Raw genomic sequence first — 54,953 nt, 5'->3', positions numbered from 1 at the left:
CTCCCTTTAACCTTCCGGCACCGGGCAGGTGTCAGGCCCTATACGTCATCTTTCGATTTGGCAGAGCCCTGTGTTTTTGATAAACAGTCGCCTGGGCCTATTCACTGCGGCCCCCCAAAGGGGGCGACCCTTCTCCCGAAGTTACGGGTCTATTTTGCCTAGTTCCTTAACCATGAATCTCTCGAGCGCCTTAGAATACTCATCCCGACCACCTGTGTCGGTTTACGGTACGGGCCGCAATACTCGCTTTTCTTGGAGGCACCTACGCTGGATTATCGACGCGGCCGTGGCCTTGTCGTACTATCCCCGAAGGTTCAACGTGCTATTCCGTCAGCACGCACCAACTCCGGTGCCCCGTCACTTTTATCGTATTGCGGGTAGCGGAATATTAACCGCTTGTCCATCCACTGCCCCTTCCGGGTTCGTGTTAGGTCCCGACTGACCCCCGGCTGATTAGCATGGCCGGGGAAACCTTGGTCTTTCGGCGTGCGGGTTTCTCGCCCGCATTATCGTTACTTATGCCTACATTTTCGTTTCCATACGCTCCACGGTTCCTCGCAGGACCGCTTCTACGCAGAATGGAATGCTCCCCTACCCCTTGTATAAATACAAAGCCATGGCTTCGGTAATGTGCTTATGCCCGATCATTATCCATGCGGAACCGCTCGACCAGTGAGCTGTTACGCACTCTTTAAATGAATGGCTGCTTCCAAGCCAACATCCTGGCTGTCTATGCAGTTCCACCGCGTTTTGTCAACTTAGCACATATTTGGGGACCTTAGCCGATGGTCCGGGTTCTTTCCCTCTCGGACATGGACCTTAGCACCCATGCCCTCACTGCACATAATCATTATATAGCATTCGGAGTTTGTCAGGAATTGGTAGGCGGTGAAGCCCCCGCATCCAATCAGTAGCTCTACCTCTATATAACTATATGAACGCTGCACCTAAATGCATTTCGGGGAGTACGAGCTATTTCCGAGCTTGATTGGCCTTTCACCCCTACCCACAGGTCATCCCAAGACTTTTCAACGTCAACGGGTTCGGTCCTCCACTGTGTGTTACCACAGCTTCAACCTGCCCATGGGTAGATCGCACGGTTTCGCGTCTACTACTACTGACTGTGGCGCCCTGTTCAGACTCGCTTTCGCTGCGGCTGCGCACCTGAAGTGCTTAACCTTGCCAGTAAAAGTAACTCGTAGGCTCATTATGCAAAAGGCACGCCGTCACGGACGAATCCGCTCCGACCGCTTGTAGGCGTATGGTTTCAGGGTCTCTTTCACTCCCTTGTTCAGGGTTCTTTTCACCTTTCCCTCACGGTACTGGTTCTCTATCGGTCTCTCAGGAGTATTTAGTCTTGGCGGATGGTCCCGCCGGATTCATACAGGGTTTCACGTGCCCCGCACTACTCAGGATACCGTTATCGATAACATTGCTTACCTATACTAGACTATCACTATCTATGGTCTGTCTTTCCAAACAGTTCTAGTTCGCAATGCATCGAACAACACGGTCCTACAACCCCAATGTTGCCGGAACAACATTGGTTTGGACTAATCCGATTTCGCTCGCCACTACTCTCGGAATCACTTTTGTTTTCTCTTCCTCCGCCTACTTAGATGTTTCAGTTCAGCGGGTTCGCCCCCCTTGCGGGGTGACTGGCCTTCAACCAGCCGGGTTGCCCCATTCGGATATCCACGGATCAACACTCGTGTGCAGTTCCCCGTGGCTTTTCGCAGCTTATCACGTCCTTCCTCGCCTCTGAGAGCCTAGGCATCCCCCATACGCCCTTATTTTGCTTGTCGCACCTGTACATAAAGCACAAATGCCCTCGTAATCCTTTATTATATTCTATTCTACTTCGTGTTTCTTCTTTGACTTCCACATAACGACTCTAAATCGTTGTGCTTCCGTCCCAATATGTCAATGAACTTTTTACAATTCGCAATTATCAGTCAACAATCCACAATTCCAAAATTGGTTATTGCCAATTGAACATTACCTATTGTACCGTGGAGAATATCGGAGTCGAACCGATGACCTCCTGCGTGCAAGGCAGGCGCTCTAGCCAGCTGAGCTAATCCCCCGTTTCAGTTGTTAGTCGTCAGCCGATAGTCGTCAGTACCAACTATAACCACACTCCTATTTTTAACGTGAACGCTAACTTCCAGAATTTCCTTCAATATCTAATGAACATGAGCAGCCACTAGACTGCCCTACAGTAGTCTCAGGCAGACTCGAACTGCCGACCTCTACATTATCAGTGTAGCGCTCTAACCAGCTGAGCTATGAGACTGTTTGGCCTAATTTGCCAGTATTTGAAACATATCATAAGACAGCATAAGAGAAAAAAGGACCATCCCGATGACGGGCCCGGAATCCTTCCGGTCGTCACTTTCTCTAGAAAGGAGGTGTTCCAGCCGCACCTTCCGGTACGGCTACCTTGTTACGACTTAGCCCTAGTTACCGATTTTGCCCTAGGCCGCTCCTTGCGGTGACGGACTTCAGGCACTCCCGGCTTCCATGGCTTGACGGGCGGTGTGTACAAGGCCCGGGAACGTATTCACCGGATCATGGCTGATATCCGATTACTAGCGATTCCAGCTTCACGGGGTCGAGTTGCAGACCCCGATCCGAACTGTGACCGGTTTTATAGATCCGCGCCCAATTGCTTGGTGGCTTCCCTCTGTACCGGCCATTGTAGCACGTGTGTGGCCCAGGACGTAAGGGCCGTGATGATTTGACGTCGTCCCCACCTTCCTCACGGTTTGCACCGGCAGTCCCGTTAGAGTCCCCATCTTTACATGCTGGCAACTAACGGTAGGGGTTGCGCTCGTTATAGGACTTAACCTGACACCTCACGGCACGAGCTGACGACAACCATGCAGCACCTTGTAATATGTCCGAAGAAAAAGGTATCTCTACCCCTGTCATACTACATTTAAGCCCTGGTAAGGTTCCTCGCGTATCATCGAATTAAACCACATGCTCCACCGCTTGTGCGGGCCCCCGTCAATTCCTTTGAGTTTCATTCTTGCGAACGTACTCCCCAGGTGGGATACTTATCACTTTCGCTTGGCCGCCGAGTCCGAAAACCCGACAGCTAGTATCCATCGTTTACGGCGTGGACTACCGGGGTATCTAATCCCGTTCGCTACCCACGCTTTCGTCCATCAGTGTCAGTACGTTGTTAGTTACCTGCCTTCGCGATCGGTGTTCTATGTGATATCTATGCATTTCACCGCTACACCACATGTTCCGGCAACTCCACAACGACTCAAGACCACCAGTATCAAAGGCAATTCTACGGTTGAGCCGCAGACTTTCACCCCTGACTTAATGGCCCACCTACGGACCCTTTAAACCCAATGATTCCGGATAACGCTCGGACCCTCCGTATTACCGCGGCTGCTGGCACGGAGTTAGCCGGTCCTTATTCTTACGGTACCGTCAAACGCCTACACGTAGGCGCGTTTCTTCCCGTATAAAAGCAGTTTACAACCCATAGGGCAGTCATCCTGCACGCGGCATGGCTGGATCAGTCTCCCGACCATTGTCCAATATTCCTCACTGCTGCCTCCCGTAGGAGTCTGGTCCGTGTCTCAGTACCAGTGTGGGGATCCCCCTCTCAGGGCCCCTAACCATCGTAGCTTTGGTGGGCCGTTACCCCACCAACTAGCTAATGGTACGCATGGCCATCCCTGTCCGATAAATCTTTAATCGCATCGACATGTGTCAAAACGATACCATGGGGCATTAATCCAAATTTCTCTGGGCTATTCCCCTGACAGGGGCAGGTTCCATACGCGTTCCGCACCCGTGCGCCGGTCGTCATCTTGTGCAAGCACAAATGTTACCCCTCGACTTGCATGTGTTAGGCCTGCCGCTAGCGTTCATCCTGAGCCAGGATCAAACTCTTCATTGTCTATCGTTAAATATCTATTCAACTCCCGGACAATACCAAGCCCCTGCATCAAAATGGTTCTTCTCTGTTCTCTTTTACGCTGTCTGTACAATATGTATATGAACTTCTTTCAATCCCGAAAAAAAAGAAAAATATAATCTACCTGATAGCTCAATTCTTCCCCTTTTCAACGCCTGCCTTATCAGCTAAGCGGGTGCAAATATAGAAAGGTTATTTTATCTCCACAAGTAGTTTTCGCTTAATTTTTAATAAAAAAACATGATAAAAATATAACATGCTGTTTTTCAGCATTAAATTATTTTAATGTTACAATAACTTTAAGAAAAGAAATTCCAAACCAATCCAAATCGTATAACAAAGTCACGATATGGATAGTTGGGTGCAGAATAAAAATTAGGCCCTGAGAATGAGGAATTGAAATGTTCCGCTTTTAAATATATCCTTGTTTGTCTGACTTTGGCATTGATGAAAAAATCCAACATAGGGAATCCACCAAACTCCTCTCTATTTTGTATATAAAACTCTCCCAGCAAAGGATTATATGCATTCATGTTATAGGATGTAAAATATTTGAATGTAACTCCTGTCTGCAAAAACATTGCTTTTTTAAAAGCGTCCGTAGAAAAGTAAAGCGTATTTCTTGTTACAAGTTGTGGAACATTAAGAACCTTCACATCTTGGGTCACATCCTGAAATAAAACAGTGTTGGCAAGTGCCCAGCCTCTCCACTTAAATTCCTTGAAATATTTTACCCGCAAATGATTTATTGTAGAACTTTCTTGAAATGGCCTTACAAAAGCTGTTTCTTGATTATTATCAAACTGTTCTTGAGTAGCTATAGATTCAAAATAAGCAAGATTATCTATCGCACTATATTCGGCTTGTATTTTCCCAAATAGATTTGAATCAAACCCAAAGCTAATACTCTGTATTTGTTGTTTTTCAAAATTATCCACATTCTGCCAATTAAAGTTTTCATAATCGCTTTGGTAAAGCAAATAATTAAAATTGGGCATTCGTGAAGACACATTAATGGAGCCAAAAAGCAAATTATGCTTATTTAATTCATAATCCACAGAGGCATTGAAAGAATTACCTCCAAGCACTCCTGAAATATTATAATTTATATCACCTCTTAATTTTAGAGGCCCAAAACTTTTAAAATATTCACCTCCTACCGCTATTTCTTCCCCTTGAAGTTGATTTGGTATAGTACCAGAGTCCGTAACCAATATACTATTAAAGAAATAGTTATAATTATAGAGACTGAGACTTCCCGTTAAATTTCCTAAGATATTATTGGAAAACTCCGCTGACACTTTATTGAACATTGTTTTCAACCTTGCCTTATCATCAATAGGAACCGAAAAAGCATTTTCACCAAAAGCATCTGTTTGTTCGGTTTGCGTGAACTGATACAATTTAGACTCATAATTGAATTCATGCCCAATCAAAAGACTTGTTGGGTTATTATCGAGCGAATCTTTTTTGATGTTGAACAATCTTAGCTGATGATCCAAATAATATCGTCGTCCTAAAACTCTATTATTCGCATTTGTATATAAGACATCGATTCTAAATCTATCTTGAAAGTCGGAAGTGCCCCCTTCGAATTGTGAACGGTCTTCCAAGCCCCCATTTTCTTCCGCCTCTATATCTTGCGCCGTAATATGCCCTCGCAGGCTATAGGCATTATCTTTTGTAGTATAGTTAACAGTAGTTCTAAAATTCCCTGATTGGGCTTGACTAAAAAGATATTTACCCGTAGACCTAAATCCTTTGTATGCAATTGAAGCATTAAATCTTTTGTTAATGTTAAATGTCAACAATGCATCCAATAATTGACCTTGCTCCAAGGTTGTCTTGAACATAAGTTCGGTCATTGGCGTTGGAACGTTGTAGTACGCAATGTCCTCAACTTCCATGTAATTAAAATGTTTTGCAAGAGCACCTAATTGAGGATAAAATGAGTTTTTGGAAAAAGTTCTTCCCAGAGTGTTATACGGCTGCCCTATATTGGCAAAAGGCATTACCTCAAAATCATCTTTTCGAAGATAATTGTATTTATATTCCTTTTTGATGGACAAAGTCGTATCTAAAGAGGTGGTATCTCTTGCGTATGAGATTATTTTGTAATCCTGGATTGTGATTAATCCTTCAGGATTAGTTTGTATTGAGTCTTGCTTTTGTGACCCTCCAAGACTTTTTGCTTTGGAGTTTTGATCTGCGGCAGAACTACCTATGGAATCTTGTTGCGCTTTTACCACGGAAACAGTTGCCAAAAGAAAGAAAAGCGTAATGTGTAGTCTCATTCCATTTTATTAACCAACAAAGGTATAAGTTTTGTTGTTATTAGAATGTGAAAGTTAATCGTTAGATTACAACAAAATCATATTCCTATATAATGATTAAGTTCCATTAACAATACCAAGGATTAATATATTATGCAGCAACAGCTAAGTATTTTGATTGGATTTGAGACAAGGCTTTAATCAACTTTCGATATACATTTTATAAATAAAAAAGCCGCTGTAGGTTATACAACGGCTTTGTAATATATAAGACCTTGTATTTAGTTTACCACAGGTGCAGGATTCTGATCATTTACATTAATATTTTCGTTTGAATTCAATTCCGCTTCGGGTATTTGCATTCTAAACGAATTTGACTCAGCTTCCAAATCGAATTTACCAAAATCCATATGATTAGAACCTTCTCCCGTTCTGTTCAATGGCAATTTAAGACGTTTTAAATCAAACCATGAAACACCTTCTCCCCACAACTCTATTCTACGTTGAAAGTAAATCTCATCAACTAGATCAGAACCTGTACTTGTAGATTGAGTGTATCCAGTATCTCTTGTTGACACCAACTCGAAAAGAACCGCAGCAGCAGTTGGGTCTCCCAATCTAGCCTTAGCTTCAGCCTCAATCAATAACATTTCTGAAGCTCTCATGTAAACATAATCTCCTTCAAATGTACCCGTCTGATCAACAAACTTAGTATTTGTATAATCTGGGAAATCTGTAGTGTTATTGTCAGGATCAACAAAAGCTGTTTTTCTAATATCAGTATCTGGTAATGCATTCCATAATCTTGCATCAATTAGCTTATGCCCTCCGGTAACACCGGCATATCCTCCAGAAAAACTGTCAAAATGCGAGAAAAACGATGGGAAGGTGGTACTAGACTCACTGTCAATATCAGCACCCCACATCCATTCTATGTTAGATATCACGTCGAAACCACCAGTAGCCCATTCTTCACCTGTCATTAAGGAATATGAAGTCCTTGCCAGTCTGGCATTTTCTTCTGCTCCCGCCCAATTTCCAGTTTCCAAGTAAACATTGGCCAGAATACCTTGAGCTACACTTTGGTCTATCTGCTGCTTATTATCCCTTGTAAAACCATTCAAAAGAGTCACAGCAGTTTGCAAATCAGGAATAATTTGGTCATAAACATCTTGCACCGTACCTCTATTCTTGCTGTCAAAGTCTATCCTGTCTGGAATTGGGACACCAGGATCACTTTCATGACCTATATAAGTAAATGCATAAACTCTAACTAAGTTAAACAAACAGAAACTTTTTATGGCCAAAGCCTGTCCCAATAACGCATCTTCTTCGGGAGTTCTGTCGGCCTTGTCTTGCAAACCATTTATAACACTGTTTGCATCTGCAATTACAGAGTAATACGTAACCCATGTAATCCTCGTACGGCTACTTGTTTGTTGAATCCCATTATAATTGTAAAAGAAAATATACCAATTAAAATTATTAAGGACAATATCCTGAGCCATCATATCATATCCCGCTGTAATTCCTTTATGTCCATAATCGGTATCAACACGCCCTGGATTACCTATACCAAAAGTTCTTAGGTTTGCATAAATACCATTGATGATAGCTTCGTTTGCCGCAGGAGCACCAGCTACCTGTTCTCCAGATATGGACCTTTCAGGTTCCGTATCTAAAAACTCGTTTTCACAACTAACGAAAGATAACGTCAGCATGAAAGTTAAAATTAAAAATTTAATCTTTTTCATAACTATTAAAAATTAAGTGTTACACCCATAGATGTGGTTCTAGCTAGGGGAAATTCATTTATAGATGCTCCAGCATTAGTTGTTCCAACAGAAGTCAACCTTGGATCAAACCCTCTTCGTTTGCTCCATACATACAAATTATTTCCTGTAGCATAAATTCTAAGACCTGCAATTCCCAAACGCTCAACCAGTTTTGAGCTGAAGCTATAAGAAATTGTTGCGTTCTGTAAGCTCAAAAATGAGGCATCAATAAGGAAAAAATCAGAAATCCCAGCTTGATTTACGTCATTTACGTCTAGACGAGGAATGGTAGCCGTTGTGTTCTCAGGCGTCCAGGAATCGAGTACATCTAGGTGGAAGTTATCTCCCGCAGAAGTTGTTCCAAGAAGTGTCTGGTAGACATTGTCCCAAGCGTATCCACCTATTTGATAAGCAAAACCTACATCCAGAGAGAATCCTTTGTAAGAGAAAGCTGTTGAGAATCCTCCGAATACATCTGGATTAGCACTCTTGTCCACAAAATACTCTGTTGCATTCACCCTATCGTTGGTAGTTTCTCTTTCTCCTGTAGGGTTACCATCTGCATCTAAAACATCTGTAAACCATAAACCATCTCCATTCTCTGGATCAACACCAGCAAACTCTCTTGTAAAGAAATCAAATCTAGACCTTCCTTCTTCCAATCTAAAGATACCATTATTAGGGTCATCAATAAAGTCAACAGGCAAGCTTGTAATTTCATTTTTGAAGTGTGTTCCATTAATGTTGAGAGACCAGTTAAAGTTGCTATTTCTAATGATGTCAATACCTAATTCCACTTCCACACCTTTGTTTTCCATATCCCCTACATTCTCAGGTCTAGTTCCAACCCCTTCTGATAAAGCGATAGGTCTAAAGAAAAGAAGATCCTCAACGTTTCTTTCAAAATACTCAGCATTCAATAAGATTCTATTCTGGAAAAGACCAAGCTCAAATCCTGCATTAATGTTGGTTGAGGTTTCCCATTTCAAATCTTCATTTCCTAATTGAAAAAATGTAATCCCAGGAACATTGTTACCCGCATTAACTATATCGAATTGATCCTCATATGCATAATAGTTTCTGTTATCTAAATCCGCAACATTTGTACGTATATCCTCGTACAAAATAGCATCGTTACCTTGCTGGCCGAAACTAGCCTTTAATCTTAAAACGCTCAACCAATTTGCATTAGACAAAAAGCTCTCTTTGTGTGCTGACCAAGCCACACCTAGACCGTAGAAATTACCCCATCTGTTATCAGGTGAAAAAACCGAAGTTCCATCTCTCCTGAAACTGGCATTGAAGAAATACTTGTCATCATAATCATATGTCAACCTAGAAAAATACCCCTCAACCCTGTAATCCTTCTCATAACCGTTAAGAAATTGGATATTAACACCGTTTTCCAATACAGCAAGTCTATCAATAACTGTCTCAGTAACTTGACCCTGCAACAATCTGAAATTAAAATCATTGCTTTCATGTCCTAACAAAACACTCAAACTATGGTTGCCCAATTCTTTTCTCCAATTAAGTAATTGTTGATGGGCAGTGGTAACTCCGCGATTAGACCTTGTGGTAATTCTTCCATTTACAGCTTGGGCGTCTCCCCCGATTGGTGTAGCAAATTGAGTTATGTTAGCTTGGGTTATATCTGCAGAGAAATTGTAGGTGAATTCAAAATCCTTTAAGAATTTAGCAGATGCATTGAATCTCCCTGAAAAATTGTCCGCTACATTCCCATCAATATCCAATAAACTGGTAGCTACCGGATTTGCATTTGACTTAAATGCCGGTCTAAGACCAACTGTTCCGTTAGAACCTGTACCAAAATCAAATACCACATTACCATCAGTATCTCTAATTATATTTCCTTGTCCGTCCCTTCCAAAAACTGGGTACACAGGTGCGGTTGTCCTTGCCCAGTTAGCAATATTACTTACATTACCTGAACCTGCACCAAGAAGTGCATTGTCTTGATTGGTCTGGGCATAGTTCATACTACCCCCAATCGTCAACCATTCGGTTGGACGGAAACTGGAATTTAATCTGGCAGTAGTTCTTTCAAAACCTGAATTCAGCACAATTCCATCATCATTAAGATGCCCTATAGATAAAAATGTATTAAGCAAATCGTTACTGTAACGAAGACTTACATAATTCTCTATTCTTGTCCCGGTTTTATATGACTCATCTATCCAACTGTCTTGATATAAGAGATTTGCATTCGGATTGATTTGTCCAGTAGCTGGATCGATTAATTGGTCGTCCGGAACATCATAATTGTTGTACCCAAGAGAGAAATCCCCTCCTGAAACAATCTGACTTGCCGCAATCTGAGCGGCTTCAGCTGGGTCAGTCCCTGCATCAATAAGACCTATTCTCCATCGGTCATAGGCTGCTTCATAGTATTGAGCAGGATCAGTGATTACATCATACTCAGGTGTAGCTCTGGTATTGAAACCAACCCTTGTATCGAATGTAACTTCCAACTTATCCGTACCACCTTTTTTCGTAGTAATAAGAATTACCCCGTTAGCACCCCTACTTCCATACAAGGCATTGGCCGAAGCATCTTTAAGCACAGTCAACGACTCAACATCTTGTGGGTTAATAGAGTTTATATTTCCATTAAAAACAACTCCATCAACAACATACAAAGGTTCGTTTGATGAATTGATTGACCCAATACCTCTAAATCTAACCTGTGGTGGATCGCCCGGTGCACCAGTATTGTTTATGATTTGGACCCCAGATAGCCTACCTGCCAGTCCCTGAGTAACATCACCAGTTTGTACTGTTTGGATGTCCTCTGCCTTGATAGTAGTTACCGAACCCGTAATCTCCTCTTTCTTTTGCGTACCGTAGGCAACAACAACAACTTCTTCCAATGCTTGGGTATCTTCCTCCATCTGAATATTGATACTAGTAGAAGAACCAACTGTTCTGTTCACGGTCCTTTGCCCCAAGTAAGTAAAACGTAGTACTTGGCCCTCACTTGCAGAAATAGTGTAGTTACCGTCAAAATCGGTTTGTGTACCAGATGTTGTACCCACCACGACCACTGAAACGCCTGGGAGAGGCAAGCCGTTTTCATCGGATACGTTACCGGTAATTGTTTTCTCTTGTCCAAAAGAGAAACTCATGCATAACACCAATAATGGCGCAAGCATCAAAGTTAACTTTGATCTCATTTAATTGAATTTTTGAATTAGTCAGCGGTAAAAATCTTAATAAAAACTTAATATTCCAAAAAATACATTGGATTGAAGGCGTTAAATGTTAAAATTGCACCAATAATTATGATATTTTTTTTTCGTAGGTATTTTCTTTGAAAAAAAGTTATCATTTTAACCATTTTACCTAATTACATGTTATTTTTTATGAATAAAATGAAGCGCTGCTAGAAATCATGCTCAAAAGTTTACTAAAATTTGAAAATGAAGCTGGTACTGATGAGGCTGGCAGAGGTTGTTTGGCCGGACCGGTTACGGCAGGCGCAATAATATTACCAAAAGGTTTTGCCAATGATATTCTTAATGATTCAAAACAAGTATCCTTGACAAAAAGAGATTACTTGAAATCTGTTTTGGAAAAAGAAGCGGTTACTTTTTCGGTATGCCATGTTTTTCAAGACGAAATAGATCAAATAAATATATTGAACGCTTCTATACTTGCCATGCACAAGGCTTTAGATGGTCTTTCACAAACGCCAAGCTTTATTTTGGTCGATGGCAACCGTTTTAAACCCTATCCTTCCGTTGGACATGAATGTGTTATTAAAGGAGATAGCAAATTTATGAGCATTGCAGCAGCATCTATATTGGCAAAAACATACAGGGATGAATACATGTGCACTATTCATGAGGAATATCCGATGTACAATTGGAAAAAAAACAAAGGATATCCTACCAAGGAACACAGGGAGGCTATACGAAAGTACGGATTGACCAAATATCATAGAAAAAGTTTCAGACAACTTCTCGAACAGTTTACATTGGATATTTAAAAATCCTAAATTTGTTTGAAACTTTGAAAATGAAACCCCAATTACTCTTTCTTATAGTAACGCTATTTTTCATTTCCTGTAAAACCGAAGTAAAAACCTCAGATTCTTTATTGAGCTATCTCCCTTCCGATTCACAACTAATTTTAAAAATCAATAACCTTTCCAACTTTAAAAGCGAACTTAAAAACAGTACCTTTTTAAAACAAACAAATGGTTTTCCCATACATGAAAAAATTAAGGGCAAACTGAATCAATTGGACTATGTTACAACAGATGAGACTTGTGTACTTGCTTTTTATGAAATAGGAAAAGAAAACTATGAGTTTGTATTGGTTGCCAAAAAAAATAACGATTTCTTCAATTTGGAAGGAATAACCAATAAGGCTATCGAAACCTTCAACTACGAAGGAAGAACCATTACCGAATATAGTTTTGAAGATTCCAAGGTGTTTGGGACTGAAGAAAATGGCCTTACCATACTCAGTTCATCAAAAATGCTTGTTGAAAATATGGTCCGTGCGGGATTTGACTACGCCATTGACGATACATTGACAAAATTGTACGAGACCTCTAGCCCAGAAAAATCGGCAAGCGCATTTCTCAACTTAAACAAAACCTCTTCTTTTATTACAACTTTTAAAAAGGAAGAGAACAAGAAAAATCCTCCTTTCTCAGATTGGATGTCGTTGGATTTTTCCGCAAATTCCGACAACATCCATCTTAATGGCATTGGAATTTCTTCTGATTCAACAAAAAGCTTCATCAATCTATTTAAGGGTACAAAACCCTTGGCCAATAAGACGCCTTTAATAGCTCCGCCTAATGCAAAAGCAATCCTTTCCTATACTTTTGATGATTACCAAATTTTTGCAAAGAATCAAAACACCTATTTGGATAGAACAAAACGTGTAGATTCTCTTTTCAACACCATAGAGGAGGTTGGAATTATCTATTTGAGCGGTAAAAAAATTGTGTTGTTGAATTCTTTTGGGGCAGAAAGTCTTTCCGAGTTCCTGAGCACAAATAAAACGTCTTCTTCTACATATCAAGGAAGCGAAATTATGGCATTACAAAATACCGGATTTCTTGAAGAGGGGTTTAATCCATTATTGTCTGGGTTTACATCCAATTTCTGTACAATCTTGGAAAATACGTTTCTCTTCGCCGAAGAAAAGGGAGCAATACAAGCTGTTATCAGTAGCTATAAGAGTTCTTCTTCCTTTAATGATGCACCGTTCTACAAGACAGCTGTTTCAACATTGGCGAGCGAATCCACAATACTGTTCGTATCCAATGATTCGGGAATTAACGACATTGCCAAAAATGATTTGAATCCCGACCTAGCCAAGGCCATCGATAAAGCTTCGTTCAAGAACTATTCTTTTGCAACTCAAGTGGTTTCGGACAACAATTTTGCACATATCAATCTTCTGGCTTCCAAGGCGGGAAAAACCAAAGCTGCTAAAACGGTAAGTCCCCTATTTACGCTAGAACTGGAAACCGATTTGGCAAATACCCCTCAATTTGTGAAAAACCACAGAACCAACAAGCAGGAAATCGTAGTACAGGACCAAAATAATTTTCTGTATCTCATCTCCTCAGATGGCAAAGTATTGTGGAAAAAACAACTGGACGGTAGGATTCAAGGTGACATAAAACAAGTGGATATCTACAAGAACGGTCGTTTGCAATTGGCCTTCTGTACGAGCAATCAATTCTTTATCCTGGACCGTAACGGTGAAGTTGTTCCTCCCTTCAACAAAACTTTTGAAGGAGGTAACTTGAACGAACTTGCCGTCTTTGACTATGAAGGAAAAAAAGATTACAGATTTGTGGTTACGCAGGGCGAGAAGGTATTCATGTACAATAACAAGGCCGATATTGTTGATGGGTTTACGTATAAAAAAGCGCAAAGTCCCATCATCAAAGCTCCTAAACATTTCAGGATTTCCAATCGAGATTATCTTGTTTTTCAATTGGAAGATAAGACCATTAAAATTCTGCACAGAGCTGGAGGAGAGCGTATAAAAGTGTCCCAAAAAATAGATTTTTCCGATAACGAAACCTTTTTATACAAAAACAAGTTTTCCATAACTAATAAAAAGGGCGTGCTCCATCAAATAGATACCAAAGGAAAGTTGACCAGTACCAATTTCAATCTAAATAAAGACCATGGAATGTATGCAACTAGTAAAACCCTAGTTTTTATGAATGATAATGTTTTGAGCATTAGGGGCAAAAAAGTAGAACTGGAACTTGGCGTATACACCAAACCAAAAATCTTTTACATCTATGATAAGATTTATGTTGGTGTTACCGATATCCAGAACCAGAAAATATACTTGTTCGATAGCCAAGCGGTACCTATTCCCAATTTCCCTGTATACGGAAGCTCCTTGATTGACTTGACCGATATGGACAATAACAAAAAATTGGAGCTTGTTGCCAAAGACCAAGAGAATTCGATTATTGTCTACGGAATGAATTAACAGCTTATTGAACTCGCCTTGAGTTAATCTTTTACCTGCTATTTTTACATTTTACGGTCTAATTTTATCTTTTTCTCCCACCGTAACTAAGGCTATGCTGTTCAAAAAAGCTTTCATTAGACCTTTAAAGCCAAAAATCTCGGTTCCAAACATTAACTCAAGACAAGTTCATTTACTGCAACTTGTACATTTATTAAAACAAGATATACATCTTAAGATGCTTTAATTACCCAATTTTGTAGTTTTCTAGGAATTACAATACCTTGATAACAAACTATCTAAACACTTTTAAAAATGAAAACCTCCTTTTTAAGCAAAATCGTTATGGCTTTTGCCATGACGTTATGCCTTAATGCAAATGCTCAATTTTTTAAAAAACTAGCAAAAAAAGCCGAAAGAGCTGCCGAACGAACTGTTGAAAGACGGGTAGAACAAGAAAGCGCAAAAAAAACCGACCAAGCATTGGACAGTGTTTTGGGCGATGGATCAGGAAATCAAAAAGCCCCTAGAACACCACAGGATAACCAAGAGAACCCTACTTCGACCTCTGGCAATAATCAAAACTCAACGAATACGTCAATAGAACCTTCCAGTGGAGGGCCAAAAACAATAGAGGTATATAGCAAGTTTGATTTTGTTCCTGGGGACAAGCAACTTTTTTTTGATGATTTTGCCAATGACTTTATTGGCGATTTCCCTTCAAAATGGAATACCGATGGCAGTGGAGAGGTTGTAAAAATAAGCACTGAGGATGGAAAATGGTTCGAAATGAAACCCAGCTCCTATTATATTCCCGATGTTCCAACATTACCGCAAGATTATACTATAGAATTTGATCTTTTGACCAATGGTCTAGACAAACAAACTTCGTCCCAGGCCATATTACACTTTATTTTGGACGAGAGCGACAAATTCGGTTACGGCAAGAACGCTATTTATGCCTACCTTCCTTTTTGCCAATACATTCCCATAGGCATACGAATTTGGAACAATATCGATGGCAAAAACACCGTCAACAATACAGTTACTGCCGATATTAGAAAAGATGTCTTACAGAAAGTCCATATTTCTGTAGCGGTAAATGGAAAACGCTTCAGGCTTTGGGTGAATGAAAATAAATATATCGATGTTCCAAGATTGGTATCCGAAGGAAAGATAACAACCCTAAAGTTTGAGCCCAGAGGATTCAAAGATGGTAAAGAACGTTTGTTCATTTCAAATTTAAAGGTTGCCGAAGGTGGTGTGGACCTAAGAAGAAAACTGATATCCGAAGGAAAAATCTCTACCAACGGAATATTGTTCGAATCTGGTTCGGCAAATATACAACCACAGTCTATGGGCATTATCCGACAAGTATCCCAAGTACTGCAACAAGAGGAAAGCATGACCTTAAAAATAGTTGGCCATACCGATTCTGATGGATCGGATGAAAACAATCTTGCCCTATCAAAGAAAAGAGCAGAAGCTGTTAAAAATGCACTTGTATCGGTTTATGGGGTTTCTTCGGACAGGCTACTTTTTGAAGGCAAGGGAGAATCTGAACCCGTTGGTGACAACAATACTGTTGATGGAAAGACTCAAAATAGGCGCGTAGAGTTCATAAGACAATAACCAAAACCACCAAACATGAAAATCAATATTATTTTAAGCGTTTTAGCGTTTTGTAGCTGTTATTTCCTAACGGCACAGAACAATTGCAGTACATTTTACCCCATGAAAGAAGGGACATCCTACCAATACACGATGTACAATAAGAAAAACAAGGTCGAGGGAACAACGGATTATACCGTTTCCAAAGTAAGTACCTCTGGCGATGAGACCTATGCTACGATGCAACTTAGATTCGAGGACAATAAAGGTAAAAATGTATTCGAATCTGACTATAACATTACTTGTACGGGTGATGGTGTACGAATCGATTATGAAAGTCTTTTCCCTTCACAATTACAACAACAATACAAGGATATGGGAATGGAGATGGATATCACGGGAACAGATGTTCAAATACCGAACAATCTTGCAGTAGGCCAGACCCTTGAGGATTCGAACGTAAATGTTAGTATGGACATGGGCGGTATGAAAATGAAAATCAATGTTGAAATGACGAATAGAAAGGTCGAGGCAAAAGAATCCGTTACCACCTCTGCTGGCAGTTTTGATTGTTTTCTGATTACCGAGAAAGGAAAATCAAAAGTAATGATGGCAAATCAAGAAATGAACAATAAAATATGGTTGGCCGAAGGCGTAGGAATGGTAAAACAGGAAACCTATGGAAAAAATGGAAAATTTATGAGCAGAATGGAATTGACCAAATATTCCAAGTAGCCTAAAAGTATTGCTATATAAAAACCTCGGTTTACACTGGGGTTTTTTCTTTTAGGAGATTGGCTTCAAAAAGAACTTCAAAGTGACGCAATAATTTTTGTTTCACTTCTTCCATATCAACTTCTGGCATTCCTAGCTCAACATTTAATGATGTAACGGCCTTATCCTTTATTCCGCAGGGTATCATCATATCAAAGTAGCCTAAATTCGCATTGATGTTCAAGGCAAAACCGTGCATAGTGACCCATCTACTAGCACGTACGCCCATGGCACATATTTTTCGGGCAAATGGCGTTCCAACATCCAACCAAACGCCCGTTTCTCCTTCAGAACGTTCTGCTTTTAAACCATATTCGGCCAAGGTCAAAACAACCATTTCTTCCAATAATCGTAAATACTTGTGGATATCGGTGAAGAAATTATCTAAATCCAGAATGGGATATCCCACTATCTGCCCTGGACCGTGGTACGTAATGTCTCCTCCCCTATTGATTTTGTAAAAAGTAGCACCTTTTTCTTTTAGTTGCTCTTCATCAATAAGCAAATTGGACATATCTCCACTTTTGCCAAGCGTGTATACATGTGGGTGCTCCACAAAGAGGAAGTGGTTTGGAGTATCATCTTGTGTCCCTGTTCTTCTATTTTTGATTTTTAGGTCTACAATGCCTCGAAACAATTCTTCTTGGTAGTCCCAAGTTTCTTTGTAATCCTTAAATCCTAAATCCTGAAGAATCACTTTTTTGTTCATCGTACAAAGATACGAAGACCTTTATCCAGAAACTAGTTTTCCAACTCGACCTCTACATCCAAAACTGAAGGGTCTTTCATAAGGTCCATAAAACCAACTTCGTAAAACATGGTCTTCCCATCGGCACTAAAAGTAGCATCCTCAACATTCGTGGATTTTACTTTTCGTGGAAAATGATATTTTAAAGTATAGGTCGAACCTGATAAGAACATTTCGGCACTTTGAAGACTATCCACACTTTTTTGAAAAAGCTCCTCATCTATAATTTTGGCCTTTCGCGAAAAAGTGTTCTTCGAAAATGTATAGTTCACCTCGGTAGTAGCTTCCTGCCCGCCCATTGGAGAAGTTTTTTCTTGTCCAGGGTTAGGTCCAAGTGCGCTTGCACCTTGAAAGGCATTGAAGGCATCATTTACCTCGCTTACATCCTTGAACTCACTGAATAGATCAAACTTCATCAACTTTTCCTCGGCATTCATGACCATGTGCATACTAAAAGGTTCCAGTTTTTTCAATTTTGCTTGTTCTTCTGGGGACAATGTTGCTATGCTATCTTTTTTTTCCTTTAAAAAATCCTTGAATGAAAATATGGAATCCACTGCCTTTTCTTTGCCTTTCGCCATTTCTTCCCCAGCCATTTCCATGAGTTCCGACCCATCAAAGTTAATGGACAATTTTCCAGACCCATCTTCTTTGAGGTGGATTTCCTCCGTAAAATTACATGACGAAATAAGGGCGATAGCTATGGCCCAACTTAGCATTTGGATTTTTTTCATGTGATAATGTTTAGTTCGTGTTATTAAGTATGACAAGGGCTCCAATAATACCGGGAACCCAACCGCAAAGGGTTAAAAGTAATACAATAACAAAAGAACCACAACCTTTTCCGATGACTGACAAAGGTGGGAAAATGATGGCCAAAAGTACTCTCCAGAAACTCATTGATTTGATTTTGATTGATGATACTTATAGGTAGTTCAATTTCAGGATTTGTTACATAAAAACCATTAAATTTAAACCCTACAAATAGTATTATGCGGATTTTTGTCCTTTTTTTTATTCTTCTGACCTCGTATTCCTTGTCAGGGCAGTATACCTTTTCGGGAACCGTATCAAAAGAAAATGCTGGAAAAGCAATTTATCTTTCCTTGGTAGAGGATTACAGAAAATCTTCCCGAATATATCTGGAGCAAATCATTCAAAAGGCGAATATCGATTCAACAGGATTCTTTCAGTTTAAGGGGAACAACCTACTTGATAGCAACCGTATTTACAGAATTCATTTCGATGATTGTTTGGACGACACCAATTCCAATCACTATTTGGGTCAGTGTTCCAGCACCGAGAGCGTACTTTTTGTCGCTAATAATACCGATACCGTAGAATTCCCAACTTCTTTTGAGGACCAATCGCTTTGTACCATTACATCGACCAATTCAAAATCATCGATGCTTTTAGAAGTGGAAAACCTTAAGGAAGAAATGATTTTTGACTTTACAAATTATATCAGTGAAACCAATAAGAAACTTAACTTAAAAAAATGGTTTCAAGTACTTCATGATTTTGGAGCGGAAGCTAAGGAGCCTTTGGTAGAACTTTACATTTATGATTTTCTTTCGGATAAAAAGAACGAAACCTATGCTTACTATTTGCAGGATATTCTAAAAAACGACTATTACCAAGATCTATCAGAACGCCTAAAAACAATGTATACCAACACAGGTTTCACACAACAGTATGAAGCGGAAATAACTACAGATGTGCAACTGGCCAGTTTCAATAATCCCAAAGCTTTGAACTGGATGTGGATTCTTTCAATTCTGTTCGCTTTATCCTTAGGGCTTAATCTATATCTATTGGTTTCAAAAAGAAAAAAGGTTAGAACAAAGGCCAAAATACTGGTCGAAAAACTAACCCCGCAAGAGCAAAAAATAGTGCAACAGATTTTGCAGGACAAAAGCAATAAGGAGATTGCTGCGGAACTCTTTGTGAGTCTTAGTACCATAAAAACACACATCAACAATCTGTACAAAAAACTGGAAGTTTCTTCGCGCCATGAAATCGTGGCACTCTTCAAAAAGTAAAATTTCCACCTAGGGTCTAGTCCCTATTTCCAACTGCTCGATTGTCTTCTGTTTTTGATTTTATGCAATTTTCGCTTTCGAATTTTAAATCGAAAAATCATGAAATCATCTTTTTTTACATTGTTGTTTATTTCCATATCGTTCTCGTATGGCCAAGAATTCAACAAAGAAGTCACCATGGAAAACGGGAAAAAATATATGGTGGGAAAAATCAATTTGGAAGGGTTGGAGTCAGAACCTTACCAAGCATGGTACAATGTAGGTTATGATTCCTATACTGTGGACAAAGACTTGGTCAACATGTTCAAAAAACCACTTGCAAAGCATGAAGTCAAACTATTTTTGGGAACATGGTGCGGTGACAGCAAAAGAGAAGTGCCAAGAATCATCAAAATATTAAAGGCCGCTAAATTTCCTATGGAACAACTGGAAATTGTCGCATTGGATAGACGAAAAGAACACTACAAGAAAAGTCCAACTGGTGAAGAAAAAGGGCTCGACATTATAAAAGTACCCACAATGATTTTCTTTAAAAATGGTGAAGAGGTCAATAGAATTGTAGAAAGTCCTATCGAATCTTTGGAAGAGGACATGGTGCAAATCGTAAAGAAAAAGCCCTACACACCAAATTACGCTACATTAAGCAAGTCCAACTAAGGAATTAAAGCGCAAAAGTGTAATTTTGCGCTTTAATTTTTTATAGACTATGCAACTATCGGAACAGGAAATCGTTCGAAGGGAGAAATTATCCAAACTAAGGGAATTGGGAATAAATCCTTACCCCGCAGCATTATATCCAGTTGATGCTACCTCCAAAAGTATCAAAGATGCTTATGAAGAAGGAAAAAAAGTAGTGATTTCCGGTAGGTTAATGTCTAGAAGAATACAAGGAAAGGCTTCTTTTGCCGAGCTTCAGGATAGTGAGGGTCGCATACAGGTTTATTTCAACAGAGATGAAATTTGCACGGGCGAAGATAAAACGCAATACAACGAGGTCTACAAAAAACTGCTGGATATTGGAGATATCATAGGTGTAGAAGGAGAATTGTTCACTACACAGGTAGGCGAAAAAACCGTAATGGTAAAAGGCTTTAGCCTGCTCAGCAAGGCGTTACGCCCATTGCCTCTTCCTAAAGTTGATGCTGATGGAAATGTGTATGATGAATTCAATGACCCAGAATTGCGCTATCGCCAACGCTATGTTGATTTAGTGGTAAATCCGTCCGTAAAGGAAACTTTCATCAAGCGCACAAAAATCACGAACAGTATCCGCGAGTTTTATAATGAAAGAGGATATCTCGAAGTAGAGACTCCAATACTTCAACCTATTCCCGGTGGAGCTGCCGCAAGACCTTTTTTAACGCACCACAATGCATTGAACATTCCCTTGTACCTGCGTATTGCCAACGAACTTTACCTAAAACGTTTGATTGTTGGTGGGTTTGATGGGGTCTATGAGTTTTCCAAGGATTTTAGGAACGAGGGAATGGACCGCACCCATAATCCAGAATTTACTGTAATGGAACTCTACGTAGCCTATAAAGACTACAACTGGATGATGGATACTACAGAACAGCTTTTGGAAAAAATTGCTTTGGATGCAAACGGAAGCACAAAACTTACCGTTGGCGACAATGAAATAGAATTCAAGGCGCCTTATGCCAGGGTTCCTATTTTAGAAGCTATCAAAATACATACAGGGTACGATGTAGCTGGTATGGGTGAAGAAGAGCTTCGCGAAGTTGCTAAAAAACTGTCCATTGAGGTTGATGAGACAATGGGTGTGGGTAAGCTTATCGACGAAATTTTTGGGGAAAAATGCGAACATCACTACGTGCAGCCCACTTTTATCACCGATTATCCAAAAGAAATGAGTCCGCTCACCAAGGAACATCGCGATAATCCAGCATTGACCGAACGTTTTGAACTTATGGTCAACGGTAAAGAATTGGCAAATTGCTACTCGGAGCTCAATGATCCTATTGATCAAAGAGAACGTTTTGAAGAACAATTACGTCTTTCCGAAAAAGGGGATGATGAAGCCATGTTCATTGACCAAGATTTTATACGAGCTTTAGAGTATGGAATGCCACCCACTTCAGGTATTGGTATCGGGATCGATCGTTTGGTAATGCTTATGACCAATAACTCCTCCATTCAAGAGGTGTTGTTCTTTCCGCAAATGCGCCCTGAGAAAAAAGCAATCGCCCTAAGCGATGAAGAAAAGGCAATCATGGACTTGTTAAAGCAAGTTGAAGAAATGCCGCTAGCTGAATTAAAGCAAAAAGCCGGACTTAGCGGTAAAAAATGGGATAAAAGCACCAAAAACCTATCAAAACTTGGTGTCTTTGCCGTTGAAAAACGCGACGATGGGCTTTTTGCAAAAAAATTGAATTGAAAGGTAGTTTCCCAAAATTACCATTTCTTTTCTTTAATTGACATAAATCGCAATAGACTCCGCGATAATTTTGTGCTTGTAATTTTTTAAATCAAAAAAAATGAAAAGAGCATTGATTATAGGAGGCAGTAGCGGTATTGGTAAAGCAACTGCACAGAACCTTTTGAACCAAGGTGTTGAAGTACACGTAGTAGGAACTAATGACACCAAATTAGAAACCTTTAAAAAAGATGAGTCAAACGATAATCTAGTAACGCATAAGGTCAATATTACAGACCAAGACCAAGTAAGTGTCTTGCAAAACGAGATTGCGGGTTGGAACAACTTGGATTATTTGGTAAACGCTTCAGGTATTTTTGGACCTAAACCATTTTTAGATCATACGACTTCTGACTACGATTCGTACTTAGATCTAAACAGGGGATTCTTTTTTATTACACAAGCTGCGGCAAAAAAGATGGCTGCAACAGAGGGTGGTTCCATCGTCAATGTAGGTTCTATGTGGGCCAAACAATCGGTAAAAGCGACCCCTTCTTCTGCATATTCAATGCAAAAAGCAGGATTGCACAGTTTAACACAGCACTTGGCCATGGAATTGGCGGATTATAAAATCCGTGTGAATGCCGTTTCACCAGCTGTTGTGGAAACACCGGTCTACGAGAATGTATTTGGGGGCAAGCAAGAAGCCAATGATGCGCTTCAAAATTTCCATGCCTTTCACCCAATTGGAAGAAACGGACTTGCCGAAGATGTAGCGAATACCATTTCTTTCTTACTTTCCGATAAAGCATCATGGGTAACGGGCGCCATTTGGGACATTGATGGAGGTGTAATGTCTGGTAGAAACTAAAATTCAACAGGAGATGGTATTATGGTCCATCTCCTTTTAATTCTAAATTTAGTGTTATGTACGACATGAACAATTTGAAAAAACTAGGACTATTGGGTAAGAAGGCCCAAAATGCGATGAAAGCTTTTCAAGCTTTGGACAGTGAAGCACTTACAGATGGTGCCATTCCTAAAAAATATAAGGAATTAATGGCTGTGGCTGTGGCATTGACAACACAATGTCCCTATTGTTTGGAAATCCATAAAAGACATGCTTTGGATGCTGGAGCCACGCAAGAAGAACTTGCTGAGGTCACTTTTGTAGCAGCAGCATTGAGAGCCGGAGCCGCTGTTGTCCACGGTACACACTTAATGGATTAACAATGAACAAACATAAATTGAGCGCAAAATATATTATCGTTGGAGCTGGCCTGTCTGGACTGACCACGGCAAATTCGCTTTTAGAAACTGGTGAAGATGATTTTATCATATTGGAAGGTAGAAACCATATTGGCGGTCGAATCAATACACATAAAGGTATCGATATGGGCGCTACCTGGTTTCAAGACCACCACCTCAATTTGAACAAACTACTTGATAGGTTCAATATCAACATATTTGAGCAATACGGTAAAGGGCAGAGTGTTCTGGTGTACAATACCATGGCACCTGCCCATTTTTTTGAAAATTCCCAAGAGGCCCCTTCTGCAAGCAGGGTTGTAAATGGCACAACTGCCATTGTAGAAAAACTGGCAATGCCGTTAAAGGATAAAATCATAAGAAACACCAAAATTATTGAGGTTACCGAGGTGCAGCATACATTACATCTAAAAACTGAAAACGACATTATTTTTAGTGCCGAAAAAGTTGTTGTGACCGTTCCTCCAAAATTGGCTTCGACTTTAAAGTACAGTCCAGGGCTACCAACAGAATTCAGTACCACAATGAAGCATACCCATACTTGGATGAGCAATGCTATAAAGGTTGGTTTGCTTTTTGAGAAGGCCTTCTGGCGGGAGAAAAACTTTTCTGGTACCGTAATCGGTCAGGTTGGTCCTATAATTGAACTTTATGACCATTGCAATTATGAAAACTCCATATTTGGACTTATGGGGTTTGCCAACGAGGGCTTGCGCGATTTCCCAAAACAGGAGAGAAAGAAGAAAATCCTGGACTATCTGGAAAAGTATCTTGGAAAGGAAATCAAAAAATATACTTTGTATTTGGAAAAGGATTGGTCCAAAGACAGGTTTACCTCATGTGAAAATCTGAAATCCGTATATATGAGTCCGCAATATGGAAATCCGTTGTTTAATGATTTTTATATGGATGGGAAGTTATTTTTTTCAGGAACGGAAACATCACCAGTATATGGAGGATACTTGGACGGAGCCGTATACAGCGGTATTAGGGCAGCTGAAAAGCTTACAAACAAAGTTTTGACTTAATTTTATGCTTAAAATATAATTACTTGTCAAAAATTGAGCAATATCATCTTCATAAATTAAGCCCTCAAAAACTTCAATTTGAGATATATGATCTAAAAAGCTACCGAAAAAAAAGTAGTAACAAAGCGACCCAACCACATTCACATAGTTATTATCAAATCATTTGGTTTTTTTCTTCGGGCGGTAAACATCTTGTTGATTTTAAAGAATATAAAGTAAAGGAAAACACTATTCTATTCATTTCAAAAGGTCAAATCCATGCTTTTGATGAAAATCTTGAAGGCGACGGTTGGTTAATTCATTTCAACGAGAGTTTTTTTATGCATACCGAGGCGGATATCTTCTTGAAGTACGCTATTTTCAAAACACAGGAAAATCCATGCTATGCTATGGAAACTGATACCATTGCCAAATGCAATACATATATAGATTTGATAGTAAAAGAATTATCACATCGCAATCGTTTTGGTTTTGAAAATATGGTCCGTTTTCTTTTAAAATGCTTTCTTATTGATCTTGAACGTGTCCACCAGAACAGAGAACCGGAAAAAATAATCTCCCCTAGCTCTTATACCCTACGCTTTTATGAATTTAAAGAACTGATAGAACGCAATTACGAAAAAAACCTAACTGTTGGGCAATATGCCGAATCCATGTTCATTTCGACAAAAACACTATCTACAATTACAAAAAAGATAGGTAGTAAATCACCATCTGAATTTATAACCGAACGTGTTATCTTACAATCAAAGCGTCTCTTGAAGTTTACTGGACTACAGATAAGTGAAATTGCCTATAAGCTTGGATTTGAAGATCCTTCTTATTTTATCAAGTTCTTTAAACGGCATGTTGCTATCTCACCTAAAAAGTTTAGAAGTAATCATTAAAGATTTGCGCTTGAAGTATTCACTTTTCAAACAAGATTATATTTTCTCTGAAGAATTGTGCAATCGATTGCACAATTATTTTTAAGTCTTCATTATCTTTAGAACTTTGAACGCTAAAGACCAACATGGAAAAATCAAAAATTGCCGGACTCATTCTTGGTCCAATTGTATTTCTCACTTTAAATAACCTGCCTTTTGATATGGTTTCCGAACAAGGGGACCCTGTAATCTCCGTAGCTGTCTGGATGTTGATCTGGTGGATTACCGAAGCAGTTTCCATTTCCGTAACGGCACTTCTACCGTTATTGCTTTTCCCGTTGCTCAAAATCCTGCCGATTGCTGAAGTAGGTGCCAACTACGGAAGTCCCATTGTCTTTCTATTTTTTGGTGGATTTGTGATGGCACTAGCTTTAGAAAAGGTAAATCTCCACAAGCGTATTGCCCTTAATATCATAAAACTGACCGGGACAACTCCCAATAAGGTTATTTTAGGATTTATGATCGCCACTGCTTCTCTAAGCATGTGGATCAGTAATACTGCAAGTACTGTTGTTATGCTACCCATTGCAATCTCAGTAATCAATTTGTTGATTAACGATGAAGACGGATTTACAAAAAATGACCAAAATTTTGCCTTAAGCGTGATGCTGGGTATTGCCTTTTCTGCCAATGCTGGTGGAATTGCAACGGTCATTGGTACACCGCCAAATTCAGTCTTAATAGGATTATTGGAGAATGAGTACAATACTGAAATCTCTTTTTTAAAATGGATGACCATTGGGCTTCCATTTTCAATTGTAATGATAGGCATTAGCTACCTTGTTTTGGTAAAATGGATGTTCCCTAATCGGGATTTAAAGTTTAGTGCCTCAAAAGAAGTTATTCAAGTTGAGCTCCAAAAGTTAGGCCCTACTTCGGGTAAAGAGAAATTAGTCCTCTCCATTTTTGCGGTAACGGTCTCCCTTTGGATTTTTAGAACCTTAATTAACAGTATTTTTCCAAATCTAGGACTTACCGATACCATGATCAGCATTTTCGCTGCAATTGCCCTATTTGCAATTCCATATAACTTAAGGAAGGGTGATTTCTTGATTCAATGGAGGGACACTTCAAAATTGGCATGGGGCATATTGATATTGTTTGGCGGAGGACTGGCGCTGGCAAAGGGAATGTCATCAAGTGGAATAGTGGATATGGTAGCGGTTGCAATTGCCAATAGCGAAATAAGTATAATCCTAACCGCATCTCTATTGATTCTGCTCATGTTATTTATGACCGAACTTATGAGCAATGTGGCACTTGTAGCCGTGTTAGCTCCCGTTGTTGCGGGTATAGCCATTGGGCTGGATATTCCTATACTCTACTTACTTATTCCTGTGACCATAGCAAGTAGTTGTGCGTTTATGTTGCCTATGGCCACTCCACCCAACGCAATTGTTTTTGCCAGTGGTTATGTCAAAGTACCCCAAATGGCGAGAGTTGGTATTGTTTTGAACCTTATTGCTGTTGGATTGTTGATTTTAGTGTTTCAATTTGTGGTTCCGTTCCTTTTTTAATGAATAAACCCTCCTAAAGGGAGGGTTTAAAAACTAACTAACTCAAAAAATAAAAAACTAACTTATCTTATATACGGATTAAAACCTTCTGGTAGATATCCCGTTGTTTCAAACCCTAATTCCACGTCGTCACAAACGTCTATATAGTTAACTGTTTCTACTGAATATTCATTGCTGTAGGCATCAAATCCTTCAGGTAGATATTTAGAAGTATCAAAACCCAAATCATAGTCCTGATCTTCTTCTATAAATACAACTTTGTTTATATCAAATTCTTCAACTAATGCATTTGATTTCATGGCTTGAAGAGAGATTGACATAAAGACAATCATTACTGCGGTCAATGTAAAAGTCTGGTATTTCATAACTGCTGTTTTTAAATATATAGCAAAGATAAAACCACTAAAATTCAAGATTATTATATTTAGATTTTCATTAACTAATGCTAATAAAACAAGTTAGAATAGTATTATCAGTACTTGTTTCAAATCATTGACAAAGTGTTAATTTAACATCTTGGAACCTACCAAATATTCAGCTTTGGAATAGTTTCTTTGCCATTTACACTTGGTCGATTTTATTGTTATTTTTTTGTTAACTGCAATTCATCGATACATTTGTATAGGCGAACTCATCTTGACTTTTCTTTTGCCTAAAAAATGGAATAAATCCCCTCACTTTTCGCCATTTTTATCTACCGTAGCTATGGCTATGCTATCAAAAAACGACTCAATTGATAAAATTTCTTCTCATTTTCTGCTTAAAACTAAAAGTCAAGATGAGTTCGGCAAAAAATAAAGTATATAAAAAAGCCCTCAGAAGAGGGCTTTTTCTTTGACTGACTAAATCAAAAGTTCGTAAAATGACATCTAACATCTTACTTAGTTGACCTCCATGTAGGGGTCAAAGTTTTCTGGTAGATACGTGGTAGTATCAAAACCCAGATCAATTTCCTCATCCTCTATAAAATGGATGGATGCTATTCCAATCGTATCCGTATAGGCATTAAATCCTTCTGGTAAAGAATAATAGCTGTCCAGACCTAGTTCCAACTCAACTTCATCCTCTATATACTCGATAGTACTCAAATCCACATACGCTTCGTATGGTGAGAATCCCGCTGGAAGATACTCTGCAGTATCAAAACCTAGGTCTAAATCCTCATCCTCTATATAGTTGATGGAATGTACGTCTACCACCTCCGTGTATGCATCAAAACCTTCTGGCAGATACTCACTGGTGGCAAAATCCAGATTTAGTTCGTTTTCGTCTTCTATATATATAAGGGAATTCAAATCAAAATAGGTTTCATAAGGGTTAAAGCCTTCAGGAAGATAATCGGAGGTATTAAAACCTAGATCCAAATCCGATTCTTCTTCTACAAACTCAATTTCGTTTAAATTTAATTGAAAGGCTTCCTCATTTATATCATTATAAAATCTGGAAGTTTCACTGTTTGCCTCAGCATTGATGGTCAATACCGTAAAATTGTTCTCAAACGTACTAACAGTTTCGGTCTTAGTTTCTACAACAGCTGCTGCCGTACTTTGTTGGTCTTCTGCTACGGTGGGACTACCTAATAGTGCGCATCCGTAAATCATTAATAACTTGTTCATTTTTGATTGAATTTTTTGATTGATGTAATATGCTTATAAGACTGTCCAAATTTTAAATTGTTACAGTGTTTTTATTTTTTTTGAAAAATTATGATTCTCCATGAACCCAGCTATAGGTATACTTTCGACGGAAAGTATTAGTAAAATCCAATACTCCCAGAGATTGGCATATGAGTTAAAAAAAATGAGAGTTAATATTTATTTAACACGCTATTTTATCCTTTTTTAAGTTCTTTGGGCGCATTCATCACGTCAAACTATTACCAAAATGATTCAAAAATTACTTCCAAAAGTCTTACTTCTTGCTTTTTTAATGGGTTCTTTTTCAACTGTAGAAGCCCAGCTTTTTAAAAAGAAGCAGAAAAAAACAGAAAAAAAAGCAGAGGATAAACCAAAAAAAGGAGCTATTAAGCCTTATGATAAGGTAATCACCAAAGATGCAAAAACCGACGAAGGTCTTTTTAAGGTACACCAAGTAGAGGACAAACATTATTACGAAATTCCTGATTCACTTCTGAATAGGGAAATGCTCATGGTAAGCCGTATCGCTAAAACAGCAACTGGAATTGGTTTTGGTGGCGGAAAAATAAATACCAAAGTACTTCGCTGGGAGAAAAAACCAAAAAAGGTTTTGCTTCGAGTTGTATCCTATGAGAACTTCGCTGCGGACTCTTTACCTGTTCACGAAGCGGTCGTAAATTCAAATTTTGAACCTGTACTTTTCGCTTTTGACATTAAAGCATTCAAAAAAGATTCCTTAAATCCCGCTACGGTTATTGAAGTTGATCCATTGTTTACCAAAGATGTTAATGCCCTTGGTATGCCCGACGGTATTCGAAAAAGATATAAGGTAAGTCGTTTGGACAGTGACCGCAGTTATATAGAGTCCTTAAAGAGTTACCCGCTAAACATTGAAGCTAGACATGTAAAAACTTATGTTGCCAAAGAACCGCCCAGCAACCAGAGCATGGGCTCCATTTCCATAGAAATCAACAATTCTATGATTTTATTGCCAAGAGAACCCATGAAGCGTAGGTATTTTGATGAACGTGTGGGTTGGTTTGCCAGAGGACAGGTGGATTATGGATTGGATGCACAAGAGAGCAAGACCGTTCGTTATCTAGACCGATGGCGATTAGAAGTTAAAGAAGAAGACATAGAAAAGTACAAAGCTGGTGAGCTGGTCGAACCAAAAAAGCCTATTATATATTATGTAGATCGTGCCACACCAAAAAAATGGGTCCCTTTCATTAAACAAGGTATTGAGGATTGGCAAGTAGCCTTTGAGGCAGCTGGTTTTAAAAATGCAATTCTTGCCAAAGACCCACCGAACAAAGAAGAAGACCCAGAATGGTCTCCTGAAGATGTACGGTATTCCGTTGTGCGATATTTGGCTTCACCAATACCAAATGCCAATGGCCCGCATGTTAGTGATCCCCGAAGCGGTGAAATTTTAGAGTCTGACATTAATTGGTACCATAACGTAATGACGCTATTGCGCAACTGGTACTTTGTTCAGACTGCGGCCATTAATCCCGAAGCGCAAAAAGTGGCTTTTAAAGATGAAATCATGGGAAGACTGATCCGTTTTGTATCTGCTCACGAAGTAGGTCATACTTTAGGACTTCCACACAATATGGGAAGCAGTGTTGCTTACCCCGTGGATTCTTTACGTTCCAAGGAATTTACCCAAAAATATGGTACAGCACCGTCCATTATGGATTATGCTAGATTTAACTATGTAGCACAACCCGGCGATGAAGGTGTAGCACTAATGCCAAATATTGGTGTTTATGACAAATACGCTATTCGTTGGGGTTATAAACCTATTCTAGATGTTTCGGCGGTTGATGAAAAACAAGTATTGAACAAATGGATAAGAGCGCATGAAAATGACTCAATGTACCGCTTTGGGCATCAACAAGTAGGAGATATCCATGACCCTAGTTCCCAAACAGAAGATTTGGGCGATGATGCTATAAAAGCGAGCCTTTATGGTATAGCGAACTTGAAGCGTATTGTTCCAAAATTAAAGGAGTGGACTACAGAAGATGGAAAGAACTATAACGATTTAGGAACCTTATACGGCCAAGTAGTCGGTCAATACAGAAGGTATATGGGACATGTGGCCAACAACATAGGTGGCGTTTATGAATATTATAAAACAGCTGATCAAGATGGGGCCGTGTATACCCATGTGTCCAAAGAATACCAAAAGAATTGCATGAATTTTCTTCAGGAAGAACTCTTTACTACTCCAGAATGGTTAATTGACCAAGAGATTTTTAACAAAATTCAATATTCGGGTTCTATCGAAAGAATTCGCTCGGTACAGGAACGCTACTTAAATACAGTGCTTCATCTAGGTAAAATGGCACGCCTTATAGAAAACGAAGCCATAAACGGTAATGAAGCATATACCCTACTGGATATGATGGGTGATTTACGTAAGGGTATCTGGTCAGAAACCAGAAGTGGAAAATCCATCGATACCTATAGAAGAAACTTGCAAAAGGCACATATTGACCGTTTACAGTATTTAATGACAGCAGAAAACCAAAAGAAACTACCTGATTTTGGAGGGTATCGTAAATCTACGGCAGTCAATACAAGTCAATCAGATATACGCTCTGTTTCACGTGCCGAACTGAATAACCTAAAAAGGGATATCAGAAATGGTCTAAACCGAATCTCAGATAGAATGAGCCGATATCATCTTCAGGATGCTTTGGAGCGCATCGACTTAATTTTGGATCCAAAATAGAAATCCTTGACCCAAAAGTTCTGGGTGTAAAAAGTATCCAATCCTTAAATTACATGAATCGGCCCCACTAAAAAGTGGGGCCGATTCATCATTTAGATAGACTGATTTCATCCCAAATTATCGTTAAACCTGACTTTTTGGGGAGACTGTGTATTTTGTCGGATACACCATGTTTTTCAATTTGTAGACATCTTAAAAGAGTGGTTTTACAACATATCACCAATACCAAGGAATGATTTCTGTACTTTAGTAATCCCAAATTTTAGTATTATGACCTACAGAATCAAAAGTCTTATCTATTTGTCCTGTTTTATAATTGTCGCTATTCTTTACTACGACATGGAACAGGAAGAAGCGTTTCAAGATAAAATTTCCACCGAACAAATGGCAGGAAATGAATTTGAAGACGATCAAAAATCCGGAAAACTTCAGGACGAGGTATCAAGCCTACCCCAGTAATACAAATTACCCCTACTATTCTTAAGAGTTTCATAAATGTGATGTTTGACATTTAAACCATAGGGCATATTCTGTGTCCTACTATCAAATCATTAAAATTTAAACTTATGAGACGATTAGTAACAGTATTGGTATTGCTAGCTACAATTGGTGTCTTTGCACAAAGGCATGATGGCGCTAAGCAACGTGAAGGATTTAAAGCAGATTTGACCGTAGAACAAATGGCAACGCTGCACACAAAGAAAATGACTTTAGCACTAGATTTAACCGAAAGGCAGCAGCAACGAGTTATGGAGATAAATCTAGAACAAGCAAAAACACGTAAGGCCAAGCGTGAGGAACGCAAGTCAAAAAAAGAAAGTGGTGAATCAACAAGACCCACTACTGAAGAACGGTATGCATTAGAAAATGAAAGATTGGACAACCAAATAGTCCATCATCAAAAAATGAAAGAGATATTGACAGACGAGCAATACGACACATGGAAAAAAATGGCATTGAAAAAGACAATGAATGGCAAAAAGAAAATGCGGGAGAAAGGAAGAAGAGGATAATGTTTTTTGTTGATTTTAGAGGCCACGCCTGCCATGGGCGTGGCTTCTTTTTTGTTTTATGTTAACAGGTAACAGTAATACTTGACCCTTCAGTTTCCATGTAGGCCGAGGAAGCTATGGTATCTACAAACCTGTAGGATGCAGTGGCTCCAGAATGTGTGAATTCTGTCAATACATAACCACGCTGCGATGCATCAAAATACTTTAAACCATCGATGAGCAGCGTAAAAGCTTGCTGAATCCCGGCTATTGTATTGGGATCATTTCCAAATATTCCTTCGAAACCGGGAGAAGTAACAGATGGACAGGCAAATTCCTCACCAATTTTATTTCCATTAGCATCCTTGAGGATATTATGCCAAGCGTTATGGGTATCACCCGCAAACACAATGGTGTTTTTTCCTTTCAATAAGCTGAACAGTTGTTCGCGTTCCACTGCATAACCATCCCAAGCATCCAAGTTATAAGGTACTTCAGCTGCCAAGCGCGCCAATTCTTCCTGCGTTAAGGTTGGGTCAGCTGCCAATGCTCTTCCTTTAAGCGTGGACAATTCAACAATAGCACTTTGTAAAGCTCCCAAAGTTTCTGGAGATGTATTGCCACCAGCTACCTGACCAATTAATATTAAAAGTTCTGCCGGTACGGTCATTTTACCAATTAGAACCTGTTGTCCCAGAACTTGCCATTTGGCATTACTACCACCAATAGCTCCTGCAGACCAGTCCAGTTGCTCTTGTCCCATAAGTCTTCTCGATGGGTCGTTCAATGCTGCTGAAAACCCTGCAAAGTCAAAGCTTCCATCAACATTAAAATATCCTCCAAAACTCAATTGCTTGTCCCTTCCTATAATTCGGGTATCCAGCATGACCAAGTTTGCCAAGTTTCCAAACTCAAAGTTTCTATAGATAACCCCTTGCGTATCTGTACGAACCGGTAAATATTCACTATGCACCTGGATTGCCCTTTGCAAACGTGCTTGATAATCCCCTTCTGATGCATCATGGTTTTCGGCACCATCTTTATAGGCATCGTTTGTTATTTCATGGTCGTCCCAAACCACTATAAACGGTTTTTTCTGATGAACCAATTGTAATCCTTCGTCTGTGCGATATTGGCGATAGCGAAGTCTATAGTCTTCTAAGGTTAAAATTTCATTGGAAGGATCATGTTCTCGGTTCAGACGTTCCGTATTCTCATTTGTGCCGTAGCCCCCTATTTGATATTCGTAGATATAATCCCCAAGATGAAGCACTACATCGGCATCACTGTTGGCAATAGCATCATATACGTTAAAAAGTCCTGTTGGAAAGTTACTGCATGAACAAGTCGCTACTTTAAGACTGTCAACAGAAGCTCCAGCTTCGGGCAATGTAATGGTCTCACCCACTGGCGAAGTCTCTTTTAAATCGGATTGTATAAACCGATAATAAAATTTACCATTCGCCTGTAGTCCGGTAACATCCTGGACTATGGTAAAATCATTTGCGGAAGAAGCATATTGCATACCTTCCTTGACTACATGGTGGAAGTCTTTATCCGTAGCCATTTGCCAATTGATTTTAATAGATTTTCCAACCTCATCTGCTGTAGGAGTGAATCTGGTCCAGATGATAACAGCGTCTGCAATAGGGTCAAAACTTCCTACACCATGTAAAAATCTAGGCACGCCATCACTTGGACCATCATCGCTTAAAAAATCATCCAATTTTTCACAAGCTACCAGTTGGGAGCTTAAAATAACACCTCCTGAAGCCAAAATGGATTTGGCCAAGAAAGCTCTTCTTGTTTGTGTTTTACGTTGCATTTTTTTGTGTTCTCAGGTTTCCCTAAAACTAAATCATGCAAGTACCTTTTGGGTTAGCCAAATATTACCAGAAAATTAAAATTATTGAACCCATATTGCGTTTGTGTTAACTAGAAGGAAAATTCCATAGAAAACCAACGAAAACTATTTTAACATTTTAAGGCGTATATATACTAACACTCTGTGTGGACTGTTATAACATTAATACATAAAACTATGAAGACACGATCTATAATATTGACCCTAACCTCACTATTCATTTTCTCTTTTGGCATGGCCCAGGAAAACTTTCATTGTCCTTGGGATTCGTGCAGTTTTAAACCTGGTGACAAGGTGTATTTATTTGGCAATGATGTAAAATTACGAACTGCGCCGGACACAAAATCCAAGGTCTTGGAACTGTTGAAAATTGGGGAATGGGTAGAAATCATTGAAAAGACCTCATCATCTTGGCCTTATAAAGGTTTTGATTCTCCATTTTATAAAGTAAAATACGATGACATGACCGGCTACATTATTGGCGGCTTACTTTCTTTGGAGAAGAAAACCATGAACAACACGAACTATTTCTTTGCCTACTCTAGAGAAGACGATATCCTATTTTTGAATATCCGTAACATAAAGGATGGTGATTATGTTGAGAACAAGGTACAATTGGCAAATCCGAATATCATGGTCAAAGCAATAGGAGATCAGGGTCTGGAAAATTTGAACGACATCCTTTATATCGATTATATATCGGAAGCCTGTGGAATGGAGGGTGGTAGCGTTTATTTTTTCGCCCACGACAAGGGACTGTCAAAAGTTGCTGAACTTTCCGCAATATCGGAAGCTGGGCTATTTAGCTATTCCGAAACCTTTGTCTTTCCATACGATGAAGGAGGGATTCCCGGAAAAATAGTTTATAAAAAAGAAAGTCATGAGATATTTGAGGAAGATTCCAACTGGTCAAAAACTTCTTCAGAGATTAGGGAACTTAGTTGGACAGATGGAAAGCTAGTTCCGGATTTTAGGGAGAAAATCTCAAATTAGATAATTTAGATTTCTTATTGTCATAATGAACCTATCGAAATATTTTATTTGACCATAATCAATACCAAGTTTCGATAGACTCAATATAACATTTTAGACGGATCGAAAACTTGTCCTTATTTATCTCGAAGGTTCTTTGTTCAACATATGATTATCAATCATTATTATACTATCGGTTATTTTACCGATATCCTTAATTATCGGCTATTTTACCGATATTCTTGATTATCGGCTATTTTACCGATATTTGCACCTATGAATACTACAATTGCAATTATAACAGGAGATATCATTGATTCCCGTAAGGTAAAACCAGAAACTTGGTTACCCTATTTAAAAAAGGCATTGAGTACGTATGGCAAAGAACCTACACACTGGGAAATCTATCGTGGGGACAGTTTTCAGTTAGAAATCCCATCAGAAAAAGCATTGGAAGCGGCCATCCACATAAAAGCAAGCCTGAAGCAAAACAAAGGATTAGATGTTAGATTGGGGATTGGTCTTGGCAAAAAGGACTATGATTCAGATAAGATAACCGAATCCAATGGCTCTGCATTCGTATATTCAGGAGAATGTTTTGAAAATCTGAAAAAACAGACTTTAGCACTAAAATCAGATGTAATGTCTTTTGATGTCAGCATCAACCTTATGCTAGAGTTAGCGACGTTGACCATGAACAATTGGCTACCTGCAACCGCCAGAGTGGTAAAAACTGCCATTGAAAATCCCAAAGCCAATCAAAAAGAGTTGGCGTCCCTATTGGAAACAACACAGAGCAACATAAGCGAAGCGCTGCTACGCGCTGGATTTGACGAAGTACAGAAGCTTATTTATTTTTATAAATCCCAACTTGCTAAACTATGATCTTATTGACCTTAAAACTTGTACTAGCCCATTTTTTAGGTGATTTTGTATTTCAACCCAGTAAGTGGGTGGAAGACAAACTGAAAAAAAAGTGGAAATCCAAATACCTGTATTGGCATATAGGCATACATCTTTTGGCCCTATTGGTGTTATTACAGTTTCAATACCTATGGATCATTGCAGTAGTAATCGTCTCGCATTACCTAATAGATTTAATCAAACTGGTACTTACCACTAAAAAAAATCACCGTTGGCTATTTGTAGTTGACCAGCTACTTCATCTATCCGTTATTGTATTGGTCGTCTATATGTACGAACCTTTCTCTATTGATTTGGCATCATGGCTTTCTACAAAAATTATATTCCTTTTAATCATGATTGCCTTTGTTACCTATGTTTCGGCAATACTGATCAAACTAATTATGGCACCCTATATTAAAGAATTGCAAAAAGAAAACAAGTCCGAAGGAGAATCCTTAAAAAATGCCGGTCGATATATAGGTATGTTGGAACGCCTATTTGTGTTTGGTTTTATCTTGTTCAATCAATGGGCGTCGATTGGATTTTTGATTACCGCTAAATCTGTTTTCCGATTTGGGGACCTCAACAAAGGAAAAAACAGAAAGTTGACCGAGTATGTACTCATTGGTACACTGCTAAGCTTTGGCTTGGCGATTTTAGCAGGGATGTTCTATAATTATCTGGTGACCTTAATCTAAGATTGTTGATTTGATTTTTTAAAAAGCCAGAATAGAATTACTGCAACAGAAGCAATAAAAGAAAAGGTCATCAATATACCTGATGCCATAATGACGTATCGCATCCAAAGTATTCCTTTAAAAAGAAGATAGATTCCCCCAAAAGTTAACAACACAGAAACTAAAGGTTCCATCAGCAAGAAGCTGCGCCAAAAACCACGCAAGGGGGTAATAGCTACCAACAAAGCCAAAATGAAAAAAAGCATTCCCATGGCCAAAACATGCGTATGGACAATGTTCAGTATCTGTTTTTCACTTTTGGCAAACTTCATCTCTGTTGCTTCAAGGTCATCTTCGTTGCCCAGATAATTTTCTTCTATTCCTTTGGGATTTCCACTGGTGGTCAAGTCCACAAATTGCAAAGCAGAAATAAAACCTGTACTTACCACTAGCAAGAACAGCACGATAAGTGCTTTGATTTCCTTTGAAAAATTTTGAATGTTCCCAACTATAGTCATAATAATGATATCACCCATGGAAAATACTAAAAACTACCGTGGATAGGAAACCTTCTATAATTTGTGCAACAGTTTGTTCAGCCCCAGTTGAAAAATTGTTCCTTCTACAAGTTCGCTAAGGCCCTTCAACTCTTTTGCACTTACTGCAAAGGAAACTTGGGGAATTGGGGTTTTTAGGTGTATTGCCTTGCACGCATTATCCTCACTGCACTTTTTACAGAGTTTGGTATTGTCCGTTGTTGTGCATATTAATTTGAAAAAGACGGTCAACTCCTTATGGGTAATTAAAAGTCCTGTATCTCTAAAAATAAGCTGGATTTTCTTTATGTCAATCGCATCATTGCTTTTCCATTGATATGTGGTTCCAACTGAATTGTGATACAACTGAATGATTTCCATACTTATTTATTCTTGTAATATTTTGGCCTTTTTCAATACTTCAACACTGGATAAAACGGCATTTACGGCAACGGTCATTGATTTTGCAGAAATAGTGGCTCCCGAGATGGCATCCACATCTTCACCATACGCAATCGTATCCCCAGATTTTTTCCCAATAAACTGCTTCAACCAACGCTGGCTTCCAATCTGCCTCCCGTAGTCTTCCCTGTAAATCAAAACCTTGGATTTTTTTATGCTGAGGTCAGGATTAAAAAGTACTACGTAATCAAATATATTTTTCATACTGGGCGCTTCCCCAAGATAAGCGTACCCAATGAGCTTACCAGACTTTTCTACCTTGAATAGATTTTCATGGCCCAATTCTACTTTGGTCTTGGCATTGATAGCTTCTTCAACCTGTATCCATTGTAACTCAAAACCCTCAACTTCAAATGTGGATTGTACCGCATTGTTCAGTTTTTCCTGAAGCCTGGGGGAAATCTTTTTGGGCGAAAAGCCTAAAAACAAAAAGGCCATGCAGAACATGGCCATTACTATCAATTTCGAATTACTTTCCAGTTTCACTTTTTGCAGTTTTTGGGTCTGCGACAAACTTTGAAAGTACCGCTGTAATCTTTTCAGGGTCAGCGTTCATTTTTTCCAACGGATATAAGTGCATGAACAATGGTTTTTTGTCTATGGCCTTAACCAAGGTAAGGTCCTCTTGCCTGTCATATATCTTATCCCAAGACGTTCTTACGTTCGCCCAAAAAGGACTGTGCTCCTTCCACCAGTCCATAGCGAGCTGACACTTTTCATCGGCTACTTTCTTATAGGTGTTCCATCCTTTTTCCTGTGCCAATAACACATCTTCCTTACCATCTTCACGAATCACTTTGTCATTATCTTGTTCGTGTACCCATCCATAATCTGTAATTTCTTGTCGATTGCCCCGAAGCATTACGTTGTAATCGCTTCTTTTTGTATACTCACGTCTTGGTAAAGGGGAATCTGTCTTGTTTTCCCAATAATGTTTTCCGTCTGCGTGAATCCAAGTTGCAGAGCCTGAATATCTAGGGCTGTCATCCACTTGGAATACTTTCTGTGTCCATTGACCTTTTACATCATCTGCAGGCAATGTTTTGAATACCCAATTATTTTCTTTGTCGTAATAGAAAACTTTCTGGTTTTCATACTCCCAATCTTGCCTCCAATGTTTGATGACCATAGTATCATTGACCACCAAAAGATGCTGAATCGAAATCCTGTCGTCCTCATCAACAATTGGTAATGCCAATTCCAAGGCACTGGCGGTATAGTCCATTTTCTTCTCATAGTCAATTTCTGGGGCGAAAGTTTCAGTGTACTTAAAGGTGATATCATAACAACCGCACATATCCTTTATGGCTTTTTTGTCCTGTTCCTTTTTATCCTGGGCTATTGACACAAATGCAAAAACAAAGCTGAAAATGCTAAAAAATGTTACATGTTTCATTTTGAAGTGTTGTTTTTTTTGAATTAAAAAAATTGAAAATTATAATTATTCTTATTTAGATTGATTTAAAATAAAATATATATTTGTCACAAATTTAAACAGAATGAGTCTAAATAAAAATAATATTCTCTTTTATTTTCTGATTTATGTCAGTATTTCAGTCTGCGCTCAGGAAGGCAGAAAAGAAGAGAGAGACTCCATTCTTACTGAAAACTTGGACGAGGTCGTCGTTACGGCCACACGTACCATACGCCAACTTTCATCACTTCCACTTCCCGTAACCTTAATTGGAAAAGAGCAATTGCAACAGACAGGCGTCACACGACTAGACCAAATATTGAATGAGCAAACTGGAATTATCATGACGCCTGATGCTACGATTGGTGGTGGGGAAGGTGTACAAATCCAGGGTATAGCATCAGACTATGTATTAATATTAATTGATGGCGTACCCGTTGTGGGGCGAAGTTCTGGCAATCTGGATTTAAGTCGTTTTGCAATAGGTAACATCAAACAAATAGAGATAGTTAAAGGTCCATCGTCCAGTTTATTTGGGTCCGAAGCGCTTGGTGGGGTCATTAATATTATCACGGAGAAACCTACATCTGAGAGCATTAGTGGACAAGTTTCACATCGAGCTGCCACCTTCAACGATCAAAATACCAACTTGAGCCTTAACCAACGTTTTGAAAAAATTGGATACTCTGTCTTTGCGGACCGTTTAAGCACGGATGGTTTTGACCTCGCTCCTTCTGATGAGGGACAAACGGTTAATCCATTCTATAACTACACATTTAATGGTAGATTTTTTGCAGATATTACGGAAAATCTAGATGTTTTTGTTTCAGGAAGATACTTTTTTCAAGAGTTTGACGTACAGCCAAGTACTAGTGAAGAAAAAGATGCCAATGCCCTGTTGCGCATCAATCATGACGCTTCAAAAAAAACCAACCTTCAGTACGAGTTTTACTATACCAATTACACAACGGACGAGCAGGTAATTGACCCTATTGAAGAAGAACTGCTCATTGCAAATGATTTTGATCAAAAACTATTTAGACCTGAAATACGATTTAATCATTCCTTTAGCCCTAATAATACGCTGACATTAGGAGCGGGCTATAATTTTGAAAACCTGAACCGCTCGCTCTTTGCCGAAACCGTGACATTTGATTCGCAGTATGCCTTCGCTCAATATGATTTTAAACCTTTGGGAAAACTCAATATCATTGCTGGTGCACGTTTTGACAATCACAGTGAATACAATTCACAGTTAAGTCCAAAGATTTCGGCCAAATATGATATCACTTCCAATTTTTCTGTAAAAGGTTCGGTTGGCAGCGGATTTAAAGCCCCGGATTTCCGGCAATTATACTTGGACTTTACCAATGCTGCCGGCGGTGGGTACTCAGTTTTTGGAAAAGAAGTGGAAGCTGCTGGCATACAACGGCTCCAAGAAAATAATGAAATCGCGACCTTGCAAGTTGACCCTTCTCGACTAGGGCAATCGTTGGATGCAGAAAGCTCCGTAGGCTACAATCTTGGTTTCACTTATAAAAAAGGAGCGCTTTCCTCAGAAGTTAATTTTTTTAGAAACGATTTTGAAAACCTTATCGATACTCGAATTTTAGCTGCAAAGACCAATGGACAAAATGTCTTTGGTTATATCAACCGTGAAAGTGTCTATACCCAAGGTGCCGAAATCGATGTAAAATATACAATATCCAAAAACCTGAATCTTTCTGCTGGTTACCAATTATTATATGCTTTTGACAAAGAAAAAGAAGAAGCTTTTGAAAATGGCGATGTATTCGGTAGAAACCAAGAAACTTTAGAAACGGTACGGCTACAGCGCGAAGATTATTTTGGATTGGAAAACCGCTCGCGCCATACCCTAAATTTAAAGGCCTTTTATGAAATACCCGAATGGGACGCAAATGCCAATCTAAGAGTAGTATACCGTTCCAGATTTGGTCTTGCCGATCGTAATGGCAATGACCTGTTAGATGAATTGGACAATAGCTTCGTTGATGGTTATGCCTTGGTCAATTTAGCTTTTGGAAAAACGTTTCTTGAACATTACAGCCTGCAACTGGGGGTTAACAACCTTTTGGATTTTAAGGGCACTAACCCCCTTGCAGCACAAGACAGCGAAGTACTTATAAATCCAGGAATACAATTATTCACAAGACTTAACATTCAATTTTAAACTCTAGATTACTATGAAAACCCTTATTAGATTATCAAGCCTTTTACTATTGCTTATCGCCTTTGTTGGTTGTAGCGATGATGATGAAAACCCATCCGCAGAATTTACAGTGACAGCTATTTCGCTGGAATCGGGAGCGGTTGGTACTGAAATTACCATTACTGGCACAAACTTTCCTAGCAATACTTCGGACATCAACTTAACTTTTGGTGGTGCAAATGCAACCATAACTTCTGTAACCAGCACGCAAATCGTAACTACGGTTCCATCTGGAGCAACAACGGGTTCCGTAACAGTAGTCGTTGATGGTGTAACCAAAAATGTGACTACCGATTTTACCGTACTCTCTGATTTGGTATCTGCAAGGGCTGAAAACATTTTTGCACCTCAAACTGGCGGTCAGGGCACACAAGAGGAAGCATCTGGTCCATTTACCAAGTTTAGTTTTGCTACTGGTGCCGTTACGGATAGCGATACAGAATGGGACATTGCTTTTCGCGGGTTGACCATTATCGTCAATGGCGGAACTACTACTGGAACAAACGATGAACCAGAACGAAACGGAAATTCAGGTGCGGCAATAGAGGAAGGTATCTTTTCCGAAATCACAGATACTAGCGGAATCGAATTTGCTCAAGATGCCAACGGAGAACTTGCCATTCCCACTGGAAGCAACAACGGTTGGTACAACTACAATTTCATGACAACCACCGTTACTCCAATTCCAGGGAAAATATTAGTGTTCCGTACACATGACGGAAAATTTGCAAAAATTGAAATACTAAGCTATTACAAAGATGCACCGTCAGATATAACCGAAGAGATTGCAAATAATGATTTTAGATACTACACCTTCAATTACGTGTACAACCCAAACGAAGGAGAAACATCTTTAGCAAACTAAGATGAAAACCATCAACATTCTTTTTATTGTCCTTCGTCTGTTTCTAGGTGGTTTTATGATTTATGGAGGTATCCAAAAATTTCAGAAACCAATTCCAGCACCTATTGAAGTAGTTGAAAAGGCAGAGAAATTCAAAGCTCCTGAAAAAGAGGGTACACTTCAAAAGATTTTGTACATCAGTGGGGCAAAACAGACCGGATACTTTTGGCAAGTACTGGGGATTTGCGAACTATTATTTGGTCTATTGTTGTTATTGCAAGGAACAAGTTTTGTGGGAGCTATCTTTTTACTGCCCATTACCCTGCACATCTTTTTGTTCCATGTATTTCTTGAATCTGATGAAATATCGGAACTATTGCAAACCGGAGCGTTGTTTGCCATAAATATTGCGCTTGTCCTAAAAGAACGGGCGAAGTGGAAACACCTATTATGGATCAAACCGATTTAATTCGAGTTAAGTTTGAGTTAGTTTATTTGAGAAAGTGGGGCAAAACCCCACTTTTTTTATGCGAATGACCAAGGGGAATTTATCCAAAACCGATACCTTTAAACCCATGACCTTCCCACTATTTGGATTCATAAACAAACGCCGATCGCGAATTATTCGGTTTTACTGTATCGGGTGGACCTTGGCCTTTATTTTTTTGAGTATTGTACGGGGCGTCGGCACTGTGGAATTGGGAAATATACAATTAAGCTTTGAAATCAGCCTGCTCATTGCCTTCACCATGGGTCCCATAGTAGGTTTAATTTCTGGAGGAGCCCAAATTTTAACAGAAGAACGAATCTATAAACATGTATCCATACGAAGATTGTTGCTCATCAATCTTTTGTATTTCTACTTGTTCATCATGGTTGTTGTATTAATTTCTTATGGCATCTTTACTTTATATCTTGATTTAAATATCAACATTACGTCCTTTGCTTTTGATAGAGGTAGTTTCGCCATTTATTTTTATGTCATTGTGGTCGATTTATTGTTAGCTATGTTACGACAGGTCAATCTAATGTTGGGCGAGGGAAAATTAGGCGAGTTATTGCGTGGTAAGTTTTATACCCCCCGTGAAGAGAAACGTATTTTCATGTTTTTAGATCTACAGGCCTCTACAGAACTGGCAGAACGTTTGGGCCATGTAAACTATAGTATGCTCATACAAGATTGCTTTAATGATTTGGGCATAGCATTGAAAAATGAAGCCGAAATCTATCAATATGTGGGTGATGAGGCGGTACTCACATGGAATTTAAGCGAAGGTTTAAAAAATGAAAACTGCCTTAAGGCCTATTACAATTTTGCTGCATTGCTTCAAAGAAACAGCGATGTATACCAAAAAAAATACAATTGCATGCCCTTTTTTAAAGCAGGGTTGCACTCGGGCGTGGTTACGGTTACCGAAGTTGGAAAATACAAAAAGGAAATTGCCTACCATGGCGATACTATTAATACCGCTGCCCGCATACAGGGTCAGTGCAATGCATTGGAGAGCGAACTATTGATTTCGGAAAAACTTAAAAACGAATTGGCATCTACTAACTTCACTTATACCGCTATGGGTAGTATTCCACTTAAAGGTAAAAAAGAGAACGTGTCTATTTATGCGGTACAGCAAGGTGTTTTAGTTTAAAAAACTACTCAAAATATAATATGCAATTAATTACTGTCTTGTTTCCTCCAAAAAAATTCCATCCAAATTAGCTATCTTAGAACATTAGCAGGAATTATCTTGCAAACAATACCTACTAGACCTTTTACTGCTTTTCAAGTAATAGCGCTACCAAAAACGTTCATAAAATATAACCCTAAAACCAATGAACAAATACCTTATCAAGGCTTCGACTATTTTGCTCTTTGCAATAGGGCTAGTCAGTTGCGCGGACTTAAAACATGTGAGTGAATTTTCAACCACCTCCTTGGAGGCTGTCACAGCGTTTGAAACCATACCGTATAATTTTGAGCAAAGTTGCTTGGATGGATGTAGGCTGGAAAACATCAAAAACTTAAATATTCTTAATGATAGCTGCGATTGTTTAGGAGAACAACAGGCCGATAGCATCAGCCTTAAAATATACACTTCGGTCTACGCTTATTTTGATGGATTGACCAAGCTTTCTGCTAACGATTTAACAACCTACAATACCGAAGCCCTTGAAAACACGCTTAGCAGCGGCGATTTTGGGCCCATTAAAATCAATCAGGAAGAGTCAGCCTCGTATTCCAGAATCTCTACGGTAGTACTAGGTGCATTTACAAACGCCTACCGAAAAAATAAAATCAGGGAGTACATAAAAGAGGGCAACGAACCCGTTAAAACCTTGTTGTCCTTTCTGGATTTTAATCTTTCGTCAAATCTTAGCGGTAAACTGGACGTTAAAAAAGAGCAGCTAAAATCGGACTACTTTGAGTTCTTGCAGAACACCGAGCTTTCAGCCCAAGAAAAAAGGGAAATTGCCACGGATTACTTCAACGGCATAGAAACCATTGAAAACCTTCAGCAAAAATTCGCCCTATACTCCGAGACCTTGACCGAAATCTCCGAAGGACATCAAACACTCACCGAAAATGCCGATAAATTGAGCGTGCGGGAAATCCAAGAAGAACTTTTTAGATATGCCAGTGACATTAAAACCATTGTAATCGAATTCAAAAAAATACGGACCAATGGCTAGACTCAATTCAAAACAAACCAACGAGCTTGCCAAAATCTTTTTGGCCTATGCGCAGGCAATAGGTGATTATCGCTATAAAAACTACGCCTCGTTGACAAGAGTGCAGAACAAGCGGTTACGGGAGTACCATAAACGGACATTGGATTACTCGGATGACCTGTTTACCATGTCGGCCAAACTGGTGATGAACGATGCGGAAGAGGCTTTATCCAAATTGACCACTATTACCGAACAGATGGAAAAATCGTATGCCTCCCTTATCAACGTACAAAAAGCTATCGGCATAGCAACTGCAATTGTGACCTTGGGAGCCTCTGTTTTTAGTTTAAACCCCCAAGCCATATCCGAAGCTATTGGAAGTTTATCCGACATTTTTGAAACTGATCCCTAAGGTGAAACAGGTTAAAAAGCAAACTGTTACAAATCTGTTTTCCACAGCTGCTGTAAACTGAGCTAAAAGCTAACGACAAAGCCTATATTGTACGCTATACGTGAAACCGCCCAAACATATCTTGCATATTATTGTAATTGCGCAATTTTTTTGCACATCTCTATGGTTTGCAGGAAACGGGGTTATGGGAGACTTGGTGACCAACTTCAATCTTGAATCCAGTGCTTTAGGCCATTTAACGTCAGCGGTGCAGTTTGGGTTTATTTCAGGAACATTACTTTTCGCCATATTAACGTTAACAGATCGTTTTTCACCTTCCAAGGTTTTTATGATCAGTGCATTGCTGGGCGCTGTGTTTAATATATGCATTTTATGGGAAGCCAATACCTTGTCCACCTTATTGGTATTTCGATACTTCACTGGATTTTTTCTAGCAGGTATTTACCCCGTGGGTATGAAGATAGCTGCAGATTATTTTGACAAAGGGCTTGGCAAGTCGCTAGGTTTTTTAGTAGGAGCTTTAGTTCTAGGCACAGCCCTTCCACATTTATTAAAGGGATTGAATACCTTGTTTTCATGGACCTCGGTAGTGTTCTCCACCTCTGCCCTAGCCACGTTGGGCGGAATACTAATGATACGTTTAGTTCCCAATGGTCCCTACAGAAAAAGTAGTCAGCAGGTACAGCTAACGGCTTTTCTAAGTGTTTTTAAAAATCCAGATTTCCGTGCTGCCGCTTTTGGCTATTTTGGGCATATGTGGGAATTATATACATTTTGGGCATTTGTACCGGTAATGCTTCAATCTTATAATTCCATACATCAAAACACTGACTTGCCCGTGTCAACACTATCGTTTGCAATTATCGCCATTGGGGGATTAGCTTGTGTGCTGGGCGGTTACCTATCCCAAAGTATGGGTCTAAAAAAAACCGCTTCGTTCGCATTGGCGCTTTCGTGTGTATGCTGTTTGATTTCACCTCTATTTTTTACCGCATCCTCAGAACTACTCTTTGTTGGCTTCTTGCTTTTTTGGGGTATGGTGGTCATAGCAGATTCTCCACTTTTTTCAACGTTGGTAGCGCAACGTGCCACTCCAGAAATCAAAGGAACTGCCCTAACCATTGTAAACTGTATTGGATTCAGTATCACCATTATCAGTATTCAAGTGATTGCAGCTCTGGAAAATGTTTTGCCAGCACATAGTGCATACATGCTCTTGGCCATTGGCCCCGTTTTAGGATTGATAGCATTGGTCAAAAAGAGAGTTATTTGAAAAAACTGACACTCTTCCAAAACCAAAGCTAAACACAATCTTATACGGTTTGATTCTCTACGGATTCTTCCTTGACCTTATACAAAAACGGTTTTCGACGGGGTGCATCCTCTTTTGGTTTGGGTAGGCGCTCCAAAACATTGAGGGATAACATTTTCTTTTGAAAACGACTTCGCTCCAATTTTTTACCCAAAATCGCTTCATGGATTCGTTGTAATTCGGGCATGGTGAATTCTTCCGGAAGCAGATTAAACGAAATGTGCTCCAAAGTAATATCGCGCCGCAATTGATTTTTTGAAGCAGCAATAATTTCGGCATGATCCATCAACATGGTGGGTAAGCTATCCACTAAAAACCAATCATGGTGCATTGAAAAAATTCCGCCTGTTGGCTTCACTTCCTCAATATTGACCAATGCATAATGGGCCATTGTCACAAAACGTTGGTTAATCCATAGGTCGGGTTGCCACTCTTGGCCAATACGCTTCATCAACCCTTTAAACTCTTCCGCAAAACTTCGATTACTATCCCCAAAAACCTGAAAAAGCCGTAAAAAAGGTTGCTGTATCCCCGTTCTTTCTTCAAGTACACGCACTGCCGCATCACAAACAGCCTCTTCTTTAAAGACATAACCACCGGGCAGGCACCATTTACCATCAAACTCCTGTAACAGAACCTTCAACTCACCATCTTTAAAGCCTAAAATCACGATGTCAACAGAAATATTTGGCAAGAAAAAACTAGCTCCATTTTTTAAAAACTGAGTGATATCCATTAGACAAAGATAATAATTTGTGTCGTTCCGCCACATTTAATTATATTTGTGGCAAAACGACACAAATGGGCAATAAAAAAATAAAGAAATGGGGGTTACGTATTTTAAAAGGGGCTGGTCTGTTGGTTGGTATACTTTTAATCGTAGGAGGGTTTTTGTATTTCAGGAATACACATTATAAGATGCACTCCCTGTTTGTAACCAACGAAGACCTAAAAACAGAACTTTCCAAAGGCGATTTTGAAAACGTAGCGAAACAATTGGTCTCCCAAATGGACTTTGAGGAAAAAGTTTCGCAAATGTATGGTGAGAATTATGGTAGCGGCCTTACCAAATTAGTCATTAATATGCTGTTCAACGAGCGGTTCGCCCATATTTATGTAGGTAAAAATGACAGACTGGGCATTCCACCCTGGGTACTTTCTGATGGTCCCCGTGGTGCAAGGGTATTGGACAAGGATGTTAACGGGGTAACCACATTCCCTGTAGGAATGGCAAGGGGCGCCTCATGGAATCCCGAACTGGAATACGAAATACATAAGGTAATCTCATCAGAAATGCGAGCAAATAAAGTCAATTACGGAGCTACTCCGTGTATTAATCTGTTACGCCATCCCGGTTGGGGAAGAGCCCAGGAAACCTATGGAGAAGATCCCTGGTTATTGGGCGAGTTCGGTGTTGCCGCTGTCAAAGGTTTAGAGGATAACAACATAATGGCCTGTCCCAAGCACTTCGCCTTAAATAGTATCGAAAATTCTCGTTGGGTCGTCGATGTAAAAGTAGATGAACGAACATTACGAGAAGTCTATCTACCACATTGGAAGAAAACGATACAAGATGGAAAACCTGCATCCATAATGAGTGCCTACAATTCGGTAAATGGTAAATTTTGTGGTGAAAACAAATATCTATTAACGGACATTCTTAGAAATGACTGGGGGTTTGAAGGTTTTGTATCTACGGATTGGCTTATGGGACTCTATGATGGCGTTAAAGGTGTAAAAGCCGGTCTAAATGTTGAGATGCCATTTAAACAGGCCTATAAGCCAGAACTATTAAAAGAAGCAATTGAAAAGGGTGAGATTACCGAAACGGATATTGATAAACTTGTGGTGGAATCGTTAAGGACACGGCTCAAATACGCTCTAGGTGAAGATGATCACAACTATACCTATGAAAGTATCGGCAAACAATCGAGTTTGGACCTCGCACGAAAAGTAGCCGAGGAGAGTATGGTACTATTAAAAAACGATAACATATTGCCTTTCGAGCAAAAACAGGGCAAAACCATAGCGGTCATAGGCAGATTGGCAGATTTGGAAAATACAGGTGACCATGGAAGCAGTGATTCCACGCCCATATACGTTGAAACTCCTTATGAAGGCATCAAAAAATACCAAGAAAAATTGGGAAATACCGTAGTTCTAAATGACGGCAGTGATTTGAACAGTGCCAAAGAACTTGCAAAAAAAGCGGATGAAGTTATTATGATTGTAGGTTTTACCCATGAGGATGAGGGAGAGTACATTATATTAGACCGTGAAAAAATGGTTGAGTCCGCAAATAATGGCAAAGCTCCTGAAGGGATGATTATTGGGGGTGACCGAACGGACCTTCGTCTTTCCAATTTGGACGAAAACCTCATTGAAGCTATTGCTCCTGAAAACAAAAATTTAGCCCTGGTATACGTTGGGGGAAGTGCCATAGATATGACTTCTTGGAAAGATAAAGTACCCGCCATCCTATTTTCATGGTATAGCGGCATGGAAGGTGGTACCGCATTGGCAAACATTTTATACGGAAAAGTGAGTCCCAGTGGGAAATTACCCTTTACCATTGCAAAGGATACCAAAGACTATCCATACTTTACGCCCTACACAAAGGAAATAGAATATGAGTACTACCATGGGTATACCTTATTCGACAAAAAGAGTATTCGGCCAGCTTATCCTTTTGGGTTTGGTATGGGCTATACAAATTTCGTTTATGATTCCTTAAAGGTCATCCAACCAAAGCTATCCAAAAGCGATGTTTTGCAAGTGGAAGTCAATGTAACCAATAAAGGGAACATGACTGCAAAAGAGGTCGTACAACTATATATTGGTTTCAAAAACTCCAAGATAGACCGACCTGTAAAATTATTAAGGGATTTTAAAAAAGTAGCATTTGCCCCCATGGAAACCAAAAAAATCATGCTGGAAGTAAACGTAGATGATATGGCCTGGTACAACCCTGAAGCAAAAGCATGGCAAATTGAAGCTATGGACTATGAAGTTTATGTAGGTAGTTCTTCAGCAGAGCGTGATTTATTAAAAACAACATTTTCCGTCCAAGAAATTATGGAAGAAACTTCAAAATAAACAAAAACCAAAATGTTTGATCAAAAAGCTTTTTTGACCGCCTCTATAGTGAAATCCAAATCGGCATAACTAATGGCATCGTTTAAAAAATAACTTTCAAAAGCCGAGGGTGGTAAATAAACCCCCTGCTCCAGCATACCGTGAAAGTACTTTTTAAACATATCGTTATTTCCTTTTGCTGAAGAAATAAAATCAACAACGGGTTCTTCAGTAAAATGAACGGAGACCATACTACCAAAGCGGTTAATTTGGTGGGCAACGCCTTTTTCTGTCAAAATGTTGGCAATGCCTTTATGCAGGTATTCAGTTTTCTCGTCCAAGTTTGTAAAAACTTCTGGTTTGTTGTTCAGGGATGTAAGCATGGCCAACCCAGCGCTCATTGCCAATGGGTTTCCGCTCAAGGTTCCGGCTTGGTAAACAGGTCCCTCTGGCGCTAAATGCGACATGATTTCGGTTTTAGCAGCAAATGCACCAACGGGAAGCCCGCCTCCAATGACCTTACCGAACATAAGGATATCGGCATCGACTCCCAATGCTTCTTGGGCACCTCCTTTTGCTAATCGAAACCCAGTCATTACCTCATCAAAAAGCAACAAAATACCTTCTTTAGTACATAATTTTCGTAACCCATGGATAAATTCTTCCGTAGGTACGATACAACCCATATTCCCTGCTACAGGTTCAATTATTATTGCTGATATTTCTCCTTTGTTCGCCTCGGCCAGTGCTTCAACGCCCTCCAAATCATTGTAATTTGCCAACAACGTATCTTTTGCAGTTCCTTGGGTCACACCTGGACTGTTTGGACTTCCAAAAGTAACTGCCCCGCTCCCAGCCTGAATCAAAAATGAATCGGAATGGCCGTGGTAGCAACCAGCGAATTTGATGATTTTATCTTTTCCGGTATATCCACGTGCTAACCGCACTGCACTCATGCAAGCTTCGGTACCACTATTTACAAAACGTATCTTATCAATATTGGGTACCATGGAAACGGCAAGTTTCGCCAATTCGGTTTCAATCTCGGTTGGCATTCCAAACGAAGTACCTTTTTGAGCTTTTTCGACCACGGCATTGATTACGGGTTCATAGGCATGGCCCAAAATCAGTGGCCCCCATGAAGCTATATAATCTATCAATCGGTTACCGTCCTCATCATACAAATAAGCGCCTTTGGCTTCTTTTACAAAAATTGGGTCGCCCCCTACCGCCTTAAACGCCCTAACCGGTGAATTTACCCCTCCTGGAATATATTTTTTTGCTTCTTGAAACAAGGCACTGCTTCTTTGGTAAATCATGTATAAAGGATTATAATGGTTGCACTTTGATGTAAAGCCACGTGCTATTTTGATTTTTCTTTTCTGATGTTCAAAACCTGTCCAATAGATAAGTTCGTGGAACGAAGTCGGTTGATTCGCATAAGTTCGTCTACGGATATTTCATATTTTCTGGAGATGGCATATAGTGTATCCCCTCTTTCTACGGTATGGGTAAAAACATTATATTTTTTTGGTTTGCGCACGGTGTCCAAGCCAGCATCTACTACCTCATCATCGTACCTGTCCAAATCATAACGCTCAATGAGTGCAATGAGCTTTTGCGGATATTTACGGTCCGTGGCATATCCTGCTTGCCTTAGCCCATACGCCCATTTTTTGTAATCATCCCTTCTGTAATTGAACAGAAACTTATAGCGGGAGCGTGAGGAGAGGAAAATACTATGGTCCCTAAAGGAATACATAGGGTGGTTGTACTTTCTAAAGCACTCACCGCGTTCGTCGTCGTCATGAAAATCGAACTCTCCTTCCCATCCTGTGTGGCATTTAATGCCAAAGTGATTATTTGTTTTGAGAGTCAGTGCTCCTTTACCCGAGCCACTCTCCAAAATACCTTGTGCAAGGGTAATACTGGCAGGAATACCATAGGCTCGCATTTCAAATTGTGCGATTTCTGCAAAGGTCTCGATATATTCCTGGGTATTTGCAATTGGAAACTTCACAAACTTTCCGGAATCTTCGGGCAACACATACAATCCTGAAGCTTCACTATTGCTATCGGAAATCTTGGTGTTTTGGCCTCTGGTTTCTTTGGTTTTGGCAACCGAAGTTTTTCTTTCTCTGTTTGCCGTTCTTTTTTTTGCTCCACAGCTTGCCAATAACAAGGCCGTTACCAAAACAAATGCTATTCTCCTGATCATAAATCCAATAACGGTAAATTTTTCTTTTTCAAAACAAGATTCATTCCTTCTATACCCTGTAATCCTCCAGTATGAATTGCCAAAATACGTGTTCCCTGTTCAAAGACTCCCTTTTTTATCATATTCAGAATACCAAAAAGCATCTTTCCTGTATAAATGGGATCCAATGGAATCTCAGTCTCTTTTTTAAAGGCATTGATGAATTCAATCAAGCGTTCATCAAACTTGGCATATCCACCAAAATGATAATCAGAAATTAAGTTCCAATTCTCATTCTGGACAAATTTAAGAATATCTTCTTTTAGAAAATCACCCTTTAACGCCGGAAATCCCAAAACTGTTTGGTGCGATTGTGCAGAATTGATGAGTCCGGCCAGGGTACCGCCAGTTCCCACGCAGCTGCTCACAACATCAAATTGCGTATCCGAGTACGTTAAAATTTCCTCACATCCTTTTACCGCCAATTCATTTGTTCCACCTTCCGGAAGAATATAGCATTCCCCAAAGCTTTCTTTCAAATCATTTAGAAAACCAATGGTATTCTTTTTCCGATATTCACTTCTAGATACAAAATGAAAATGCATCCCATGTTCTTTGGCTAGTTGTAAAGTTGGATTTTCTTGCCATTGTTCCGCCAACTCTTCACCGCGAACAACACCAATGGTTTTTATGCCCGATGTGTTTCCAGCGTAAGCAGCAGCGGCTATATGATTGGAAAATGCGCCACCAAACGTGAGCAAAGTACCATACCCCAACTTTTTAGCTTCAATAAGGTTATACTTTAACTTTCTGTATTTGTTTCCAGAAATAAAAGGATGGATAGTATCTTCCCTTTTAATGTGAAGGGTTACGCCTTTTTCTTTGAGAATGGGTAAATCTACGTTCTGATTTGGAATTGACAAGGTATATGGTTAACGCACCAAATAATTTAAAAAACTATATGGTTTTCTACGTGCAAGATACTCTTTATCATCTTCATTTGCATACGCTTCACGTTCAAAACTAATGTTCTGATAGGCCCTGTAACTGTTTAGATAAAGTAATGTCCGCAACAGCCATTCTGTAAAATAGAGAAGATAAAAAGGGAGAATCAAGAGCTCTCGCTGCTGCTTCAAATGTATCCTTTCGTGATTGATGAGCACTTCATCCGTTTTGAGGGAACCCTCTTTCAAGATGATAAATGGCCAAAGTGAAAGACCAACATAATTTCGATAAAAGAAATGTTTAAAAACTAAAATCAAACTTTACAATATCAAAAGATTCCTACAAAGGTAACTGTCAAAAATCCATAAAATTGGATGCAATCGATAATAAGCGTGACTATTTCGGTGAACTACGTAAAAAATCCACAAATGGCAAAGTACCGGTCATTTATTTATAATAGACTAATTTTATAGTATCAATGAGTTTTCCAGAATGAAAAAACTGATTCCTTTGGAAGAAGGTGATTTTTACCTATCCAAAGAAGGCTACAAGGTATTTACAGAGAAATATCACCTTAAGCGCGGTTATTGCTGTGAGAGTGGTTGTAGACACTGCCCATATGGCTTTGATAAAAAAACCAATAGAAGGACTTGATTTCCATAGGTTCGGCATAATATTTGTGATACGTTAACAGTGCCTTGTATTAACCCTAAAAAAATTGATATGAAGAATTTAAAACTATTTTCCCTAGCTATTTTAGCCATCAGCTTCTTGGCGTCCTGTAGTTCTGTAAAGGTTATTGCGGACTATGACAAACAAGCCAATTTTCAAACATATAAGACCTATGCCTTCTACAAAACAGGTATCGATAGAGCTCAAATCTCAGATTTGGATAAAAAACGAATCCTAAAGGCCATAGATGCCGAGATGAGTTCCCGAGGTTTTGTAAAATCACAACAACCAGACCTTTTGGTCAATATTTTCACCAAGGAGCGTGAGCAAGTCGATGTGTACAACAACAACTTTGGTTGGGGCTGGGGTGGCTTTGGCTGGGGCGGTCTCGGTTGGGGCGGCTGGGGTCCAGGCTGGGGTTGGGGTCCAGGCTGGGGCGGCGGTTTTGGTCCCGATGTTTCAACAAGAACGGAAGGCTCTTTGTATATTGACCTGATCGACAATAAAAATAAAGGGCTTGTTTGGCAAGGCCGTGGTGTTGGTACTTTGAACAACACGAAGAACATTGAGAAAAAAGAGCAGCGTATTAAAGAGTTTGTGGCCAATATTCTAAAAAAATACCCGCCTTCAAATGAGATAGCAGCTAATTAAAATACATAAACCGCCTAACTGGCGGTTTTTTTGTACCCATACCCATCGTTTATGCAAAAACACCTTGATTTCGTATCTTTAAGGAATAGTAAAAACGAAACATGAGTTACGAGTCCAATCCCATACTAGATAAGTTACCAAAGCATCTAAAACAGTTCATAAAACCACAGAACTATGAGGATTACTCTGCCATTGATCAAGCAGTATGGCGCTATGTTATGCGAAAAAACGTGGACTATTTAAGCAAAGTAGCCCATAAGTCTTACGTAGATGGCTTGCTAAAGACGGGCATATCCATTGACCATATCCCCAATATGTATGGGATGAATCGTATCTTGAAGGAAATTGGATGGGCAGCGGTCGCCGTTGATGGTTTTATACCACCCTCAGCATTCATGGAATTCCAGGCTTATAATGTGCTTGTCATTGCTTCGGATATACGACAATTGGAACATATTGAATACACTCCAGCGCCAGACATTATCCATGAAGGGGCCGGACATGCACCTATCATTGCCAACCCAGAATATGCGGAATATTTAAGGCGTTTTGGGGAAATTGGCAGTAAAGCAATATCCAGCGCAAAAGATTATGAACTCTACCAAGCGGTGAGACATCTTTCCATTATAAAAGAAGCTGCCGGAACGCCACAAGATGAAATAGACACTGCTGAAAAACATATTGAAGAACTTCAAGAGAACATGGGCAAACCCAGTGAAATGGCCCTCATACGCAACTTACACTGGTGGACTGTAGAGTATGGATTGATTGGCTCACCAGAAAATGCCAAAATTTATGGAGCTGGATTGCTATCATCTATTGGAGAAAGCAAATGGTGCATGCAAAACGATGTAACAAAAGAGCCTTATACCTTGGAAGCAGCCAATATGGCTTTTGATATCACAAAGCCGCAGCCCCAACTTTTTGTCACGCCTAATTTTGCACATTTAAGTCAGGTTTTGGAGGACTTTGCAAATACGATGGC

Annotated in this window: 47 protein-coding genes, 2 tRNA genes and 2 rRNA genes (2 of these 51 only partly in view); 29 read left to right on the top strand and 22 right to left on the bottom strand. The window is 39.4% G+C overall.

Translation table 11 applies throughout. The features are described 5' to 3' along the window. From LV716_RS11350 to LV716_RS11320, 7 genes are all read right to left on the bottom strand, one after another. Positions 1-1,806 (bottom strand): 23S ribosomal RNA (locus LV716_RS11350) (it extends 1,016 nt beyond the left edge of the window). 207 nt (positions 1,807-2,013) lie between these two features. Beyond that, a tRNA-Ala gene (locus LV716_RS11345) sits at positions 2,014-2,087 on the bottom strand. 135 nt (positions 2,088-2,222) lie between these two features. Next, a tRNA-Ile gene (locus LV716_RS11340) sits at positions 2,223-2,296 on the bottom strand. A gap of 108 nt (positions 2,297-2,404) precedes the next feature. Further along, positions 2,405-3,925: ribosomal RNA gene (locus LV716_RS11335) — 16S ribosomal RNA — on the bottom strand. Together the 16S and 23S rRNA genes with 2 tRNA genes alongside form the textbook arrangement of a ribosomal RNA operon. Before the next feature lie 317 nt (positions 3,926-4,242). Continuing rightward, on the bottom strand, positions 4,243-6,237 hold the full coding sequence (locus tag LV716_RS11330) for a putative porin (RefSeq protein ID WP_163417842.1): 1,995 nt from the start codon (positions 6,235-6,237) through the stop codon (positions 4,243-4,245). A 260-nt stretch (positions 6,238-6,497) separates the two neighbouring features. Continuing rightward, positions 6,498-7,937, bottom strand: a complete 1,440-nt coding sequence (locus LV716_RS11325) for a RagB/SusD family nutrient uptake outer membrane protein (protein WP_163417841.1) — start codon at positions 7,935-7,937, stop codon at positions 6,498-6,500. 38 nt (positions 7,938-7,975) lie between these two features. Next, entirely contained in the window at positions 7,976-11,185 is a 3,210-nt protein-coding gene (locus LV716_RS11320; RefSeq protein ID WP_163417840.1) for a SusC/RagA family TonB-linked outer membrane protein, read from the bottom strand. Positions 11,186-11,403: 218 nt separating this feature from the next. On the opposite strand from LV716_RS11320, the gene LV716_RS11315 reads away from it, so the two are divergent. From LV716_RS11315 to LV716_RS11300, 4 genes are all read left to right on the top strand, one after another. Next, positions 11,404-12,000, top strand: a complete 597-nt coding sequence (locus tag LV716_RS11315) for a ribonuclease HII (RefSeq protein ID WP_163417839.1) — start codon at positions 11,404-11,406, stop codon at positions 11,998-12,000. 29 nt (positions 12,001-12,029) lie between these two features. Then, positions 12,030-14,489, top strand: coding sequence for a ribonuclease HII (locus tag LV716_RS11310; protein ID WP_163417838.1), 2,460 nt, complete (start codon positions 12,030-12,032; stop codon positions 14,487-14,489). Positions 14,490-14,783: 294 nt separating this feature from the next. Continuing rightward, positions 14,784-16,100 carry an OmpA family protein gene (locus LV716_RS11305; protein ID WP_163417837.1) on the top strand — a complete coding sequence of 439 codons (1,317 nt, stop codon included), beginning with the start codon at positions 14,784-14,786 and terminating at the stop codon, positions 16,098-16,100. Between the two features lie 15 nt (positions 16,101-16,115). Further along, positions 16,116-16,814, top strand: a complete 699-nt coding sequence (locus tag LV716_RS11300) for a hypothetical protein (RefSeq protein ID WP_163417836.1) — start codon at positions 16,116-16,118, stop codon at positions 16,812-16,814. A gap of 31 nt (positions 16,815-16,845) precedes the next feature. Here the strand turns inward: LV716_RS11300 and lipB are convergent, their stop codons facing one another. The 3 genes from lipB to LV716_RS11285 are packed head-to-tail and all read right to left on the bottom strand — an operon-like array spanning position 16,846 to position 18,501. After that, entirely contained in the window at positions 16,846-17,562 is a 717-nt protein-coding gene (lipB, locus tag LV716_RS11295; protein WP_163417835.1) for a lipoyl(octanoyl) transferase LipB, read from the bottom strand. A gap of 32 nt (positions 17,563-17,594) precedes the next feature. Then, complete coding sequence (locus tag LV716_RS11290; protein ID WP_163417834.1) at positions 17,595-18,335, bottom strand: hypothetical protein; 741 nt, start codon at positions 18,333-18,335, stop codon at positions 17,595-17,597. A 10-nt stretch (positions 18,336-18,345) separates the two neighbouring features. Further along, a complete protein-coding gene (locus LV716_RS11285; protein WP_082433465.1) occupies positions 18,346-18,501 on the bottom strand; it encodes a YqaE/Pmp3 family membrane protein in 156 nt (51 codons plus the stop codon). Positions 18,502-18,593: 92 nt separating this feature from the next. Here LV716_RS11285 and LV716_RS11280 point away from each other — a divergent pair, with 92 nt between their 5' ends. The 8 genes from LV716_RS11280 to LV716_RS11245 all read left to right on the top strand — a co-directional run bounded on the left by LV716_RS11280 (position 18,594) and on the right by LV716_RS11245 (position 26,760). Further along, positions 18,594-19,643, top strand: a complete 1,050-nt coding sequence (locus LV716_RS11280; protein WP_163417833.1) for a response regulator transcription factor — start codon at positions 18,594-18,596, stop codon at positions 19,641-19,643. Positions 19,644-19,742: 99 nt separating this feature from the next. After that, on the top strand, positions 19,743-20,300 hold the full coding sequence (locus LV716_RS11275; protein ID WP_163417832.1) for a thioredoxin family protein: 558 nt from the start codon (positions 19,743-19,745) through the stop codon (positions 20,298-20,300). A gap of 49 nt (positions 20,301-20,349) precedes the next feature. Further along, on the top strand, positions 20,350-22,041 hold the full coding sequence (gene lysS / locus LV716_RS11270; protein ID WP_163417831.1) for a lysine--tRNA ligase: 1,692 nt from the start codon (positions 20,350-20,352) through the stop codon (positions 22,039-22,041). Between the two features lie 100 nt (positions 22,042-22,141). Continuing rightward, positions 22,142-22,891, top strand: coding sequence for an SDR family NAD(P)-dependent oxidoreductase (locus tag LV716_RS11265; protein ID WP_163417830.1), 750 nt, complete (start codon positions 22,142-22,144; stop codon positions 22,889-22,891). A 56-nt stretch (positions 22,892-22,947) separates the two neighbouring features. Next, positions 22,948-23,250 (top strand): carboxymuconolactone decarboxylase family protein, encoded by a 303-nt coding sequence (locus LV716_RS11260; protein WP_163417829.1) that lies wholly within the window; start codon positions 22,948-22,950, stop codon positions 23,248-23,250. Between the two features lie 2 nt (positions 23,251-23,252). Further along, entirely contained in the window at positions 23,253-24,317 is a 1,065-nt protein-coding gene (locus LV716_RS11255) for an NAD(P)/FAD-dependent oxidoreductase (protein ID WP_163417828.1), read from the top strand. 23 nt (positions 24,318-24,340) lie between these two features. Then, positions 24,341-25,204 carry an AraC family transcriptional regulator gene (locus tag LV716_RS11250; RefSeq protein WP_233759121.1) on the top strand — a complete coding sequence of 288 codons (864 nt, stop codon included), beginning with the start codon at positions 24,341-24,343 and terminating at the stop codon, positions 25,202-25,204. Positions 25,205-25,329: 125 nt separating this feature from the next. After that, entirely contained in the window at positions 25,330-26,760 is a 1,431-nt protein-coding gene (locus LV716_RS11245; RefSeq protein ID WP_163417827.1) for a DASS family sodium-coupled anion symporter, read from the top strand. Between the two features lie 62 nt (positions 26,761-26,822). Here the strand turns inward: LV716_RS11245 and LV716_RS11240 are convergent, their stop codons facing one another. Continuing rightward, positions 26,823-27,125 carry a hypothetical protein gene (locus LV716_RS11240; protein ID WP_163417826.1) on the bottom strand — a complete coding sequence of 101 codons (303 nt, stop codon included), beginning with the start codon at positions 27,123-27,125 and terminating at the stop codon, positions 26,823-26,825. A gap of 516 nt (positions 27,126-27,641) precedes the next feature. Next, positions 27,642-28,376, bottom strand: a complete 735-nt coding sequence (locus tag LV716_RS11235) for a hypothetical protein (RefSeq protein ID WP_163417825.1) — start codon at positions 28,374-28,376, stop codon at positions 27,642-27,644. Between the two features lie 268 nt (positions 28,377-28,644). On the opposite strand from LV716_RS11235, the gene LV716_RS11230 reads away from it, so the two are divergent. The 3 genes from LV716_RS11230 to LV716_RS11220 all read left to right on the top strand — a co-directional run bounded on the left by LV716_RS11230 (position 28,645) and on the right by LV716_RS11220 (position 32,153). Then, entirely contained in the window at positions 28,645-31,140 is a 2,496-nt protein-coding gene (locus LV716_RS11230) for a zinc-dependent metalloprotease (RefSeq protein WP_163417824.1), read from the top strand. A 270-nt stretch (positions 31,141-31,410) separates the two neighbouring features. Further along, entirely contained in the window at positions 31,411-31,599 is a 189-nt protein-coding gene (locus LV716_RS11225; RefSeq protein WP_163417823.1) for a hypothetical protein, read from the top strand. Between the two features lie 107 nt (positions 31,600-31,706). Then, positions 31,707-32,153, top strand: coding sequence for a hypothetical protein (locus tag LV716_RS11220; protein ID WP_163417822.1), 447 nt, complete (start codon positions 31,707-31,709; stop codon positions 32,151-32,153). Between the two features lie 61 nt (positions 32,154-32,214). Here LV716_RS11220 and LV716_RS11215 read toward each other — a convergent pair whose 3' ends face one another. After that, positions 32,215-33,957 (bottom strand): alkaline phosphatase, encoded by a 1,743-nt coding sequence (locus tag LV716_RS11215; RefSeq protein WP_163417821.1) that lies wholly within the window; start codon positions 33,955-33,957, stop codon positions 32,215-32,217. A 216-nt stretch (positions 33,958-34,173) separates the two neighbouring features. Between LV716_RS11215 and LV716_RS11210 the strand changes: the two genes are divergently transcribed. The 3 genes from LV716_RS11210 to LV716_RS11200 all read left to right on the top strand — a co-directional run bounded on the left by LV716_RS11210 (position 34,174) and on the right by LV716_RS11200 (position 36,572). Continuing rightward, complete coding sequence (locus tag LV716_RS11210; protein WP_163417820.1) at positions 34,174-34,989, top strand: SH3 domain-containing protein; 816 nt, start codon at positions 34,174-34,176, stop codon at positions 34,987-34,989. A gap of 255 nt (positions 34,990-35,244) precedes the next feature. Next, entirely contained in the window at positions 35,245-35,853 is a 609-nt protein-coding gene (locus tag LV716_RS11205) for a transcriptional regulator (RefSeq protein WP_163417819.1), read from the top strand. Next, a complete protein-coding gene (locus LV716_RS11200) occupies positions 35,850-36,572 on the top strand; it encodes a DUF3307 domain-containing protein (protein ID WP_163417818.1) in 723 nt (240 codons plus the stop codon). Before LV716_RS11205 ends, LV716_RS11200 begins: the two co-directional genes overlap by 4 nt. On the opposite strand, the gene LV716_RS11195 is transcribed toward LV716_RS11200, so the two are convergent. Genes LV716_RS11195 through LV716_RS11180 form a run of 4 tightly spaced genes read right to left on the bottom strand, consistent with a single transcriptional unit; the run spans position 36,569 to position 38,945 of the window. Further along, the gene (locus LV716_RS11195; RefSeq protein ID WP_233759120.1) at positions 36,569-37,087 is read right to left on the bottom strand and encodes a hypothetical protein; all 519 of its coding nucleotides are present in this window, start codon (positions 37,085-37,087) and stop codon (positions 36,569-36,571) included. The two genes, LV716_RS11200 and LV716_RS11195, sit on opposite strands and share 4 nt — an antisense overlap. A 36-nt stretch (positions 37,088-37,123) precedes the next feature. Beyond that, positions 37,124-37,468, bottom strand: coding sequence for a hypothetical protein (locus LV716_RS11190; RefSeq protein ID WP_163417817.1), 345 nt, complete (start codon positions 37,466-37,468; stop codon positions 37,124-37,126). Positions 37,469-37,474: 6 nt separating this feature from the next. Next, positions 37,475-38,035, bottom strand: coding sequence for an FMN-binding protein (locus LV716_RS11185; protein WP_163417816.1), 561 nt, complete (start codon positions 38,033-38,035; stop codon positions 37,475-37,477). Further along, positions 38,019-38,945: a DUF6607 family protein gene (locus LV716_RS11180; protein WP_163417815.1), complete on the bottom strand. Its 927-nt coding sequence runs from the start codon at positions 38,943-38,945 to the stop codon at positions 38,019-38,021. The genes LV716_RS11185 and LV716_RS11180 overlap by 17 nt, the downstream gene beginning before the upstream one ends. Before the next feature lie 103 nt (positions 38,946-39,048). On the opposite strand from LV716_RS11180, the gene LV716_RS11175 reads away from it, so the two are divergent. The 7 genes from LV716_RS11175 (at position 39,049) to LV716_RS11145 (ending at position 46,389) form a co-directional block, all read left to right on the top strand. Then, positions 39,049-41,154: a TonB-dependent siderophore receptor gene (locus LV716_RS11175; RefSeq protein ID WP_163417814.1), complete on the top strand. Its 2,106-nt coding sequence runs from the start codon at positions 39,049-39,051 to the stop codon at positions 41,152-41,154. Between the two features lie 13 nt (positions 41,155-41,167). Beyond that, on the top strand, positions 41,168-42,058 hold the full coding sequence (locus LV716_RS11170; protein WP_163417813.1) for an IPT/TIG domain-containing protein: 891 nt from the start codon (positions 41,168-41,170) through the stop codon (positions 42,056-42,058). A 1-nt stretch (position 42,059) separates the two neighbouring features. Further along, positions 42,060-42,506, top strand: coding sequence for a DoxX family membrane protein (locus tag LV716_RS11165; RefSeq protein ID WP_163417812.1), 447 nt, complete (start codon positions 42,060-42,062; stop codon positions 42,504-42,506). 58 nt (positions 42,507-42,564) lie between these two features. Further along, the gene (locus LV716_RS11160) at positions 42,565-43,683 is read left to right on the top strand and encodes an adenylate/guanylate cyclase domain-containing protein (protein ID WP_163417811.1); all 1,119 of its coding nucleotides are present in this window, start codon (positions 42,565-42,567) and stop codon (positions 43,681-43,683) included. A 184-nt stretch (positions 43,684-43,867) separates the two neighbouring features. Continuing rightward, positions 43,868-44,725, top strand: a complete 858-nt coding sequence (locus LV716_RS11155) for a hypothetical protein (RefSeq protein ID WP_163417810.1) — start codon at positions 43,868-43,870, stop codon at positions 44,723-44,725. Further along, entirely contained in the window at positions 44,718-45,116 is a 399-nt protein-coding gene (locus LV716_RS11150) for a hypothetical protein (RefSeq protein ID WP_163417809.1), read from the top strand. The genes LV716_RS11155 and LV716_RS11150 overlap by 8 nt, the downstream gene beginning before the upstream one ends. 100 nt (positions 45,117-45,216) lie before the next feature. Continuing rightward, complete coding sequence (locus LV716_RS11145) at positions 45,217-46,389, top strand: nitrate/nitrite transporter (RefSeq protein WP_163417808.1); 1,173 nt, start codon at positions 45,217-45,219, stop codon at positions 46,387-46,389. A 40-nt stretch (positions 46,390-46,429) separates the two neighbouring features. Here the strand turns inward: LV716_RS11145 and LV716_RS11140 are convergent, their stop codons facing one another. Then, a complete protein-coding gene (locus LV716_RS11140; RefSeq protein WP_163417807.1) occupies positions 46,430-47,164 on the bottom strand; it encodes an NUDIX domain-containing protein in 735 nt (244 codons plus the stop codon). A 65-nt stretch (positions 47,165-47,229) separates the two neighbouring features. Between LV716_RS11140 and LV716_RS11135 the strand changes: the two genes are divergently transcribed. Next, on the top strand, positions 47,230-49,524 hold the full coding sequence (locus tag LV716_RS11135) for a glycoside hydrolase family 3 protein (RefSeq protein WP_163417806.1): 2,295 nt from the start codon (positions 47,230-47,232) through the stop codon (positions 49,522-49,524). A gap of 20 nt (positions 49,525-49,544) precedes the next feature. Here LV716_RS11135 and hemL read toward each other — a convergent pair whose 3' ends face one another. Genes hemL through LV716_RS11115 form a run of 4 tightly spaced genes read right to left on the bottom strand, consistent with a single transcriptional unit; the run spans position 49,545 to position 52,962 of the window. After that, entirely contained in the window at positions 49,545-50,822 is a 1,278-nt protein-coding gene (gene hemL, locus LV716_RS11130; protein WP_163417805.1) for a glutamate-1-semialdehyde 2,1-aminomutase, read from the bottom strand. A gap of 44 nt (positions 50,823-50,866) precedes the next feature. Further along, positions 50,867-51,721, bottom strand: coding sequence for a glucosaminidase domain-containing protein (locus tag LV716_RS11125; protein ID WP_163417804.1), 855 nt, complete (start codon positions 51,719-51,721; stop codon positions 50,867-50,869). Beyond that, positions 51,718-52,623, bottom strand: coding sequence for a 1-aminocyclopropane-1-carboxylate deaminase/D-cysteine desulfhydrase (locus LV716_RS11120; RefSeq protein WP_163417803.1), 906 nt, complete (start codon positions 52,621-52,623; stop codon positions 51,718-51,720). The genes LV716_RS11125 and LV716_RS11120 overlap by 4 nt, the downstream gene beginning before the upstream one ends. Positions 52,624-52,632: 9 nt before the next feature. Then, complete coding sequence (locus tag LV716_RS11115) at positions 52,633-52,962, bottom strand: hypothetical protein (RefSeq protein WP_163417802.1); 330 nt, start codon at positions 52,960-52,962, stop codon at positions 52,633-52,635. Between the two features lie 175 nt (positions 52,963-53,137). On the opposite strand from LV716_RS11115, the gene LV716_RS11110 reads away from it, so the two are divergent. The 3 genes from LV716_RS11110 to LV716_RS11100 all read left to right on the top strand — a co-directional run. After that, entirely contained in the window at positions 53,138-53,299 is a 162-nt protein-coding gene (locus LV716_RS11110) for a DUF5522 domain-containing protein (RefSeq protein WP_163417801.1), read from the top strand. Between the two features lie 69 nt (positions 53,300-53,368). Further along, on the top strand, positions 53,369-53,968 hold the full coding sequence (locus LV716_RS11105) for a DUF4136 domain-containing protein (protein ID WP_163417800.1): 600 nt from the start codon (positions 53,369-53,371) through the stop codon (positions 53,966-53,968). A 101-nt stretch (positions 53,969-54,069) separates the two neighbouring features. Further along, positions 54,070-54,953: the 5' portion of an aromatic amino acid hydroxylase gene (locus tag LV716_RS11100; protein WP_163417799.1), read on the top strand. The gene runs 874 nt beyond the window's last position; 884 of the gene's 1,758 nt are visible here — the first part of the coding sequence; the start codon lies at positions 54,070-54,072; the stop codon falls past the right edge of the window.

The sequence above is a fragment of the Flagellimonas sp. HMM57 genome, from assembly GCF_021390175.1.
Lineage (GTDB): Bacteria > Bacteroidota > Bacteroidia > Flavobacteriales > Flavobacteriaceae > Flagellimonas.
The sequence above is the reverse complement of the archived record's forward strand: the minus strand, read 5'-3'. Positions and strand labels throughout refer to the sequence as shown.

Excerpts from the sequence above, each read along its gene's own strand:
- LV716_RS11195 (WP_233759120.1), bottom strand. The coding sequence starts at position 37,087 with ATGGGTGATATCATTATTATGACTATAGTTGGGAACATTCAAAATTTT.
- LV716_RS11125 (WP_163417804.1), bottom strand. The coding sequence starts at position 51,721 with ATGATCAGGAGAATAGCATTTGTTTTGGTAACGGCCTTGTTATTGGCA.
- LV716_RS11280 (WP_163417833.1), top strand. The coding sequence starts at position 18,594 with ATGCGGATTTTTGTCCTTTTTTTTATTCTTCTGACCTCGTATTCCTTG.
- LV716_RS11140 (WP_163417807.1), bottom strand. The coding sequence starts at position 47,164 with ATGGATATCACTCAGTTTTTAAAAAATGGAGCTAGTTTTTTCTTGCCA.
- LV716_RS11320 (WP_163417840.1), bottom strand. The coding sequence starts at position 11,185 with ATGAGATCAAAGTTAACTTTGATGCTTGCGCCATTATTGGTGTTATGC.
- LV716_RS11265 (WP_163417830.1), top strand. The coding sequence starts at position 22,142 with ATGAAAAGAGCATTGATTATAGGAGGCAGTAGCGGTATTGGTAAAGCA.
- LV716_RS11255 (WP_163417828.1), top strand. The coding sequence starts at position 23,253 with ATGAACAAACATAAATTGAGCGCAAAATATATTATCGTTGGAGCTGGC.
- hemL (WP_163417805.1), bottom strand. The coding sequence starts at position 50,822 with ATGATTTACCAAAGAAGCAGTGCCTTGTTTCAAGAAGCAAAAAAATAT.
- LV716_RS11190 (WP_163417817.1), bottom strand. The coding sequence starts at position 37,468 with ATGGAAATCATTCAGTTGTATCACAATTCAGTTGGAACCACATATCAA.
- LV716_RS11210 (WP_163417820.1), top strand. The coding sequence starts at position 34,174 with ATGAAGACACGATCTATAATATTGACCCTAACCTCACTATTCATTTTC.
- LV716_RS11135 (WP_163417806.1), top strand. The coding sequence starts at position 47,230 with ATGGGCAATAAAAAAATAAAGAAATGGGGGTTACGTATTTTAAAAGGG.
- LV716_RS11230 (WP_163417824.1), top strand. The coding sequence starts at position 28,645 with ATGATTCAAAAATTACTTCCAAAAGTCTTACTTCTTGCTTTTTTAATG.
- LV716_RS11215 (WP_163417821.1), bottom strand. The coding sequence starts at position 33,957 with ATGCAACGTAAAACACAAACAAGAAGAGCTTTCTTGGCCAAATCCATT.
- LV716_RS11170 (WP_163417813.1), top strand. The coding sequence starts at position 41,168 with ATGAAAACCCTTATTAGATTATCAAGCCTTTTACTATTGCTTATCGCC.
- LV716_RS11290 (WP_163417834.1), bottom strand. The coding sequence starts at position 18,335 with ATGAAAAAAATCCAAATGCTAAGTTGGGCCATAGCTATCGCCCTTATT.
- LV716_RS11225 (WP_163417823.1), top strand. The coding sequence starts at position 31,411 with ATGACCTACAGAATCAAAAGTCTTATCTATTTGTCCTGTTTTATAATT.
- LV716_RS11285 (WP_082433465.1), bottom strand. The coding sequence starts at position 18,501 with ATGAGTTTCTGGAGAGTACTTTTGGCCATCATTTTCCCACCTTTGTCA.
- LV716_RS11235 (WP_163417825.1), bottom strand. The coding sequence starts at position 28,376 with ATGAACAAGTTATTAATGATTTACGGATGCGCACTATTAGGTAGTCCC.
- LV716_RS11150 (WP_163417809.1), top strand. The coding sequence starts at position 44,718 with ATGGCTAGACTCAATTCAAAACAAACCAACGAGCTTGCCAAAATCTTT.
- LV716_RS11245 (WP_163417827.1), top strand. The coding sequence starts at position 25,330 with ATGGAAAAATCAAAAATTGCCGGACTCATTCTTGGTCCAATTGTATTT.
- LV716_RS11155 (WP_163417810.1), top strand. The coding sequence starts at position 43,868 with ATGAACAAATACCTTATCAAGGCTTCGACTATTTTGCTCTTTGCAATA.
- LV716_RS11205 (WP_163417819.1), top strand. The coding sequence starts at position 35,245 with ATGAATACTACAATTGCAATTATAACAGGAGATATCATTGATTCCCGT.
- LV716_RS11105 (WP_163417800.1), top strand. The coding sequence starts at position 53,369 with ATGAAGAATTTAAAACTATTTTCCCTAGCTATTTTAGCCATCAGCTTC.
- LV716_RS11180 (WP_163417815.1), bottom strand. The coding sequence starts at position 38,945 with ATGAAACATGTAACATTTTTTAGCATTTTCAGCTTTGTTTTTGCATTT.
- LV716_RS11315 (WP_163417839.1), top strand. The coding sequence starts at position 11,404 with ATGCTCAAAAGTTTACTAAAATTTGAAAATGAAGCTGGTACTGATGAG.
- LV716_RS11330 (WP_163417842.1), bottom strand. The coding sequence starts at position 6,237 with ATGAGACTACACATTACGCTTTTCTTTCTTTTGGCAACTGTTTCCGTG.
- lipB (WP_163417835.1), bottom strand. The coding sequence starts at position 17,562 with ATGAACAAAAAAGTGATTCTTCAGGATTTAGGATTTAAGGATTACAAA.
- LV716_RS11310 (WP_163417838.1), top strand. The coding sequence starts at position 12,030 with ATGAAACCCCAATTACTCTTTCTTATAGTAACGCTATTTTTCATTTCC.
- LV716_RS11305 (WP_163417837.1), top strand. The coding sequence starts at position 14,784 with ATGAAAACCTCCTTTTTAAGCAAAATCGTTATGGCTTTTGCCATGACG.
- LV716_RS11275 (WP_163417832.1), top strand. The coding sequence starts at position 19,743 with ATGAAATCATCTTTTTTTACATTGTTGTTTATTTCCATATCGTTCTCG.
- LV716_RS11165 (WP_163417812.1), top strand. The coding sequence starts at position 42,060 with ATGAAAACCATCAACATTCTTTTTATTGTCCTTCGTCTGTTTCTAGGT.
- LV716_RS11160 (WP_163417811.1), top strand. The coding sequence starts at position 42,565 with ATGCGAATGACCAAGGGGAATTTATCCAAAACCGATACCTTTAAACCC.
- LV716_RS11200 (WP_163417818.1), top strand. The coding sequence starts at position 35,850 with ATGATCTTATTGACCTTAAAACTTGTACTAGCCCATTTTTTAGGTGAT.
- LV716_RS11260 (WP_163417829.1), top strand. The coding sequence starts at position 22,948 with ATGTACGACATGAACAATTTGAAAAAACTAGGACTATTGGGTAAGAAG.
- LV716_RS11220 (WP_163417822.1), top strand. The coding sequence starts at position 31,707 with ATGAGACGATTAGTAACAGTATTGGTATTGCTAGCTACAATTGGTGTC.
- LV716_RS11240 (WP_163417826.1), bottom strand. The coding sequence starts at position 27,125 with ATGAAATACCAGACTTTTACATTGACCGCAGTAATGATTGTCTTTATG.
- LV716_RS11175 (WP_163417814.1), top strand. The coding sequence starts at position 39,049 with ATGAGTCTAAATAAAAATAATATTCTCTTTTATTTTCTGATTTATGTC.
- LV716_RS11325 (WP_163417841.1), bottom strand. The coding sequence starts at position 7,937 with ATGCTGACGTTATCTTTCGTTAGTTGTGAAAACGAGTTTTTAGATACG.
- lysS (WP_163417831.1), top strand. The coding sequence starts at position 20,350 with ATGCAACTATCGGAACAGGAAATCGTTCGAAGGGAGAAATTATCCAAA.
- LV716_RS11300 (WP_163417836.1), top strand. The coding sequence starts at position 16,116 with ATGAAAATCAATATTATTTTAAGCGTTTTAGCGTTTTGTAGCTGTTAT.
- LV716_RS11110 (WP_163417801.1), top strand. The coding sequence starts at position 53,138 with ATGAAAAAACTGATTCCTTTGGAAGAAGGTGATTTTTACCTATCCAAA.